The following is a 57,671-nucleotide window of genomic DNA, read 5'->3' as shown; positions in this document are numbered from 1 at the left end:
TCTGCGCGTCGGTCAGGTGCTCGGGGAACAGCGACAGAATGCGGCCGGCCAGCGAGATATCGCGGGTTTCGACCACGATGCCGGCGGTATCGGTGTAGGCAGCGATGATCGGCAGCAGCGACTGCGTGGCCAGATACGGTGCTTCGTCGGTGAGCGTGTAGAGGATCTTCGGTGTCTTCGACATGAGGTGCGATGGCTCTTGTGGTCGGGAGGAGCGCCGGTGTCCATGGCAATGGCGTTGGCGTGCGCGACGGGGGTCGCTGGCGGCACGCCGATTGGCCAGCGCGTGGAACGCGGCGATGGATCAGCACGGCATTGTCGCGTCTGAGCCGCGCCCGGGTAAAGCGACCACAGGCGGATGCTCCATCCCGTGACCCGGCCAATCGACATGGATGCAGCTGTAACGAATGTGTCGCGTCACAAGGTGGCGCAGCAAAAGGGCGCGATCGTGTGATCGCGCCCTGATGGCTTACCGCTTGATGGCTTGCTGGAAGAACAGCGACGAAGTGATCGCCCTGTTGGCGAAATGTTGGCGGGCCAGCGTGTTACCGCCCTGCTCCGCCAACATGCGCGTCTACATGCAGCATGCTTCCTAGCGCTTGTCTTATTTGACCGTAATGGTCTGCGGATTACCCGCCGGCTTGCCATCCACCATCACCTGCGCGGTGTAGGTGCCAGCCGGCCAGCCATCGGGCTTGCTGAAGCTGAGGTTGGTGGTTTCTGCGCCGGTGGTGGTCAAGGTGGCGTTCTGCTCACCAGCGACCTGGCCGTCCTGGTAGGTGAGCTTGGCCGAAACCGGCACGTTGCTCGCGCTGCCATCGGTTTTCACCGAGACGATGATGGTGTCTTTGCTGCCGATATTGGCCGACGGAGTCACTGTCTTGTCTGCGGCAGCAGTGGTGCCGACCGCAACGCTGGACACCGTCACTGCCGCACCGGTTGCGGCGGCACTGTCGGTACTGGCAGCACCGGTAGTAGTGCTCTGACCAGCCTGATCGCTCGCAGGCGGCGTGCCCGCCGGGCCAGGCATCGCTTCGGTGGCGGCACCGGAGGTGGGATCCTTCGACACGCTGGCATCTTCTTCTTTCTTGCAACCTGATAGTGCGAGCACGCCGACAAGCGCAATGGCGAGCATGCTTGAAACGGATTTGGTACGCATGGATGAATCTCCGGCTAAACGAATAGGGTTTCTTGAGGAAAGCATTGAGTGGAACAGATCACCAAGCCAGCGACTGGCTAGACTAGGCGCGCGTTTATGCCTTTGGTGGTAAGTGCAACACCTGCCCCGGAAAAATCTTGTCCGGATCCTTGAGCGTCTCGCGATTGGCCTCGAAAATGCGCGGCCACAGATTGCCGTCGCCATAATGGCGTTTGGCAATACTGGAAAGGCTGTCGCCTGCCTGCACGGTCACCGTTTCTTCGACGATCTGCGCCGTGCTTTGCACGCCGCTGCGGACGTTGGAAAAATCCGGCGCTGGCGTGACATCGGCGGTACTGTCGACCGAGGAGGTTACGTTGGAAAAATCTGCTTTCTTGTCGACACTCATTGCTGCCATCCTGCGTGCATCACGATGACTGCAGGGTGCGCGGAGCGCCGTTAAGCGTGGATCGCGCCGCCGTGAAGCTGACGCGATCTCCGGAAGCCACCGACTACTGGCGCGGGTCGCGGAAAATCGACAGCGGTGTCGGCACGCTGGGCGAACTGCGCAATGGGTTGATGTCCAGTCCGCCACGACGGGTATAACGCGCCTCTACCACCAACCACTCGGGCGCGCAGCGGATCAGCACGTCATTGAAGATGCGCTCCACGCATTGCTCATGAAATTCTGCGTGGTCGCGGAAACTCACCAGATAGCGCAACAGGCCTTCGCGGTCGATCGGCGCGCCGCGATAGCGCAGCGTAACGCTGGCCCAATCCGGTTGACCGGTGACCGGGCAATTGGACTTGAGCAAGGCCGAGGTCAGCACTTCTTCCACGACTGGTTGTGCGTGCGCTGAGAGATACGCGGCATTGGGCGGGCCGTAATCGTCGATGCTGACATCCAGCGCGTCGATCGATTCGCCCTCGCCCACCGCATCGATCGGCGGCAGACCGAATTCCACCGCCACATCGGCACCGGCGCGCGTGGACAGGTCGGAGGCAATACGCGTGCGCACCGCTTCGGCACTGTTGAAGCGGGTGGCGTTGAGCGAGTTGAGATACAGCTTGAGCGACTTGGATTCGATCAACGACGGCGAATCGCTGGGCACATGCAAGGTGGCGGTGGCCACGCAGGGTTTGCCCTGTGCATCGAGCCAGCTGAGTTCATAGGCGTGCCAGCGATCACGGCCGATAAAGGGCAGCGCACCGGTCAGGCCGATCGCCTCGCGCCCGGCCGCGCGCGGAATCGGAAACAACAGCGACGGATCGTAGCCGCTGGGGTAAGCGACCTCACGACCTAGGGAGGAATCTTCTGGGGTATTCATGCCGCCATTTTAGGGCGAGCGGGCTGGCCGTGAGGTGTATGGCGGCCGCCGGAGCGACCGCCTGGGCAAACAGAAGCAGCGGGCTTCACACAGCCCGCCGCCGTAATCACCGCAAACGGACAGCGGGAATCGTGCACTTGCACACGAATCCCTAATCCCCAATCACGAATCCCGGTTTCAGCCAGCCTCCCCCTGATGCAGATAATCCAGCGACACCTGTAACAGCGCGCGCAAACCCACATCCAGCGACGACTCGTCAAGCAGGAACTGCGGCGAATGGTTGCTGGGCGCGGTCGCCGGGTCGATGCCCTTGGCGGTGGAGCCGACGAAGAAGAACATCGACGGTACCTGCTGCGCGTAGAACGAGAAATCTTCCGCGCCCATCTGCAGCGGCGGCTCGTAGACGTTGTCGGCGCCCACCACGGCTTGCAGGCTGGGCAGCATCCTGGCGGTCAGCGCCGGGTCGTTGACCGTGGCCGGGTTGCCGGGCTGGTCCGGCACCTGCGCCTCGACGGTGGCCCCGTGGGCGGCCGCAGTGTGCTCGGCCACGGTCTTGAGGTCGGCGAAGATCTGCTGGCGCATGGCTTCGTCGAAGGTGCGGATGGTGCCGACCATTTCCACGTCGTCGGGGATGATGTTGTAGCGGATGCCACCCTTGATCGCGCCGAAGCTCAGCACCGCCGGCTGCTTGGACAGGTTGGCGCGGCGGCTGATCACGGTCTGCGCAGCGCCGATCATGTCGGCACTGGCCACGATCGGGTCGATACCGTTCCACGGCGCCGAGCCATGCGTCTGGCGGCCGATCATCTTGATCGCAAAGCGGTCCGAGGCAGCCATCAGCGGGCCGCTACGCACCGCGATCTTGCCGGCCTGCACGCTGGAGAACACATGCAGGCCGAACACCGCCTGCGGCTTGAAGTCGGCAAACAGCCCCTCCTTGAGCATCAGTGAAGCGCCGCCCTCTTCGTTGCCGGGTGCGCCCTCTTCGGAGGGCTGGAAGATCAGCATCACCTCGCCGGGCAACTGGTCGCGCATGCTGACCAGCGCCTCGGCCACGCCGAGCAGGATCGCGGTGTGCGCGTCGTGGCCGCAGGCGTGCATCACCCCGACCTGCTCGCCGCGGTACTCGGCAGTGGCTTTGGAAGCGAACGGCAGCCCGGTCTGCTCTTTCACCGGCAGGGCGTCCATATCCGCACGCAAGGCGATCTTGGGACCTGGCTTGCCGCCCTTGATGATGGCCACCACGCCGTGATGGGCGATGCCGGTGCGCGGCTTGAGGCCGAGCTTGCGCAGCTGCGCGGCCACCGTGGCGGCAGTGCGCTCCTCGCGGTTGGACAGTTCCGGATGCTGATGGAAGTCGCGGCGCCACTGCACCAGCTTGGTCTGCAACGGCGCGGCGGCGGCCTGCACTTCGGGCCGGGGCGCAGCCTGGGCGGCGGCGAGCGTGGGCAGGGCGAGCAACAGCGCGCTGGTCAGCAGGCGGGAGTGGCGCATCGAGAATCCTCTAAAGATGGTTGCTTAATGTAGTGCACCCGCGCAGCTGGCGGGCTGCGGTGGTGCCCGATTCAGCCCGCCGGTCAACCGTGGCGACCGTGGTGCGTTGCCGCTGTACTGCATCTGTGAACGTCGTGGCCGTTTCGCTTGGCGAGCCGTTACTTCAGTAACGCTCAATTGCTTGGGCGCAACGATATGCTTCGCACAGCTGCCCCACGGTCGCATCAGCGCCCGGCCCGCCCTCAGGAGTTGTCGCATGTCGCGTTTTTGGAAGATCACACTGCTGGTCGTAGCGGTGCTTGTCGTGGTGTTCGTTGCAATGCGCATGTTCGGTGGGGGCAATCACGGCAAGCGCGCGGGCGCGCCGGACGGCAGCGGCACCGAAGACCACGGCCCGGTGCCGGTCACGGTGGTGGCCGCCACCACCCAGGACGTGCCGGTCTATGCCAGCGCGTTGGGCACGGTCACCGCGCTCAACACGGTCACGGTCAGCCCGCAGGTCGGTGGCCAGCTGATGAGCCTGAATTTCCAGGAGGGCCAGGAAGTGAAGAAGGGCCAGCTGCTGGCGCAGATCGATCCACGCAGCCTGCAGGCCAGCTATGACCAGTCGCTGGCGGCCAAGCGCCAGAACCAGGCGCTGCTGGCCACCGCGCGGGTCAACTACCAGCGCTCCAACGATCCGGCCTACAAGCAGTACGTCTCGCGCACCGATCTGGACACCCAGCGCAACCAGGTGGCGCAGTACGAGGCAGCGGTGTCGGCCAACGATGCGCAGATGCGCGCGGCCCAGGTGCAGTTGCAGTTCACCCGCATCCTGGCGCCGATCGACGGCATTGCCGGCATCCGCGGTGTGGACGTGGGCAATATCGTCAGCAGCACCTCTACCATCGTCACCCTGACCCAGATCCGCCCGATCTACGTGTCCTTCAACCTGCCCGAGCGCGAGCTGCAGGCGGTGCGCAGCGGACAGGCGGCCGCCGCGCTGGGCGTGGCGGCGCTGGATCGCGGCGATGCGCACATCATCAGCGGCGACGGCAAGCTGGATGTCATCGACAACCGCATCGCCGCCGACAGCGGCACCTTCGGCGCACGCGCGATCTTCGACAACGCCGACAACGCGTTGTGGCCGGGCCAGTTCGTCAACGTGCGCCTGCAGTTGCGCACTATCTCCGGCGGCACCGTGGTGCCGACCCAGGCGGTGCAGCGCGGCCCGGACGGCGATTACGTGTACGTGGTGGGCAGCGACAACACTGCGCAGATGCGCACCGTGGTGCAGGGCGTGGAGGTGGACGACAGCCACGTGCAGATCACCAAGGGGCTCAAGCAGGGCGAGCGGGTGGTGACCGAAGGCCAGTTCCGCTTGAAGCCGGGCAGCAAGGTCAGCGCGCTCAAGCCGGGCGAAACCCCGCCCGAGCCGACCGAGGCCGAGCTCAAGGCTGCGCAGGACAAGAGCAGCGGCGGCGCCGGCGGCCGACGCGGCGGCGGCCCGCGCTAACTCGCGACCACCGGCGACGGGAGTTCCGTCGCCGGTGCGCGTCGACGCATTGCGCGCCGGCACCGATTGACGTCTTCAGCAAGGATTCCCCCCGTGGGCTTTTCGACCATCTTCATCCGCCGTCCCATCGCCACCTCGTTGTTGATGGCGGGCATCCTGCTGCTGGGCATCCTGGGCTACCGGCAACTGCCGGTCTCCGCACTGCCGGAAATCGACGCGCCCAGCCTGGTCGTCTCCACCCAGTACCCCGGCGCCAATGCGACCACCATGGCTTCGCTGGTGACCACACCGCTGGAGCGCCAGCTCGGGCAGATCTCCGGGCTGCAGATGATGACCTCCGATTCGTCGGCAGGCCTGTCCACGATCATTCTGCAGTTCTCGATGGACCGCGACATCGACATCGCCGCGCAGGACGTGCAGGCGGCGATCCGCCAGGCCACCCTGCCCTCGTCGCTGCCGTACCAGCCGGTCTATAACCGGGTCAATCCGGCCGACGCGGCCATCCTCACGCTCAAGCTCACCTCCGACTCGCTGCCGCTGCGCGAGGTCAACCGCTATGCCGACGCGATCCTGGCCCAGCGCCTGTCGCAGGTGCCGGGCGTGGGCCTGGTGTCGATCGCCGGCAACGTGCGGCCTGCGGTGCGCATCCAGGTCAACCCGGCGCAGCTGTCGAACATGGGCCTGACCATGGAGTCGCTGCGCAGCGCGCTGACCCAGACCAATGTCAGCGCCCCCAAGGGCTCGCTCAACGGCAAGACCCAGTCCTACAGCATCGGCACCAACGACCAGCTCACCGATGCGGCGCAATACCGCGAGACCATCATCAGCTACAGCAATGGCCGCCCGGTGCGGCTGGCCGATGTGGCCAACGTGGTCGACGGTGTGGAAAACGATCAGCTCGCCGCCTGGGCCGATGGCAAGCCGGCGGTGCTGCTGGAAATCCGCCGCCAGCCCGGTGCCAACATCGTGCAGACGGTGGAGCAGATCCGCAGCATCCTGCCGCAGCTGCAGTCGGTATTGCCGGCCGATGTGCACCTGGAAGTCTTCGCCGACCGCACCGAAACCATCCGCGCCTCCGTGCATGAAGTGAAGTTCACCCTGGTGCTGACCATCTTCCTGGTGGTGGCGGTGATCTTCGTGTTCCTGCGCCGGCTGTGGGCCACCATCATTCCCTCGGTGGCTGTGCCGCTGTCGCTGGCCGGCACCTTCGGGGTGATGGCGTTTGCGGGCATGTCGCTGGACAACCTGTCGCTGATGGCGCTGGTGGTGGCGACCGGATTCGTGGTCGACGATGCGATCGTGATGATCGAAAACATCGTGCGCTACATCGAACAAGGCAAGAGCGGGCCGGAAGCGGCCGAAATCGGCGCCAAGCAGATCGGCTTTACCGTGTTGTCGCTGACCGTGTCGCTGGTGGCGGTGTTCCTGCCGCTGCTGCTGATGCCGGGCGTCACCGGGCGCCTGTTCCATGAGTTTGCGTGGGTGCTGTCGATTGCGGTGACGATCTCGATGCTGGTGTCGCTGACGCTGACGCCGATGATGTGCGCCTACCTGCTCAAGCCAGACGCCTTGCCCGAGGGCGAAGATGCGCACGAGCGTGCCGCCGCAGCCGGCAAGACCAACCTGTGGACGCGCACGGTGGGCACCTACGAGCGCAGCCTGGACTGGGTGCTGGCGCATCAGCCGCTGACTTTGGCGGTGGCGATCGGCGCGGTGGCGCTGACCGTAGTGCTGTACATCGCGATCCCCAAGGGCCTGCTGCCCGAGCAGGACACCGGCCTGATCACCGGCGTGGTGCAGGCCGATCAGAACGTGGCCTTCCCGCAAATGCAGCAGCGCACCCAGGCGGTGGCCGCGGCGCTGCAGAAAGACCCGGCAGTGACCGGTGTGGCGGCCTTCATCGGCGCCGGCTCGATGAACCCCACCATCAACCAGGGCCAGCTGTCGATCGTGCTGAAGACGCGCGGCGACCGCGACAGCCTGGACGAGGTGCTGCCGCGCCTGCAGAAAGCGGTGTCCGGCATTCCGGGCGTGGCGCTGTTCCTCAAGCCGGTGCAGGACGTCACCCTGGACACCCGCGTGGCCGCCACCGAGTATCAGTACTCGATGTCGGATGTGGACAGCGCCGAGCTGGCCACCTGGGCCGCACGCATGACCGAGGCGATGCGCAAGCTGCCCGAGCTGGCGGATGTGGACAACAACCTGGCCAACCAGGGGCGCGCGCTGGAACTGACCATCGACCGCGACAAGGCCAGCATGCTCGGCGTGCCGATGCAGACCATCGACGACACGCTGTACGACGCCTTCGGCCAACGCCAGATCTCCACCATCTTCACCGAGCTCAATCAGTACCGGGTGGTGCTGGAAGTGGCGCCGGAATTCCGCAGCAGCACCGCATTGATGAATCAGCTGGCGGTGGCCAGCAACGGCAGCGGCGCGTTGACCGGCACCAATGCGACCAGTTTCGGCCAGGTGAGCTCGTCCAACTCGTCCACCGCCACCGGCGTGGGCGCGCAGAACACCGGCATCGTGGTCGGCGCCGGCAGCATCATTCCGCTGGCCGCACTGGCCGAAGCCAAGGTCACCAACACGCCATTGGTGGTGAGCCATCAGCAACAGCTGCCGGCGGTCACGGTCTCGTTCAATCTGGCGCCGGGTCACTCGCTGTCGCAGGCGGTGGAAGCGATCGAACAGGCGCGCGAAGACCTCAAGATCCCGACCCAGGTGCATGCCGAGTTCGTCGGCAAGGCGGCCGAATTCACCGGCAGCCAGACCGATATCGTGTGGCTGCTGCTGGCCTCGATCGTGGTGATCTACATCGTGCTGGGCGTGCTCTACGAGAGCTACATCCACCCGCTGACGATCATCTCCACGCTGCCGCCGGCCGGTGTTGGCGCGCTGCTGGCGTTGATGATGTGCGGGCTGAGCCTGTCGGTGGACGGCATCGTCGGCATCGTGCTGCTGATCGGCATCGTCAAGAAGAACGCGATCATGATGATCGACTTCGCCATCGACGCACGCCGCGACGGCGCCAACGCGCATGAAGCGATCCGGCGCGCCTGCCTGCTGCGTTTCCGCCCGATCATGATGACCACCGCCGCCGCCATGCTGGGCGCCTTGCCGTTGGCCCTGGGCACCGGCATCGGCTCGGAGCTGCGGCGTCCGCTGGGCATCGCCATCGTCGGCGGCCTGCTGTTGTCGCAATTGGTGACGCTGTACACCACGCCGGTGATCTATCTGTACATGGAACGCGCCGGCGAGCGCGTGCGCGATTGGCGCGCGCGGCGTGCCGCACGCCGCGACGGCGCGAACCCGGCCTCCACGTCGGAGCGCCCGGCATGACGACTGGTGCAGCGAAGGCTGATCGGATTTCCGGCCTACGGCGGCGCATGCCCGCACGCGCATTCGGGCGTGGCTTTGGCCCTGCTTGCCGAATCCGGAATCCCGATTCCCGATTCCCGGCGCCACAGCCATGAACATCTCCGCCCCCTTCATCAAGCGCCCGATCGGCACCTCGTTGCTGGCGATCGGTTTGTTCGTGATCGGATTGATGTGCTACCTGCGGCTGGGCGTGGCGGCGTTGCCGAACATCCAGATTCCGGTGATCTTCGTGCACGCCACGCAGTCCGGCGCCGATGCCAGCACCATGGCGTCCACCGTCACCGCGCCGCTGGAACGGCATCTGGGCCAGCTGCCCGGCATCGACCGCATGCGCTCCTCCAGTTCGGAGAGCAGCAGCCTGGTGGTGCTGGTATTCCAGAGCAATCGCAACATCGATTCGGCCGCGCAGGACGTGCAGACCGCGATCAACTCGTCGCAATCGGACCTGCCTTCCGGACTCGGCACGCCGATCTATTCGAAAGCCAATCCGAACGACGACCCGGTCATCGCCATCGCGTTGACCTCCGACACCCAATCGGCCGATGAGCTCTACAACGTTGCCGACTCGCTGCTGGCACAACGGCTGCGCCAGATCACCGGCATCAGTTCGGTCGATATTGCCGGCGCCTCCACACCGGCGGTACGCGTGGATGTTGACCTGCGCGCGCTCAACGCGCTGGGCCTGACCCCGGACGATCTGCGCAACGCGGTGCGCGCGGCCAACGTCACCTCGCCGACCGGCTTTCTGTCCGACGGCAACACCACCATGGCCATCGTGGCCAACGATTCGGTGGCCAAGGCCGCAGATTTCGCACAGCTGGCGATCTCCACCCAGTCCAACGGGCGCATCGTGCGGCTGGGCGATGTGGCCACCGTCTACGACGGCCAGCAGGATGCCTATCAGGCGGCCTGGTTCGACGGCAAACCGGCCGTGGTGATGTATGCCTTTACCCGCGCCGGCGCCAACATCGTCGAAACCGTGGACCAGGTGAAGGCGCAGATTCCCGGGCTGCGCGCCTACCTGCAGCCCGGCACCACACTCACGCCCTATTTCGACCGCACACCCACCATCCGCGCCTCGCTGCACGAGGTGCAGGCCACGCTGATGATCAGTCTGGTGATGGTGATCCTGACCATGGCGCTGTTCCTGCGCCGCCTGGCACCGACCTTGATTGCCGCAGTCACCGTGCCGCTGTCGTTGGCCGGCTCGGCGCTGGTGATGTACATGCTCGGCTTCACCTTGAACAACCTCAGCCTGCTGGCGCTGGTGATCGCCATTGGCTTTGTGGTCGACGATGCGATCGTGGTGATCGAAAACATCATGCGGCATCTGGACGAAGGCATGCCGCGTCTGGACGCGGCACTGGCCGGTGCGCGCGAGATCGGCTTCACCATCGTCTCGATCACCGCATCGCTGGTGGCGGTGTTCATTCCGATGCTGTTTGCCAGCGGCATGGTCGGGGCGTTCTTCCGCGAGTTCACCGTGACCCTGGTGGCGGCGATCGTGGTGTCGATGCTGGTGTCGCTGACCTTGACGCCGGCCTTGTGCAGCCGCTTTCTGTCGGCGCATACCGAGCCGGAAAAGCCCGGCCGTTTCGGCGCCTGGCTGGACCGCATGCATGAGCGCATGCTGGCGGTGTACACGGTGGCGCTGGATTTCTCGCTGCGGCACGCCTTGCTGTTGTCGCTGACGCCGTTGCTGCTGATTGCCGCCACCATTTTTCTCGGCAGCGCAGTCAAAAAGGGCTCGTTCCCCGCGCAGGACACCGGTCTGATCTGGGGCCGCGCCAATTCCAGCGCCACGGTCTCGTTCGCCGACATGGTCAGCCGCCAGCGCCGCATCACCGACATGCTGATGGCCGACCCGGCGGTGAAGACCGTCGGTGCGCGGCTGGGCTCCGGCCGCCAGGGCTCCAGCGCCTCGTTCAATATCGAACTGAAAAAACGCAATGAAGGTCGCCGCGACACCACCGCGCAAGTGGTCGCACGGCTGAGCGCCAAGGCCGACCGCTACCCGGATCTGGATCTGCGCCTGCGCGCCATCCAGGACCTGCCCAGCGACGGCGGTGGCGGCACCAGCCAGGGCGCGCAATACCGCGTGTCGCTGCAGGGCAACGATCTGGCACAGCTGCAGGAATGGCTGCCCAAGCTGCAGACCGCGTTGAAGAAGAATCCACGTCTGCGCGATGTCGGCACCGACGTGGATACCTCGGGCTTGCGCCAGAACATCGTGATCGACCGTGCCAAGGCCGCGCGGCTGGGCATCTCGGTCGGTGCGATCGATGGCGCGCTGTATGGCGCGTTCGGCCAGCGCTCCATTTCCACCATCTACTCGGATCTCAACCAGTACAGCGTGGTGGTCAATGCGCTGCCCTCGCAGACCGCCACGCCCAAGGCGCTGGATCAGGTGTTCGTGCCCAACCGTGCCGGCCTGATGGTGCCGATTACGTCGGTTGCCACGCAGGTGCCGGGCCTGGCGCCGCCGCAGATCATCCATGAAAACCAGTACACCACGATGGATCTGAGCTACAACCTGGCACCGGGCGTGAGCACCGGCGAGGCGGATCTGATCATCAAGTCCACCGTGGACGGGCTGCGCATGCCCGACGGCATTCGCCTCAGCGGCGACGACAGTTTCAACGTGCAGCTCAGCCCCAATTCGATGGGCGTGCTGCTGCTGGCGGCGGTGCTCACCGTCTACATCGTGCTGGGCATGCTGTACGAGAGCCTGATCCATCCGGTGACCATCCTGTCCACGTTGCCGGCCGCCGGCGTGGGCGCGCTGCTGGCGTTGTTCCTCACCAACACCGAGTTGTCGGTGATCTCGATGATCGCGCTGGTGTTGCTGATCGGCATCGTCAAGAAGAACGCGATCATGATGATCGACTTCGCGCTGGTGGCGCAGCGCGTGCACGGCATGGATGCGCGCGCGGCCGCACGCGAGGCCTCGATCGTGCGCTTCCGGCCGATCATGATGACCACCATGGTGGCGATCCTGGCCGCAGTGCCGCTGGCGGTGGGCCTGGGCGAAGGCTCGGAACTGCGCCGCCCGCTCGGTATCGCGATGATCGGTGGGCTGATCTTCTCGCAGAGTCTGACCTTGCTCAGCACCCCGGCGCTGTATGTGATCTTCTCTTGCCTGAGCGAGCGCTGGAAGGCGCGTCGCGCACGTGCGCGCGCACGCCGTGCAGAACGCGCGGCAGCACGGCGCCCGCCAGCCTCGGCGCACTGAGGCTGGGCTGACAAAAACCGAAGAGAAGTGATTGAACGGTGTGGATGCGCTGCGGTTGTGGAGCGGCTGATCTGCGGCTTGGCTGCAAGGCCCTTGCCCGCCCACCATCGCAGGACACGCTGCAAGTACGTCCGTGTAGGCTCTTACGCGGCATCCATGCCGCGTAAGGTCCCGCGACGGTGAGCGGGCAAGGACCAGTCGAGAGTGTCGGTGTGCAGGGTTTTAAACAAAGCCACCGATCAACTCTCTGGTGTGGTGTCCTCACCGCTCGCGGGACCGTGTGGCGGCATGGATGCCGCCACCGAGCCTCCAGGGATGGATTCACGGCGTGTCCCGCGAGCGGTGAGGGCATCGCGCCCTCGACCCGCTAGGTTTCGGAACATCCAAGCAATGCTGAAGCTCAAGATCCCGGTCGCCTTGAGAGGTACTCGAACGGGGTGGAGATGCCGTCGGGTGCAGAGCGGCTGATTTGCGGATTTGCTGCAGGGCCCTTGCCCGCCCACCATCGCGGGACACGCCGCAAGTACGTCCGTCTAGGCTCTTACGCGGCATCCATGCCGCGTAAGGTCCCGCGACGGTGGGCGGGCAAGGACCAGTCGAGAGTGTCGGTGTGCGTGGTTACGAGCAGGGCATGCAGCGCGTTAGTTCGACTAGGTGCGGTCTGATCAGCTTAGTTCTATCCGATCGATGTCACTTCCATCCAACACCAACTCATTCGTCAAACCAGGGGCGTGTGGCCAACACGCCGCCGCTATCGAGACAGCGTTGAGAATTTTTATCAGTCGCCCTTCGTAGTGCGTGCAGTTGGGCGATATCGCATGCAGCACCTGGAACTGCGGGATACCGCTACCGCACACACCCACCTGATACTGTCGCTTGGTTGCTGTCTTACACCACCAACGCCTGCAGCGACTCCCGCTCCAGTTGCGCGTACAACGCAAATTCGTCGTGCACCTGCGCGCCCAATGCCTGCTCGAAACTGCGCTTGCTCGAATGTGCGGCGTAGGCACGTTGTTCGGCGCCGCCGAGATTCGACTGGAAGATACCCGCCGCACTCACCGGCAGAAAATCTTCATAGATGATCGGATCGGCACTGACCAGGCCAAGCGCGATCGCAGTTTCTGCCGGCATCGCGGCCACCTGTGCGGGATCGGCGCGGCCTGCCTCGGTGAACGCGTAACGGAAATAGCCCAGGCCTTCCTGACGCAACAACGCCTCGTCATCGGGAAACGCCACAAACGCAGTCTGCAGACGCGTGGCGTAATCGGCGCCGGTGCTGCCGGCGCCATCGCTGTCGCGTGCCTGCGCCAGCAACGCGTCGTACAGTGCGCGGCCTTTGGGCGTGAGCGCGAGCCCGCGCTGCTCGATCTCGCCAAAGCGCGCGGTGTGCGTGCCGTGCTCGGCCAGCCCGCTATCACCGACAAAGCGCACCGGCTCTTCCAGGGCCTTGAAGCTGGTCTGCCGCAGCAGGATCGGAATGCGCCGCTGTGGCGGGCCTTCGATCACAGCCTTGGCATCGATGCCGGCGCGCTGCATCTGCGCCTGCGCCGCATCGATATCCAGCGTGCGCGGCGTCAGGTGATTGATATGCGGGCCGTGGAAGCTCACCACGTCGGCAATCAACTTGTGCGCCTCGCTCAGCGCGCGGTAGGTCGGCAGCGACACGGCGGCATCGCCATGCCAGCGGAAGGTTTCCAGCGCTTGCGCCACGAATTCCTGCGCCTGCGCCGCCTCCAGCCCGCCGTGACGCTCATGCCGCTCGATCAAGTCCAGCGCGCCGGCGGTGAAGATCTGCCGCTGCTGCAGGATCTGCTCGGCCTGCGCACGCAGCGCGGCATCTTCGATCAACTCCAGCCGCAGCAACGAGGTGAACACGCGGAACGGGTTGGCCGACAGCGCCGCATCGTCGATCGGGCGGAACGCGGTGGAATGCACCGGCACGCCGGCCACCGACAGGTCGTAATAGCCCACCGGATGCATGCCCATCACCGCAAACAGCCGGCGCAAGGTGGCCAGTTCCTGCGCGGTGCCCACCCGGATCGCGCCGTGGCGTTCCAGATCCAGCCGCGCGCGCTCGTCGTTGCGCTGCAGGCGCGCGGCCAGGGCGGGATCGGCGCTCAGGGTGTCGGCGTTGACCTGCGCCACCAGCGTCATCAGGTCGCCGTACAACGGCACTTCGGCGCGATACATGTCCGACATCGCCTGGGCGAACAGGCTGCGGATCTGATCGGGAGAGACAAACACGGTATCGCGCATGGGCTGGTCTTGGCGGAGCCGGCCAACGCCAGCGTTATCGCATTCTCGCCGACCGTGCCCTGCGGCGACCAGCTGCACGGCAGCATGCGGGCAGGCGCGTTGGCGTGTAGACAGTCGCGCGGCATGGAGACTGCGTACGCCTTGCCACGCCAGAGCATGTGATGCCTTTCAGGATCAGATTCCCCGGCCTTCGTCAGCAATGCGGTACAGGCGCTGCGTGGTACCGGCTCGGCTGGCCGGCCCAGACAAGCCGCGCGACGCACGCTCCCTGCCGCTAAACCCCGTGCCGCTGAAGGCCAACCCATTCGGGAAGCCCGGAGGGAATCACACGGTCTAAAGCCCCGCCTGCGCCGCGGCCTCGTCCGCTTCGCTGGCCTGGCGCGCGGCCTCCAGCCGTTGCGTATGGTCGCCAAGTTGTCGACGTAGCAGCGCATCCAGCGTGATCGGCCGCTCCCAGCGGTCGTAGCTGGCCACGATGGCATGCCGCAGCGCACGCATGTGTGCGCTGTCCGGGCTGGCCGACAGCCGCGTGACCACGCCTTGCCAGCCATCGTGATGGTCGCGGCTGTACGCACGCACCGCGTCGCGACAGGACAACTGCAGCGTCTGCGCCCAGAAACAGGCGAAATAGATATCGCCCGCATGCCAGCCATGCACCTGCAGCAACGCCTGCACGTAACCGCGGGGGGTGCCGGTGTAGCGTGCCACTTCGGCAATAAAGCTGTCCGGATAGCGCTGCGCATAGCTGCCCATGTCGGCCAGATGCTGGTCCACCCACGCATCGCCAGTGCCGGGGATCACCGCCGGCGCCGGCTCTGCCGCAGCACCGGACGCTGGCGCTGCGGCAGGGGTCTGCGCTGCCGCCAATATCGGCAACAGCAACGCCATCAGCAATGGCAGAGATCGCAACAGGGCGGTGGGCAGTAAACGCATGTGCCGATGATGCCGCATGCCCGCGCCGGTGTCAGGCCGATCGCGGCGCTGCGCCATGTCACACGTGGCCAAAAGTCGTCAGGCAAGCAGCGTGGCGCGCCCAGACTTCAGCGTAGGCGCGTGGTGCAGGTCCCACCGCCCATCGGCAATGCACCTGCGCCGGTTGGCGCAGCAGGAGTGATCTGCGCTCAGCGCAGATCGTAAAAACCGATGTGCACTTCGCGGCAACCGCTGGGCCATGCCTGCACCCAGCCGAAAACGTCCTGTTGCTGGGCACCTCAGCGTGCACGCCTGTTGCATCCGCAGTGATTTTGTTCGCCGCTTTTAGTTTAGCGCGTGCTGCCGGGCCAATGCATCCAGCGCCTGCACCGCCGCCGGCCAGCCGGCCGCATCGGGCACTTCGCGCATCCGTGGCTCGTCGGCGGCCACGCCGTGCTCCTGCTCGTGCGCCCAGGTCACCGCGTAAGGGGTGTAGATGCCCCAGCCACCGATGGCCAGCACCGGCTCCACATCCGAACGCAACGAGTTGCCGATCATTACAAAGCGCTGCGCCGGCAGGTCGAACTCGCCCAGCACGCGCGCATAGGTCTTGGGGTCTTTTTCGGAGACCACTTCGACGCGCGGAAACAGATCGGCCAGACCGGATTGCTCGATCTTCTGCTCCTGATGGAACAGATCGCCCTTGGTGATCAGCACCACCGCATAGTCGGCCGCAATCGCGCTGACTGCCTCGCGTACGCCGGCAATCACCTCCACCGGGTGCTGCAGCGTGGCGCGGCCGATCTCGACAATGCGCTGGATGTCGCGCGCAGCAATGCGTGCCTGCGTCAGCTCGATCGCGGTTTCGATCATCGACAACGTCATGCCCTTGGCGCCGTAACCGAACACCTTGAGATTGCGCCGCTCCACCGCCAGCAGATGCTGCTGCATGCGGCTGTCGCCCAGGTCCAGATAATCGGCCAGAATCGCTTCGAAATCCGCTTCGGCGCTGCGGTAATAGTCCTCGCTCTTCCAGAGGGTATCGTCGCCATCGAAGCCGACCAGTTGGATCGCCTGGCCGTCGCGCTGTGCAAAAGAGGTCATCGCACAAGTCTAGCAGCGCACTGGAGCGTTGCTATGCTCAGTCGCCTGCGGCATCGCCCGGGCCGGGCTGGTAGCTGGCGAATTCGGCGCGCGACAAACGCCCATCGCCGTTGCTGTCGAAGCCGGCGAAATTCTCGCGCAGGACTGGGTCCGCACCGGCTTCGGCCATCGTCAGCGACCCATCGGCATCGCTGTCCAGGCTGCGAAAGCTGCGTGGCACCAGAGCGCCGGCTTGCGGTACGAGCGATGCCTCTGCGCCGCCTTTGGCAGTGGATGACCCGGGCACATCGGCAGGCAGCAATGGCGTACTGGCGGGCGTTGGTGGATCGATTGGCAATGGCGACATCGCCGGTGCAGCGGTATTGGATGCCGTCGGCGACGGCAATGGCGCCACGGTGGGCAGCTCCGGTGGCGCGGCGAGCGCCAGCAATGGATTCGACAAGCCGACCAACAAGACGATGCGCAACTGAAACATGAAAGAAGACCGGGCAGAAGGCCACACCACCGTAGCGAGGCAGACGTAAAGAAAACGGGAGCGACCCTGGCAGATCGCTCCCGCATGTCCATCCTGTTACTTGCTCATACCCTGCATCCAGAAGCGATGCCACGGATCAAACGACAACTGCCGATCAAACACCTGCTACTGCGAAAGCTGCCTCCTGATATCTGGAAATTGTCAGCAAACAAACTCACTTACGTTGCGACCTACTGCCTTAATTGCCTTGCGACCCACTCGCTGCGCCGCCCTGCTGCTTGACGACAAACGCCTTGTACTCGTCCGGGGTCAATTGCCCGTCCTTGTCGGAATCGGCGTCGTTGAAGATCTGCGCAAGCCCGGCATTGACTTGAGCCTCCTGTGTACTGATGGCGCCGCTGCTGTCGGTGTCGACACTCGCCCAGGTCTGGCCACCGCCGGAGGACTGCGCAGGTTGTGCCGCAGTGGTGGCAGAACTTCCCGACTGGGCCGATGTCGCGGCGGCATCCTGTTGCGTACTCTGCGCCATGGCCGGTAGCGCCAAAGCGGCAGCAAGGGCGGCGGTGGCAGCGAGCAGCGAGATGCGGTTGCGATTCTTCATTTGGGTGGTCTCCTTGGCTTGGGAATGCACGGTATCGCCGCGCATGGCATCACCCTACCTGGCGCAAATGAATGCAAAACCCACCCTAAATTTGCGCAAAACATCCTTTTAACCACAGCGCGGATATTTGCGACTAGCCATCTGTTAGGTCTCGATGAGCCAAATAGAAGTGGCTCATTCAATGCATGAAAATATACGAACTCCCGCACATTTTTTCGGGCAATGTCAGGCATTCGGCGGCGCGTCGTTCCAGCTTCCGGAACTGAACAGTTTCCAACCGAGTACCACGCCAGCAATCGCGCCGAACACTTCCAGCACCACACGCGATCCCAGCTCGTTGGGATCGTGGATCCTGGCCAACGCGATGCGCGCATACAACGGCGACTCCAACCGCACGATGCTGGTGTAGACGAGATTCCAGATGTCGTAACCGGCGCCGATCGCAACCGCGAGCAGGCAGGCGATCCCCAGCGTGTGCCCATGGGTGAACTGCAGGCGCCGCCCGCTGTACTCCACGGCCGCAAACACCAGCACTCCCAGCACCAACGCGATCAAACCAGCCTCCAGCGAACCGAGCAGGCCGAAGTGCAGAGACAAATTCATCGTGACGATCCGGGCAGCAGGCGCATCAGTCTAGCGGCTGCGGGCGACCGATCCCTGCCAGACCCGCAGGAACGACCGGTCACGCGAATGGGGATTGGCTGGGCAAGCCGATTGCTCGATCGTGCGACAAGCCACGCTCATGCATCGTCCTGCCCGCGCGCGCTCACCTGCGCCTCGCCCTCTTCGTCCCACTGCACGCTCACCGAGATCGGCTTGCAGCAGACCTGGCAATCTTCGATGTAGTGCTGATCGCCGCCGGTCAGGTCCAGCGTCAGCGTGATCCACTCCCCGCAATACGGGCAGGCGATATCGACAAAACGTTCCGGATCGGACATGACAGTTCCTTGAAGTGGCAATACACGCTACGCGGCAATCAGGCCACGCGCAGCGCGCGGATGGCGGGCAGCACGCGCAGTGTACGAGCGGCGTTGACCGCTGCCGAGCGCCCACGACCACCGGCAACAGCGCAGCGGCTTCGTGCCCGATCAGTTGACAGGAACGTCGTACGCAGTGTCGGGCGTGGGCTCGGGACGCAGAGTGAAGTGCCACCACTCCATCGCATAGTTGGCAAAGCCCTGCGCCGCCATCGCACGCAGCAAGCGCTGACGGTTCGCCCGCTGCGCGGCGCCGATATCAGGTGCATCGGTGTGCGCGCGCGCATCGAAGAAATCGAAATCGGTGCCCATATCGACCGCAAGACACTGGCCTGATCGGCAATCCAGCAAGCCCAGATCCAGCGTCGCACCGCGGCTATGGCCGGAGGTCTCGGCGATGTAATCGCCCAGCAGCGCGCGCTTGTCCACGCGCGGGTAGTACTGCGCCTTGCTCGCCTGCTCCTGGAGATCCCCTGCCCAGGCCACGAACGCCTGCACCGCCCGCACCGGTCGATAGCAATCGAACACCTGCAGCCGATATCCCTGCGCCTTGAGCGTACGCGCCACCCGCGCCAACGCCTCCGCCGCCGGACGCAGCAGATAGCAGGTCGGCGCCGCATACCCCGGCACCACACGCCCAGTGAAGTTGTTGCTGCCCGCATAGCGCATGTCCACCGCGATCTCCGGCGCAAGGCTGCGCACATCGATCAGGCCGGCTTGTGCGGGTGACTGCGCTGGCGAAACACGCACCTCGGCTGCGTTTACGGCAAACGGTAGCGCGACCATCATCAGCAACGTTCTCCAGATCGCCTGCAGCCAGTCACGGCGCTGAGTTTGTAACAGTTTGATTTTCTGCATGGTCTTACTCCTGTGCAAGCCGCAAACGACGCGCGCCATTCGCCCATCTTTACCCAATTGCCGAAGAGGTGGCTTGGCCACTTCAACCAGGATCCGCTTACGGCCCATCGCCCTCAAGCGGCTCGGCAGCGCCAGGCAGGCTTGGTGGCCGCAGTGGTCCGGTCAACGCATACAAAATCCGCAGATCCTCAGCATCCAATGTGCGTGCATCGTTGCCGCGATAGTGATGGTGAAAGGCGCGCAGCGTCGCGGCGGGATCCTCGACGCTGTAGCCGAGCAGGGCGAGCGCTTGCCACGGGTCGAAGCCGGCCGGCGCAGCCGGGGCATCGGCTACCGGCCAGCGGCCGAATCCGGCGTCGGCCAGGCGTTTCCAGGGAAACAGGGGGCCGGGGTCGTTCTTGCGCGTCGGCGCGACGTCTTCATGGCCGACGATCTGCGTGCGCGGGATGCGCAAGCGCGTGCACAGGTCGTCCAGCAATATCAGCAGGCTGTCGATCTGCGCGGGCGCGAACGGCTCACTGCCGTCGTTGTCCAGCTCGATGCCGACCGAAGCGGAATTGATGTCGGTGATGGTGCCCCAGCGCCCGGCACCGCCGTGCCAGGCGCGCTGGTCGTCGCTGACCAACTGATAACGCTGCCCATCGTCGCCGATCAGATAATGCGCACTGACCCGGCCACCGCTGTTACGCCCGCGCAGCGTACTCAGACTTTGCTGCACAGAGTGCTGGTCGGTGAAGTGCAGCACGATCAGGATCGGCCGGCGCGTGTCGTAATTGGGCGACGGCACCCACTGGGCCAGCGGATTGCGCTGCGGCGCATGCGCGCAAGCACCCAACGACAGCACGACCAGGCAACACGCGGCGCGTAGCCAGAGCGATGGCGACAGGGTGGTAGTAGGCGACATCGAACTCTCCGGGTGACTGGCGAAACGACAAAGACATGCGCCGTGCCTGCGCCTGGATGGACACTGCATGCGATGCACCCATTATCTGCCGAGCGTCATGAAGTTGCAGCGGCCGCGAGCAGCCCTGCAAGTGCGCGGCCACTTCCAGCACGCGCCCACCATCTTTGGCGATGACTGCGCAGTTGACGCTCAGCATCGGGAGCACTCCGGATGCCACCCATGTGATGGCGATGCCCGCGTTGCCGGGCGCTGCATCCGGTCTGGTCGTGGCGAGGTCGCCAACCGTGCGCTCCGCGGCCGGTCATCGGCATTGGCAGGCTTGGCGACAAGAGTGCGACCAGTAACAGTAAGCCATCGAGTCAACGCCCGTGCACCACGCGGCAAGCGCCTTGGGCACCGCGGCATGCGCCACGCGTACACTGCAATCCATTGCGCTCGTCGCAGGTGCAGAATGCGCTTGCAGCATTGGTCTCTCGCACAGAACCTCGTCAGTCGGTATATCCATCAAGAGCCTTCTTCATGCCATTGTCGCGCCGCCTGTTGACGTTGTTGCTGCTGGTCACCGGCCTGCCCTGCAGTGCAGCTCCGGCAATGCATGCCGTTCCTGTGCAGCAAACGACGCCATTTGCGGTCAGCGATGCGCAGCTGACAGCCGATTACTGGATCCAACGCAGTCGCACCGCACCAACGCTGCGCATGACTTTCGCAGAGATCGCCAGCTTCAATGCGCGCCTGCTGCGTGACGATGTCTCCATGCACGATCTGTCACAGCTGCCCGAAGCTCTCCCTGCTGCCGATGTACGCGCACGCATCGAGAAGCTGTCGGCCACGCCAACGCGTGCGTTATACGGCGCGGACGGAATGCCCATCGACGCAACACGCTTGGCCGCGTTGCGCCACGCACTGGCATTGGATGCACTCCCCGCCCAGGTAACGCCACGCTTCGCGCTGGTGGTGCGGCGCACCGCGCTACGCACTTTCCCAACTACGCAACGTGTGTTCACCACCACTGACGACCACGATATCGACCGCTTCCAGGAGTCGGCGCTCTACCCCGGCACGCCGGTGGCGGTGTTGCATACCAGTGCCGATGGCGCATGGCAATTCGTACTGGCCGCCAACTACGCCGCATGGGTCGCCAGTGATCGTCTCGCAATCGGCACACGCGCCGAGGTGCTGGACTACGCACAACGCAGCCCACGCGTGATGGTCACCGGCGCACGCGTGCAAAGCACTTACACACCCGAATCACCTGCGATCTCAGCGCTAACGCTGGACATGGGCACCAGCGTGCCGCTGCTCAATGACTGGCCGCCGCAACAGCCGGTCAACGGGCAGTTGCCGCTCGCTGCCTATGTCGTGCAACTGCCACTGCGCAACCAAGAAGGCCGCTTGCAACTGGTGCCGGCACTGATCCCGCGCGGTGCCGACATGCGCATTGGTCCGTTGCCGGCCACCCATACAGTGTTACTGCGTCAGGCATTCAAATTCCTCGGCGAGCGCTATGGCTGGGGCAACGATTACGACGCGCGCGACTGCAGCGGCTTCGTGTTGGACGTCTATCGCAGCCTTGGCATCGCATTGCCGCGCAATACTGGCGATCAGGCACGCAGTCCGGCGTTACGCAACGTGCCGTTCGATGTGCGCGCGCCATTGCCGCAACGCCTGCAACAACTCGCACAACTGCAGGTCGGCGACCTGCTCTATATCCCGGGCCATGTGATGCTGGTGATCGGGCATGAACATGGTGCGCCGTGGGTCATCCACGATGTGGCCGGCGCCAACTATCGCGCGGCCGATGGCAGCGTGCAGCGCGCGCGCTTGAACGGCGTATCGGTCACCCCGCTGCTGCCACTGCTCGCCAGCGACGGCACGCCGTTTGTCGATCACATCACCCGCATCCAGCGCATCGCACCGATTGGCTCCCCATGAAGATCACCGGCTTCCGCCTCGGCATGCTGCGCGTGCCGTTGAAAACTCCGTTCAAGACCGCGGTCCGCACCGTGCAGGCGATCGAGGATGTGGTGGTGCTGTTGCAGACCGACAGCGGCCATATCGGCTATGGCGCAGCGCCGGCCACCGCACCGATCACCGGCGATACGCATGGCTCCATCATCGCCGCGATCCAACAGTGCATCGCCCCGAAGCTGATCGGCCAGGACGTGGCCGATCTCAACCGGCTATGCGCGCTGGTGCAGCACGCGCTGGAACACAACAGCAACGCCAAGGCTGCAGTGGAAATCGCGCTCTACGATCTGTGGGCGCAGTCATTGAGCACGCCGCTATACCAGGCGCTCGGCGGCGGCACGCCGCGCATCACCACCGATATCACCATCAGCGTCGATGCCATCGACACGATGGTGGCCGATGCGCTGTCCGCGCTCGCACGCGGCTATGGGTCGCTGAAGATCAAGGTCGGCAAAGACAGCGATTCGGATGTCGAACGTATCAAGGCAATTCATGCGGCGGTCGCTGGCCGCGCATCGCTGCGCCTGGATGCCAACCAGGGTTGGACGCCCAAACAGGCGGTGCGCACGATGCGCACGCTGGAAGACGCCGGCATCGTGATGGAACTGGTGGAGCAGCCGGTCAAGGCGGCCGACATCGACGGGCTGGCCTTCGTCACCGCGCGGATCGACACGCCGGTGATGGCCGACGAAAGCGTGTTCTCGCCGATCCAGGCGATCGAGCTCATCCAGCGCCGCGCCGCCGACATCGTCAACATCAAACTGATGAAGACCGGCGGGCTCTCCAACGCAATCCGCATCGCCGATATCGCGGCGTTATATGGGGTGCCGTGCATGATCGGTTGCATGATCGAATCCAGCATCAGCGTGGCGGCGGCGGTACATCTGGCCGTGGCCAAGGCCGACAGCATCACCCTGGCGGATCTGGATGCACCCGCACTCGGGCAGTTCGATCCTACCGAGGGCGGCGTGCACTTCGACGAGGCGCAACTGCATATCGACGACTCGCCGGGACTTGGCATCCGCCGCATTCGCGGGCTGGAGCTGTTGCAGGGTTAACGGGCGGTTGGATATTTCCAAGCCGCGTCAGTCGGCCTGTCGAGGGCGCGGTGCCCTCACCGCACCAGACAGTTTGCTGGTTGCTTTGAGAAGAGCTGCGCGCACCGACCATCTCCACTGGTCTTTTCCCGCCCACCGTCGCGGGACCTTACGCGGCATGGATGCCGCGTAAGAGCTTACAAGGACGTACTTGCAGTGTGTCCCGCGATGGTGGGCGGGCAAGGGCACCGCAGCAAACTCGCAGCATCGAGGGTGCGGTGCCCTCGCCGCTCGCAGGACACGCCGTGAATCCATCCCTGGAGGCTCGGTGGCGGCATCCATGCCGCCACACGGTCTCGCAATCGGCGAGGACACCGCACCAGAGAGTGAGTCGGTGGCTGTTTTAAAACCATGCACACCGACCATCTCCACTGGTCCTTGCCCGCCCACCGGCGCGGGACCTTACGCGGCATGGATGCCGCGTAAGAGCCTACACGGACGTACTTGCGGCGTGTCCCGCGATGGTGGGCGGGCAAGGACCCTGCAGCCAACCCGCAGATCAGCCGCTCTGCAAGTGATCTATCCGCACTGTCCAACCACGCCAAGACAACCCGACCTCTCGGTCTTAAGCCGGCCCCGCTAAGCACGCATACGAACATCACGCGCGCATGCGCCACACAGCTGCATTGCTAGGTACAGTAGCGATAAGGTGTTTGTAAGTGATGCAGTGCCGAGGCACCGCACTGTCGCCGCCAACGACCGATCGACTCAACGCAGCTCATCCCTGCCAGACCCATTCCTCCGGAGCCTGCATGCGCCTTGCCACCGTGTTTCGATCCGTCGCGTTGTTGGCGCTGACAAGCTGCAGCAGTCTTGCCGGCGCTGCCGGTCCAATCGATGCGCTGAATCGAGCGCGCGCATTGATCGTGGTGACCACACCGGATTGGAACAGCACGCAGGCGCGTCTGCAGACATTCACCCGTGTGGATGGCCACTGGCAACCGGCCGCACCAGGATTTGCGGTGGCGCTGGGCCGCCATGGCAGCGCCTGGGGCGATGGCCTGCATCCTGCACAGACGCAAGGCCTGCAGAAGCGCGAGGGCGACGGCCGCAGCCCGGCCGGTGTCTTCGCCATCGGCCCTGCCTTCGGTTATGCCCCGAGTATCGACAGCACGATGCCGTACCAGGCGATGACTGCCACCAACTACTGCATGGATGTACCGAGCTCGCCGCTGTACAACCGCATCGTCGATGCCGCCCAGGTCGGTGAGGCCGCAGTGGCCGGCTCGACCGAACCGATGCGGCTGGACCTGCAACATCCCGGCGATGCACGTTACAGCGAGGGCTTTGTGATCGCGCACAACCCCAACGCGATCCCCGGTCATGGCAGCTGCATCTTCGCCCACCTATGGCGTACGCCAGGTCAGTTCACCGCCGGCTGCACTGCAATGGCACCGGCCGATATGCAACGCCTGCTGGCTTGGTTGAAGCCCGACGACAAACCGCTGTTCGTGCTGTTGCCGCGTGCCGAATACGCACGCCTGCAAGCACAGTGGCAGCTGCCCAAGTTGAAGGACGCCGCACGATGAACACACCGGTTCCTGCTCCCGATTCCACTGGGCTGGTGCGCGTCGTTAGCCGTTGGCAGATCGTCGGATTGTCGATCAACGATGTGATCGGCAGCGGTATCTATCTGCTGCCGGCGGCCACTGCCGCATTGTTGGGGCCAATGAGCCTGTGGGCGGTGATGCTGGCCGGCCTGGCGGTGGCCTTGCTGGTGTTGTGCTATGCGCAGGCGGCGAGTTATTTCGATACGCCAGGCGGCAGCTATCTCTACACGCGCGAGGCGTTCGGCCCCTTCGTCGGCTTTCAGATCGGCTGGATGATCTGGCTCACCCGCATCAGTTCGGCAGCCGCATTGAGCAACGGCCTGGCCGACGCGGTCGCGCGGTTCTGGCCGACCGTCGCCACCGAGCAGTGGGCACGTCTGCTGGTGGTGATCGGCTCATTGGGATTGCTTACCGCCATCAATGTGATCGGAGTGAAATCGGCCGCGCGCACCGGCATCGCCCTGGTGATCGGCAAGCTGGTGCCGCTGCTGTTGTTCGTGGCAATCGGCCTGTTCTATGTGGATTGGTCCTGGGCCTTCGCTGGCACCACGCCGGACCTGCGCGATCTGGGCAATCTAGGCGAAGCCGCCTTGTTGTTGCTGTTCGCCTATGCGGGATTCGAAAATATTCCTGCGGCCGCTGGCGAATACCGCAACCCACGCCGCGATGTGCCGTTCGCCTTGATCACCATGATTATCGTGGTGACGCTGATCTATGCGGCAGTACAAGTCGTCGCACAAGGCACGCTGCCCAATCTTGCCGCCTCGCCTACACCGTTGGCCGATGCCGCAAGCCGCTTCGGTGGCGAAGCGCTGGCGCTGATCCTCACCGTTGGCGCCACCATTTCCATCCTCGGCACCACCAGCAACACGGTGATGCTCGGGCCACGCTTTTTGTTCGCGCTCGCACAAGATGGGTATGGCCCGGCATTTCTGGCGCGCGTGCATCCGCGCTTCCACACCCCTGCAGCGGCAGTGATCACCCAAGGCGTGTTGTCGCTTGGATTGGCGTTGTCCGGGTCGTTCACGCAGCTGGCGCTGTTGTCGATGGTCACGCGGCTGTTTGCGTATATCGGCACGGCTGCAGCGGTCATCGTGCTGGCGCGTCGTTACCGGCAACGTACCGACACCTTGCGTCTACCGGGTGGGCCAGCCATTCCCGTTGCCGCGCTGCTGTTGTCGCTTGGCCTGCTGGCCAGTGCCAGCTGGCAGAATCTGGCCGCCGCCGGCATCGCCTTGCTGGTGGGCTGGGCGTTTTATCTGTTCCCACGCAAGCAGGTCTAAGGGTTTCGCAACATACTCGCGCAGGGCTCACGCACACCTAACCCCACGCGCCCAACGCTGCAGCTATCACCTACATGGGAGTTTGCGATGAAACTGCGCCGTGTCTACAGCACACCCGATATCGCTAGTGCGCAACGCGTCATGCAGGCCGCTCGCAGCGCAGGCATCGACAACGACGCGCTGTCGCTGATTGCCCGTTCGGATATCGAGCTGGAAGACGTGCCTGACGAGCGCAAGAATGCCAAGACCGATTTTCTTCCCGCTGCCGCGCGTGGCGCCGCAACGGGCGGTGCCGCAGGCTTGGTCGCCGGTCTGGTTGCCATCGCAGTGCCTCCCATCGGCCTCACCATTGCCGGGGCCGGCGTCATGGCGCTGGCAGGCGCGCTGGTCGGCACCTGGTCGTCTGCACTGATCGGGGCCACCGTACCCGATCCGATCCGTCGCCAGTTCGAAGAGGAAATTCAGGCCGGGCGCGTATTGGTGATCATCGATGCCGACGAGCCATCACTGCTGCATGCCGAAACCAGCCTGGTGACTGCGGGTGCAACATCATTGCCTTACGAGGCCGCATCGGCGGCGACTTGAATGCGGTCGGAGATGGGCGACAGCCGGCCGATTGCAAAGGCCTTGGTTTCAGCACGTCAGATCGCCAGACCGCGGGGATGGCTTCACTACGCTCATTGCGACCCGACGCCTTGATGCCCTCCTCACCTGCCCTGGCAACGGATTTAACACCCGCCCACCTACGGTAGATGGCACATTCACCGTGGAGACGAGCATGAACGTGCCGTATCAGATTCCAGGCCGTGCGCCGGACGAAGACCGCAGCCAGAACGTATCCAACTATTGGCGTGAGCGCTTCACCGAAGAGCCGTATTACACCGAAGGTGACCGTTACGAAGATTACGAGGGTGCCTATCTGGCAGGACATGAAGCACGTATCCGTGAAAACGCCCGTGCCTATGACCAGGTAGAAGCCGAATTGCACCGCGAATGGGAAGCCAATCGCGGCACCGAAGGTTTGAGCTGGAGCAAGGCCCGTCACGCAGTCAAGCGTGCCTGGGAAAACGCAACGGACTTTGTCACCGGCGATAGCAAGTCAAGGCCCTGAAACAACAACGCCACCGTCGAGGTGGCGTTGTTGTTTCAGCGTGGTCAGGCATCAGTCCAGTGGCGGCGGTGCCGCGCGCGAAATAGGCAACCTGTTGTCGACATCCATCGCATCGCGCGTGTTCTTCTGCACCGCAACCGCACCGAACAGACTCAATGCATATGCCATCGCGTAAAAGCCTTTCTCGCTGTGCAACAAGGTCGCGTTGATCAAGCCAATCGCCAATAGCAGCAGTGCGATGATCAGCGAGAACCAGCAGATCGCGTAATACAGTCCCGTCACCGGAATACCGTCCGCGCGGTCACGCACACTCTTCTGCAACGACACCGATGCGAACAAGCCAAACAGCAGCAACGTAAAGTAGTAGCCTTTTTCGTTGAGCATCATCTGCGCATTCCACAACCCGATCAGGTAGGCAGTGCTGCCCAGCAGCAAAGCGGCCCAGGATGCGGCGATAAAAGCAGGCGAGGTTTTTTGCGTGGCAACCATGGAAACTCCTTTTCATGGTGGAGCAGGAAGGTGGGACGCACACGTCTCACAGAGAAAGTGATCTACGACAAGGCGGCCTCGAAGGCGTCGTGTAAGGTACTTGAAAACCCGACGCGGGACACGTTGCGGGAGGGCTGCAGCGTCACCGCGCCCTATCCCCTGGAGGACCACATGTCTGTCCGACGTCTGCTTGCACTGGCCTGCTCGGCCACGCTGTTCACCACCGGTGCGGTTTTTGCAGCGCCCGCAGCCGCCCCGGCGGCGTCCATTCCCAAGGCGCAGTGGCCGTTCCAGGCCACCACCGTTGCCGATTTCGACGAACCCTGGGCGATGACCTTCCTGCCTGACGGCAGTTTGCTTGTCAGCGAAAAACGCGGCTCGCTGATGCGGCTTGATCCCAAGACCAAGCGCAAAAGCGCCATCACCGGCATCCCGACCGTGGCCTACGGCGGCCAGGGCGGCTTTGGCGATGTGCTCGCGCACCCGCGCTTTGCCCGCAATGGCCTGGTCTATGTGAGTTACGCCGAACCTGGCGAAGGCGATACACGCGGCGGCGCCGTGGCGCGGGCCAAACTGACCCTGGATGCCACCGGCGGCGGCACGCTGTCGGACTTCAAGGTGATCTGGCGTCAGGACCCCAAGGTCACCGGCAATGGGCACTTCGGGCACCGCCTGGCATTCGATCAGGCCGGCAAACTGTGGATCAGCTCCAGCGAACGGCAGAAATTCACCCCCGCGCAGGACATGAAAGCCAATCTCGGCAAACTGATCCGGCTCAATGACGACGGCAGCGTGCCGGCCGACAATCCCTTCGTTGCGCAAGGCGGTGTCGCCGCGCAAGTGTGGTCGCTGGGCCATCGCAACATCCTGGGCATCGCGTTCGACAGCAAGGGCCGCTTGTGGGAACACGAGATGGGCCCGATGGGCGGCGATGAGCTGAATCTGATCCAGCGCGGCGCCAACTATGGTTACCCGATCGTCTCCAACGGCGACAACTACGACGGCACCCCGATTCCCGATCACAACACCCGCCCGGAATTCGCCGCGCCCAAGATCAGCTGGACACCGGTGATCTCGCCGGCCGGCTTTGTGATCTATAGCGGCAAGCAGTTCCCGACATGGCGCGGCAACGGCTTCATCGGCGGGTTGTCGTCGATGGCATTGGTGCAGGTCTCGCTCGGCGATCAGCCGCGCGAAGTGGCCCGCTACGACATGGGCGCACGTATCCGCGAAGTGGAACAAGGGCCGGATGGCGCGCTGTGGTTGCTGGAAGACGAAGCCAGTGGCAGCACCGGGCGTTTGCTCAAGCTGACACCCAAGAGCAAGGCCGCAGTCGAGAACGATGCGTGAGTTGGTGCATCGCCTTGATCGCTGCGCCACTGCGTGCTGCGTCAAGTAGCAGCACTGAGTGATGACTCGCACCATCGCCATGCGCTCGTTGAGCGCTGGCGATTGTGACGATCAAGCGAATTGCTTGGGTGGCGATTTGCGCTGCATAGCGTTAGGGATGGTCTGATCAACGGCATCGGAGGATGAGCCTAACCACATCGACCAGGCTGACGGCGCTCAGATCCTCGATTTTTTTGCCGTTTCCGGCGCGTTTGCAGGGTGTTGCCCGGGTTACAGGCGCACGTTCCCCATCGTCGGCAGTAACTGCTTTCGCTTCATCCACAGGTTCGATAGCGCAAACAAGGTCAGCACCTGCGCGGTGTTCTTGGCCAGGCCGCGATAGCGGACCTTGGTGTAGCCGAACTGGCGCTTGATCACCCGGAATGGATGCTCCACCTTCGCGCGCACACTGGCCTTGAAGTGTTCCCAACGTCTTTCCCGAGCACGCTCGCGTTTGTTGCCGAGGGCTTGCATCGTCGAGGGCCTGGCGGCGATGAAGAATGCAGCCTTGCAGGCCTGCAGTTCTTCGCGTTTGTCCGCACCGGTGTAGCCGCTATCGCCGAACACGCTGTCTTCTTTGCCATGCAGCAACGTGTGCATCACCGTGACATCGGCGACGTTGGCGGCTGTGCAATGGACGTGGTGCACCAACCCGGAAAATTCATCCACGCCGATGTGCGCCTTCATCCCGAAATACCACTGATTGCCCTTCTTGGTCTGATGCATCTCAGGGTCGCGCGCGTTGTCGGCATTCTTGGTCGAACTGGGCGCCGCGATCAGCGTCGCATCGACGATCGTGCCCGACCGCAGGCTCTGGCCCTTGCGCGCCAGATGCGCGTTGACCGCTTCCAGCATCCGCGCGGCAAGGCCATGGGTCTCCAGCAGGCGCCGAAAGTTGAGAATCGTGGTCTCGTCCGGAACGTTGTCCAAGCCACCGAGCTGGGCAAACCGCCGCAAGGTCGGGATCTCGTGCAGTGCTTCTTCCATCGCCGGATCGCTCAGCGCATACCACTGCTGCAGCAGATGAATCCGCAACATCGTCGCCAGTGCGTACGGCTGCCGACCTGGCCGGCCCGATACCGGATAGTGCGGCGCGATCAGACCGAGCAGTTGCTGCCACGGAACCACCTGCTCCATCTCGGCCAGAAAGATCTCGCGCCGGGTCTGCTTGCGCTTGCCCAGGCCCTCAGCGTCACCGAACGTCAGTTGCATGGATCACTCCTCAACATCAGGCGGGTAGTGTCGCGTATCTGTGGTGCGTTGTTCAGAGGTTCCTTAGCCATCGGCCAAACGCGACGCTTTTACCGGCAACTGCATCAGCGCAAATGGGTGATGACTAGCCACTAGAAACACGGTCATCCGAAAGCGGTGACTCCAACGCACCGGCTTCCTCGGAGGGCACGCTTTCAGCCTTCCAGCAACTCGAAGGTCACTGCCTCGCCACTCTTGGCCGATGCGCAGACCCACACATCGAACAATCCCGGCTCGGCGCCGAAAACGCCCTTGGGGTCGGTGAAGGCCAGCGCATCGCGTGCGAGGGTGAACACCACGTCCGTGCTTTCGCCAGGCTGCAACAACACCTTGCGAAAGCCCTTGAGTTCGCGCACCGGGCGCACCCGGCTGGCCACGCGATCGTGCACATACAGCTGCACTACTTCTTCGCCAGCAACACTACCGGTATTGGTCACGCGCGCGGTGATGGTCAGCGCCTGATCCCAACCCACCTGCGCGCTGCTCAGCTGCGGCGGCGCATACGCAAACGTGGTGTAGCTCAAGCCATGGCCGAACGGGTACAACGGCTCGTTGGGCATTTCGCGCCAGCGCGCCTTGTACTCGGACAGGGTCGGCAATTCCGGGCGGCCGGTGCGCAGATGGTTGTAGAAATACGGCTGCTGCCCGGTCACATGCGGGAAGCTGATCGGCAGCCGCGCAGACGGGTTGTAGTCGCCGAACAACACATCGGCCACGCCGGTGCCGGTCTGCGTGCCCAGATACCAGGTCACTGCAATCGCATCGGCATCGCGCACCGCACCGCTCAATGCCAGCGCGCGCCCATTGCGCAGCAACACCACCATCGGCGTGCCGGTGGCGGCGACGGCTTCGGCCAGCGCCTGCTGCGCCGGCGGCAACACGATCTCGGTGCGCGACTGCGCCTCGCCACTGAACCGCTGCGGCTCGCCCAGCGCCAGCACCACCACATCGGCGGCCTGCGCCGCATCGATGGCGGCGGAAATCCCGCCTGGCAGCGCCTCTTCCAGGCCGCAGCCCGGCACCACAGTCAGATGCTCGCCACCGACCACCGCACGCACGCCCTGCTCCAGGGTTACGTAGCGATCCTTGTCGCCGAACAGCGTCCAGCAGCCCTCGATATTCTCGCGGTCCTGCACGAACGGCCCGATCAGCGCGATGTGCTGTCCACTTTTCTTCAGCGGCAACACTGCGCCTTCGTTCTTCAGCAACACGATCGAACGCCGCGCCGCATCGCGCGATAACGCATCGTGCGCCGGCAGATGCGCGGCATCGGCTTCGCGTGCCGGATCCAGCGAGCGATACGGATTGTCGAACAAGCCGATCGCTTCTTTGAGCTGCAGCATGCGACGCACACTCGCATCCAGCGTGGCCATCGGCACCTCGCCGCTTTCCACCAGCGACGGCAGATGCGCAGCATAGAAGCCGCTCTGCATGCTCAGATCCAGGCCGGCCAGGAACGCTTTTTTGGTCGCATCGCGCTCATCGGTGGCGTAACCGTGCGCAATCAATTCCATGTCGGCGGTGTAGTCGGAAATCACCACGCCGGGGAACTGCCATTCGCCACGCAGGATCTCGGTCAGCAACTCATGGTTGGCACTGGCCGGCACGCCGTTGATGTCGTTGAACGAGGACATCACGGTCAATGCGCCGGCATCGAAGGCGGCCTTGAATGGCGGCAGATGCACATCGCGCAAGGTTTGCGGTGCGATGTCCACGGTGTTGTATTCCATGCCCGCCGCCACCGCGCCATAGGCGGCAAAGTGCTTGGGCGTGGCCAACAGCGAATCGGCGGCTTTGAGATCGTTGCCCTGGAAACCGCGCACGCGGGCGGCAGCAAACGCCGCGCCCAGCAGCACGTCCTCGCCGGCGCCTTCCGCGCCACGGCCCCAGCGCTGATCGCGCGCAATGTCCACCGCCGGTGCGTAGGTCCAGTGCAGGCCAGCGGCGGTCGCTTCGATCGCGGTGGCGCGCGCGGTGCGCTCGGCCAGTTCCGGCTCGAAGCTGGCCGCCTCGCCCAGCGGAATCGGGAACACCGTGCGCATGCCGTGGATCACATCGGCGGCCAGGATCACCGGGATGCCCAGACGGCTTTCTTCCACCGCCACTTTCTGGATCTGGACGCCCAGCGCGGCGCCAACGCCATTGAACAGCGAGCCGACCCGGCCCTGCCGGACCTGCTGCAGCACCTCGTCGGCGTTGAGCACGTTGGCTTCGGGATTCACGTCCGGCGCGAACGGCCGCACCATGTCGGCGAACACACCCAACTGTCCGACCTTCTCTTCGACGGTCATCTGGGCAATCAGGGTTTCGATGCGATCAGCAGCCATGAGATCCTTGAGAAAACGTTTACATGGCCGTCAATTCTAGCCTGACGCGACCGCGAGGATGCAAGTTTCGGGATTTGAAAGTCGGGATTCGGGATTTGTAGAGTCCGGTTGAACTGAGCTTTGCCGCTCTGGATCCGCGGCGTCGCCGCGAATCCTTGATCAGGCGGCACTTGGATCTTCCGGGGCTCGGCCATGGATCGAAAATCGCCGACCGCCGCAGCCGTCGGTGCCTTCAGCGGGCCCGCTCACGCTCGATGATCACACCCACCGCCTGCGCCCCGCGCACCGCCCCCGGCTTGCTCAGTTTCAACCGCAGCCAGTGCACCCCAAACTCGTCCAGCACGATCACCGCGCAGCGCTCGGCCAGCGTTTCCACCAGCCCGAAGTCAGAGGCCTGCACGAACTCGATCAGCCGCTTGCTCACCGCCTTGTAGTTCAGCGTGTCGGCAATGTCGTCGCTGGCCGCCGGAATGCGGTTGTCGAACCCCATCTCCAGATCGAACCGCAACGTCTGGCGGATGCGCCGCTCCCAGTCGTAGATGCCGATCAGCGCATCGATTTCCAGGCCTTCGATAAAAACTTTGTCCATGGGGAGCCGTGATTGGGGATTGGGGATTGGGGATTGGGGATTGGAAAGAGCGGAACACATCAAGCGAAGGAACGGGCTTTTACGAATCCCCAATCCCAACTCCCGAATCCCGCGCCGCCACGAGTGGCGGCAGCCCAGCCATATCCCAGCGCGGCGTCACATGCACCGCCGCATCGGCGCGCTCGCCGGCCTCCAGCCGCAGCGCACCGGCGAAGGCGATCATCGCGCCGTTATCGGTGCACAGGGCCGGGCGTGGGAAGCACACGCGGCCGCCGCGCCGCTGCGCCGCCTCCTGCAGCCGCGCGCGCAGGCGCTTGTTGGCGCCCACGCCACCGGCCACCACCAGCGTGTTGCAATCGGCCGCGTCCAGCGCGCGCAGGCACTTGATCGCCAGCGTCTCCACCACCGCATCCTCGAACCCGCGTGCGATGTCCGCGCGCGTGGTGTCGGACTGGTCGCTGCCGCGCCAGGCCAGCAGCACCTGGGTCTTGAGCCCGCTGAAACTGAAATCCAGGCCGGGCCGGTCGGTCATCGGTCGCGAGAATTTATAGCGTCCCGGTGTGCCGGTTTCGGCCAGGGCAGCGAGCTGCGGGCCGCCCGGATACGGCAGACCCATCATCTTGGCGGTCTTGTCGAAGGCCTCGCCGGCCGCATCGTCCAGCGTTTCGCCGAGCACTTCATAACACCCCAGCGCCTTGACCGACACCAGTTGGGTGTGGCCGCCAGAGACCAGCAGCGCCACGAACGGCGGCTGCGGCGGGTCGTCTTCCATCAACGGCGCCAGCAGATGACCTTCCATGTGATGCACACCGATCGCCGGCACATCCAGCGCCCAGGCCAGCGAGCGCGCCACACCGGCACCTACAAGGAGTGCGCCCACCAGGCCCGGGCCTGCGGTATAGGCCACCCCATCGAGTTCGTCGATGCGCAAGCCGGCCTCGTCCAGGGTCTGGCGGATCAGCGGCAGCAACTTGCGCACGTGGTCGCGGCTGGCCAGTTCCGGCACCACCCCGCCGTATTCGGCATGCAGCGCAATCTGGCTGTAGACCGCATGCGCGCGTAGCGCCGGCACGCCGGACAGCGCGGTGTCGTAGACCGCCACACCGGTCTCATCACAGGATGATTCGATCCCAAGAACTTTCACGGCAACTCGGCAGACAGGCACATGCGGCCTATTTTCGCAGCTTTTGCGCTGCGCAGATCGGCCAGGGGCGATATGCTGCGCCGCCGTGCGATCATTGCTGGATCAGGCCCAAACCCACGCGTTTCTAGGCCTGCAGAAGCAAATCTTGCTGGGGGCTTGCAGGTCGTTGGCAAGTCGTTATAATGCGCGGCTCGCCGGGGCAACCCGGAAATTCCGTCACGCGAGTCCGCTCGCACCCGCCCGGGGCTCCCGGACGGAAATCCCATTATCTGGAGAACCCATGCCCAGCGTTAAAGTCCGCGAGAACGAGCCCTTCGAATTTGCGCTCCGCCGTTTCAAGCGCACCTGCGAAAAGGCCGGCGTGCTGGCCGAAACCCGCAAGCGCGAGTTCTATGAAAAGCCGACCCAGGAGCGTAAGCGCAAGGCTGCCGCTGCTGTGAAGCGTCAGTTGCGTCGTTCCTCGCGCGACGTCACCAAGCGCCAGCGCTTGTACTGATCGAACGCGGTTCCCTGCCGGTGGGCATGCGCTGTAGGCGCGGCTCATCGGGATCGAACCCAAGAGCCGGCACGCGCAAGCGTCGCCGGCTTTTTGTATTGGTCTTTTTTTAACACGCAACCTTAGGAGTCACCGCATGCCCCTCAAGCAGCAGCTCACCGATGACATGAAAGCCGCCATGAAATCCGGCGACAAGCACAGCCTGGGCGTGATCCGGCTGATCAATGCCGCGATCAAGCAGAAGGAAGTGGACGAGCGCATCGAGATGGACGATGCGGCCGTGATCGCCGTGCTCGACAAGATGGTCAAGCAACGCAAGGACTCGGTCACCCAGTTCGAAGCCGCCGCGCGCGAAGACCTGGCGCAGATCGAGCGCGAGGAGATCGTGGTGATCGAGCGCTATTTGCCGGCCAAGATGGGCGAAGCCGAGATCGTCGCCGCCATCCAGGCTGCGATTACAGAAACCGGTGCCAGCAGCCCGGCCGACATCGGCAAGCTGATGGGCGCGCTCAAGCCCAAGCTGGCCGGTCAGGCCGACATGGGCCTGGTCTCGGCCCTGGTCAAGAAGACTCTGGCAGGCTGAAGTCTGCCTTGCGCATTGCCCTGTGCTGGATTGCCAGGGCAGTACAGATCGCCGCGCAAGCCAAGGCTATCTCGGTGCCGCATCGTGCGCGCGACATCCAGCGCCCGCTTTCACCAGACCTTCGATTCGGCCCTGTTAGAACAAGTCCGCCAATGCAGGCGCGGGCGAAGCATTCCGCATACCGGTTTCGTCCTCTAACCCCTGCACGCATCACGGTATGCCCAAGGATTTCCCCCGCCGGTGACGAAGCTCTCAACCGAACACCTGCAGAAGCATCTGGGCCGCCTGCAACGCAGCCTGCCGATGGCACTGCTCAATCGCTTTCTTGAGATCGACGTGATGACGCAGGCCGCGTCGCTGTCGTTCTACGCCTTGCTGTCGCTGGCACCGCTGCTGGTGTTGCTGCTGTGGCTGACTGCATCGCTGTATCCGCCTGCGCAGGAAGCCTTGGTGCAGCAGATTGCGCAACTGGCCGGCGGTAGCGCAGCGGAAGTCGCCGACACGGTGATCCGCAATGCCACCGATCAACCCGGCGTGGGCTCGCTGGCCGGGCTGTGGAGCACGCTGTTGCTGTTCATCGGCGCCACTGCGGTGTTTGCGCAGTTGCAGAACGCATTGAACCTGATCTTTCGCACCGATAAGGAGCGTCTGGAAGGCGTCGTGGCATGGCTGAAGAAGCGCGTGTTCTCGTTCGGCGTGATCCTGGCGCTGGGCTTCTTGTTGATCGTGTCGATGATCGCCACCACCGCGCTGCAAGTGGTGTTCGCACGCCTGCCCTCGGTGCTGCCGGCGATCGGGTATGTCACCACCCTGGCGCTGTATTCGCTTGCCTTCGCCTTTCTGTATCGCTATCTGCCCGATCGCACCGTGAACTGGCGGCAGGCCTTTGTCGGCGGCGTCATCACCGCGTTGTTGTTTGCATTGGGGCGCTACGGCATCGGCCTGTACATCGCCAAGGCGGCACCCGGCAGCGCGTATGGCTCGATGGGCACCTTGGTGATCCTGCTGGTGTGGATGTACTACGCCTCGGTGGTGTTCTTCGTCGGCGCCTTGCTGACCGCCGTGATCGACGAGCGCGTGCGCTCGCACCGCAAGCTGCGCGAGGCCGGGGTGGATACGGACAACCTGCCGCCGGCGGTCGACGAACCGAGCGTCACGCCGCAGCCGGAAACGCCGGCACGCAGTTGATTGCGCCCGGCGCGGCCTGTGCCGTGTATGTGGCAAGGCTGCACACAGTCGCGCACTGAGGGCCTTCGCTCTCTAAGGGCCTTCGTTCGCTGAATCCGGCGAGCGCCAGCGGCTGGGATATCCTAGCGGGATGGCCCGCATCCCCGACGCATTCATCGACGAACTGCTTGCACGCACCGACATCGTCGAGGTGGTGGGCGGTCGCGTGCCGCTCAAGCGTCAGGGCAAGGAATATTCGGCGCGCTGCCCGTTCCATGACGAGCGCTCGGCCTCGTTCACGGTCTCGCCGACCAAGCAGTTCTATCACTGCTTCGGCTGCGGCGCGCACGGCACCGCAATTAGTTTTCTGATGAATTACGACCGCCTCGAATTTCTCGATGCGGTCGACGAGCTCGCCAAGCGCGCCGGCATGGAAATCCCGCGCGAGACCCAGCAACGCACCCCGCAGCAGCAGGACGACAGCCGCGAGTTGTATTCGGCACTGGAAGCGGCAACGCAGTTCTTCCAGCGTCAGCTCGAGGGCAGCGACCGCGCCCGCGACTATCTGGACGGGCGCGGCGTGGATGCCGACAACCGGGCGCGCTTCCAGATCGGCTACGCGCCCGATGGCTACAGCGCGTTGAAGGACACCCTGGGCACCGATGCGCGCCGCATGAGCGTGCTCGAACGCGCCGGCCTGTTTTCCAAGAACGATCGCGGCCACGTCTACGACAAGTTCCGCGACCGGGTGATGTTCCCGATCTTCGACCGCCGCGGCCGCGTGATCGCCTTCGGCGGACGCATCATGGGCGCGCCGGCCGATGGCCGCGACCCCGGCCCGAAGTACCTCAATTCGCCGGAAACCGCGCTGTTCCACAAGGGCCGCGAGCTGTACGGCCTGTGGCAGGTGCGCCAGGCCAATCAGAAGATCGAACGGCTGATCGTGGTGGAGGGCTACATGGACGTGGTCTCGCTGTTCCAGTTCGGCGTCACCCAGGCGGTGGCCACGCTGGGCACGGCGACCACACCCGAACATGCCGAACTGCTGTTTCGCAACGCACCGGATGTGTATTTCTGTTTCGACGGCGACAACGCCGGCCGCAAGGCCGGTTGGCGCGCGCTCGAATCGGTGCTGCCGCGCATGAAGGACGGCCGCCAGGCGTTCTTTCTGTTTCTGCCCGATGGCGAAGACCCGGACACCATCGTGCGCAAGGAAGGCGCGCAGGCCTTCGATCAACGTCTGAAACAGGCCACGCCGCTGTCGCAGTTCTTCTTCGACGAGATGTCGCGCGAGATCAACCTGCACACGCTCGATGGCAAGGCCCGGCTGGCCGAACGCGCCAAGCCGATGCTGGCGCAGATTCCCGAAGGTGCGTTCGGCGATCTGATGAGGCAGGAACTGTCGCGCCTGACCGGTGTGGGCGCCAGCACCTCCACGCAAACGTCCATGCCACAAGGGCGGCCGCCCGCACGCATGGGCGCGCCCACGCAAAAACGCAGCCTGGTGCGCGCGTCGATCGCCATCCTGCTGCAGCAACCGTCACTGGCAATGAGCCTGGAAGGCGATCACGATTTTTCCGGCCTGCGCCTGCCTGGCATCGACCTGTTGATGGAGCTGCTGGCGCTGGTGCGGCAACGCCCGGAAATCAGCACCGGCGCCCTGCTGGAACACTTCGCCGAACGCGAAGAACAGGCCGCGCTGCAGAAACTGGCCGCACAGGTCTTGCCCGGCGACGAACACAGTTGGGCGATGGAGTTGCATGACGTGGTGGCGCAACTGGACAAGCAATTGCTGCGTCAGCGCCTGGACGAACTACAGGACAAGCAGCGCGCGCAAGGACTGGACGACACCGACAAATACGAGCTGCGCGAGCTGTTCAAGGCGCTCGCTGCGTTGTAGGGCGGGTTGCCACTATCAAGGAAGGCCAGGTTGTTGTGCGCGCTGCCCAGGCCACCGTGCATCGTAGAATGACGCGCACCACGCGCCTGATCGCGCACTCTCCGGGACCCCGATGAAGAAGCTGCTGGCGCGGTTGCGCATTGATCCATTCACCCTCGCGCTGCTGTGCACGGTCACGCTCGCCTCGTTTCTGCCGGTCTACGGCACCGCTGCCGCGATCATGGACAATGTCACCGATGTGGCGATCGCCGCGTTGTTCTTCCTGCACGGCGCGCGGTTGTCGCGTGAGGCAGTCAAGGCCGGCGCGCTGCATTGGCGCCTGCATCTGGTGATCCTGACCTGCACCTTCGTGCTGTTTCCGCTGCTCGGGGTGTTGTCCAAACCGCTCGCGCATCTGGCGCTGACACCGGAGCTGTATGTCGGCCTGTTGTTTTTGTGCGCGCTGCCATCCACGGTGCAATCGTCGATCGCCTTCACCTCCATGGCGCGCGGCAACGTGCCGGCCGCCGTCTGTGCAGCCTCGCTTTCCAGCCTGTTGGGCGTGTTTCTGACGCCATTGTTGATGGGTCTGTTGGTCGGCAGCCAAGGCGCGATGGCGCACCCGGCCGAGGCGATCGGCAAGATCATGCTGCAGCTGCTGGTGCCATTCCTGGCCGGGCATTTCCTGCGTCCGTGGATCGGCGGCTGGGTCGAACGGCATCGCGCCGTGCTGCGTTACACCGACCAGGGCACCATCCTGCTGGTGGTCTATACCGCCTTCAGCGCGTCGGTGAACGAAGGGCTCTGGCAGAAGACGCCGTTGCCGGCCCTGCTCGCCGTACTCGGTGCGGCCGCGCTGTTGCTGGCCGTTGCGATGCTCTCGATCACCTTCATCGCGCGCCGCCTGCGCTTCAACCGCGCCGACGAGATCGCGATCGTCTTTTGCGGCTCCAAGAAGAGCCTGGCCACCGGCGTGCCGATGGCCAAGGTGATGTTCGCCGGCGGCGGCCTCGGTGCGATCGTGTTGCCGATCATGCTCTACCACCAACTGCAGCTGATCGTCTGCGCGTTCGTGGCCGCACGTTATGCACGTAGCGCACCGAGCGAGCCGCAAGCCGGTGCCGGTGGTCACTGAGCGCGACGATCACTGCACCGCGGTGGTCTGATCGCTTACACGCAGGCGCGACTCGCGCTGCGTGGCCTACAGATGCCTGCCTGCTGTCGGCGGGTTGCATCTGCCTCCCACGCCAAGCCACGACGCTCCACGTGATGGCACTTCGCATTGCAGCTCGGAGCGGGTTCTAAGCAGATGGACAAGCGTCATGAGCTGTCGCATGGTTGGCAAGGCACAGCTCGCTAGAGTGCTTGATCGTCCCCCTGCCGCCCCCAATCGGTGATTGCCATGACGCTGTCGTTCCGACGCCCTTCCCCGTCCTTGATCGTGCTGCTGGCGGTACTCGCCACCCTGACTGCCTGCGACAAGCCCGCGACGCCATCGGCACCCGCGCAGACCAAGGCAACGGCCACGCCTGCCCCAGCGTCCAGCATCGCCTGGCGCGAGGGCGATGTGGAAGACGCGTTTGTCGAGGCCAAGGAAAGCGGCAAGCCGATCCTGCTGTACTGGGGCGCGGCCTGGTGCCCGCCGTGCAATCGTCTGAAGGCCACCTTGTTCAAGGATCCGGCCTTCATCGCCCGCACCCAGCAATTCGTGGCGGTGCACCTGGATGGCGATTCCGAAGGCGCGCAGGCCTGGGGCGAGCGCTTCGGCATCAAGGGCTACCCGACCATCATCGTGCTGCGCCCGGATCGCAGCGAGATCACCCGCCTGGCCGGCGACGCCGACAACGCACGTCTGGCCGATGTGTTGCGCGTGGCAGCCAAGAGCACCAGCACCGCCAAGCAACTGCTCGACACCGCATTGCAGACCCCGCAGCAACTCAGCGCGGACGACTGGGCCGTGCTCGGCAATTACGCCTGGGGCACCGACGATCGGCTCGTCAAACCCGATGAGGCCGTCGATGTACTCACGCGCCTGTCCAAATCGGCCCCGCAGCCGGCCCTGCAACGCAGCTTCGCGCTGGCAGCGATTGCGGCGGCCAAGGAGCCTCCCGCCCCGACTCCGGCTGCTCGCACCCTGCTGGAATCGGTACTGGCCGATCCGGCAGAAGTACGCGCCAATCTCGGCACGCTGACCTACGTCCCCGCGCGTCTGGTCGACGCTGCCAGCAGCGATGCCAGCGAGCGCGCCACCTTGTCCAACGCGCTGAATCTGGCATTGGACAAGGTCTATGCCGACACCGCGCTGCCGATCGCCGACCGGCTGGGCACTGCCTACGCACAGATCCAGCTGGCACGCCTGGCGCAGGGCCAGCCCACCGAAACCGAAGCGAAAGGCCCGCAACCACCACTCCCCAAAACCGTGGTCGATACCGTGCAGCAACGCGTGCAATGGGCCACCGACACCGCCAAGACCGACGAAGAGCGCCAATCAACCATCAGCACCGCCGCGGCGCTACTGAGCGAAGTAGGCGATGGCAGTGGCGCCGAGCAGTTGCTGCTGGCCGAATTGGCACGCAGCAAGACACCGTACTACTACATGCCCGAACTGGCCGATCTGGCCGAACAACGCGGCGATAAAAAGACCGCGCTGTCCTGGCTCAAGAAAGCCTACGAGGGTGCACAAGGACCCGCCACCCGGGTGCAGTGGGGCGTGATGTATGTGGATGGCCTGATCCGGCTCAGCCCCGACGACACCGCCGGCATCGAAGCAGCTGCAACGCAGGTGATCGGCGAGCTGGCCGGGCAACCCGATGGCTATCGCCAACGCACCCGGCAGCGCTTCGCAACGCTGGGCGCTGCACTCAAGACCTGGGGCAAGCAGCATCACCAGCAAGGCAATGCGGTGCTGACACGACTTCAGCAAAAGATGCAGACCAGCTGCGGCAGCAAGAACACCAGCGAGTGCGCCAACTGGCTGAGCTGAGCCTGCGCAACCGTGCACGCAGTTGCGCGGCGACTTGGCGCGGCTGACAGAGCGTAGTGCGCGGTTGGCGGTTGGCCAATGAATGTTGAACGTGCTCGGGACCTGCGTGTACGACTGGTACATGCCGCGTCCGAGCACTGGCCGCACCCATCGGCGGCCGCACAGCAGCTTTGTCAGCCGCTCCTGGCGTCAGCTGCCTGTCGCTGCCGCTAGCGGACCCACGGCAGCACCAAGTGATCCACCATCAGGAACGCGAACAGCGCCATCAGATACACGATGGAATACCCGAACATCTTCATCGAGAACAATTCGTCCGGCGGGTCGAGCATGCGCCAGGCGTACCAGAGAAACACCACGTTGAGCACCAGCGCGCCGCCGAGATAGAACACCCCGCTCATGCTCACCGCCACGGGCAGCAGGGTCACGATCGCCAGCAGCACCGTGTAGACCAGGATCTGCCTGCGCGTATGCGGCACGCCGTGGGTCACCGGCAACATCGGGATCGCGGCCTTGGCGTAATCGGCGCGACGGAAGATTGCCAGCGCCCAGAAATGCGGCGGCGTCCAGATGAAAATGATCAGCACCAGCAGAGAGGCATTGATCCAGTCGGCGCTGGTCGGTAAACCCGTCACCGCCGCCCAGCCCAGCATCGGCGGCGTGGCACCGGCCAGCCCGCCGATCACGATGTTCTGCGAGGTCGCACGCTTCAGGTACACGGTGTAGATCACCGCATAACCGATCAGCGAAGCAAACGTCAGCACCGCCGTGATGACATTCACCCAGACCACCAGAATGGTCATGGAAATCACGATCAGCACGCTGGCGAACAGCAGCACCTGCCACGGCCGCACCTTGCCCACCACCAGCGGGCGCCAAGAGGTGCGCGCCATCTGTGCATCGATCTTGGCATCGAGCAATTGATTGATCGCCGCCGCCGCCGACGCCGCCAGCCAGATGCCCAGAAAGCCCAACGCACCGGTGCGCACCTGCAGCCACGTCGGCACCTCGGGGATGGCCAGGAACATGCCCACCAATGCGGTGAACACGATCAGTGCCACCACCTTGGGTTTGGTCAGATCCCAGTAATCGCGTGCGCTGACAGCCATGTTCACTCCGGCGCGCGCAGCCGCGCCAGCAGCGAGACCAGCACGAACAACAATGCCACCGCCCCGCCGTTGTGCAGCACCGACACTTCCAGCGGCAACGCCAGCTTGACGTTGAGCATGCCCAGCGTCACTTGCACCGCCACCAGCACCGCCAGCGCACCGGCCCACACGCGCATGCCCGGCGAGCGCGACAGGCGCCAGGCCAGCCACCACAGATACAGCGCTGTCGCAATTGCCCACAACCGGTGCGCCATCTGGATCGCGATACGCGCCGCGCCATCGAGCACACCGCCTTCGTAATCCACGCCGATCCCGCGCCAGAGTGTGAAGCCTTCGCGGAAGTCGTGTGGCGGCCACCATTGGCTCACGCAACGCGGGAAATTGTCGGCCGACCAGCTACCGCCGCCGCAGGCCAGCGCCGCGTAGTTGGCACTGACCCAACCGCCCAGCGCGATCTGCAGGCCCAGCACCGCCACGCCCAGGCGCAGCAGCCACTTCAGCCGCGAGGCGTCGGCCAGCGTGATCGGCAGATGCGTCGCGCGCCAGGCCATCCACACCAGCAGCGAGAACATCAGCATGCCGCCCAGCAGATGGCCCATCACCACGATCGGCTTGAGCAGCAGCGTCACTGTCCACATCCCCAGCAGCGCCTGGAAGATCACCACCGCCAACGTCAGCACCGCCGCGCGGGCCAGATCGATATTGCTCCAGCGCAGCGCGGCCAGCAGCAGGATGGCTTCGCCCGCGATTGCCACCCCGGACGCCAACGTGTGCCAGCCGGACATGTACAGCGGGATCGACAACGCCACCAGCACCGCCGCAGTCACCACCTGGGCGATGCCCATGCGTCTGCGGCGCACCGCCAGCAACGACAGCACCAGCACTTCCACCCCGAGCGCGCCGGCCAGGAAGCGGTGCACCTGCTCGCGCCAGGCCTTGTGCGACTCCAGCGGGCGGATCTTGCTGGCAACATGCGTATTGGCTTCGTCGCTGGTCTGCGGCCAGGTGACGCGGCCATAGCAGGTCGGCCAGTCCGGGCAGCTCATACCGGCATCGGACAGACGCACGAACGACCCGAACAGGATCGTGCTCGCAGTGAACAACGCCGCCAGCCAGGCCATGCGATGGAAGTGGCGGAACAATGCCGGTGGCGCAAACAGATTCATCGAAACGGGCTCACATCAGTTTCAGCAGCTTGACCAGATCGGCGCGCAGGCCGGCCGGGTCGAACCCTGGGGCATACCGCAGGATCACGAAGCCGTTGGGGTCGATCACATACACCGGCACGCCGGCCGCATCGGTAGCGCGTGGTAACGCCTGCCGCAGCCGCGCGTCGTCGCGCAGCACACGCAGGGCCGGCATCGGCGGCAGACCGGCTGGCGGGGCGCCGATCCACAACACCTCCACCTTGTCGGCGCGATGGCCGAGCAGCTGCCACACCTTGTCCAGTTCGGCCGCCAAGGTCACGCACTGCTGCGTGCAACTGGCGGGCGGTGCGAGCGCGATGCGCCACACGCGTTCGGCAGGGGTCCATGCATACGGCTGCCCGTCCGCGCGCAGCGGCACCACCGCGCGCAGGTCGGCGGGCGGCTTCAGCAGTTCGCCGTGATTGCGCATCGATGCCGGCTGCCATCCGGAGAAGCGCAGCACGCCGGCCAGCAACATCGAGCCGAAGAACAGCACCGCCAGGGCAATCAGCATCCTGCGGCCGCGTTTGACCGAATGCGGCGTGGCCGATGTGGATGAGGTCATGCCGGCGATTTTCTCATGCCGCAGGCGTCAGTGCCCGCGTCGACGGCGGCGACGCGCACGCCATGTCAGCAACGTCGCGGTGACCAATACCGCTGCGGCCAGACCGAACCATTGCACCGCATAACCCAAGTGCCGCGCGGGTGGCAGCGTATTCGGCAGCATCTCCAGATCGCGCGCATAACCGACCGGTAGGGCCGGATCCAGCCGCAATACCTGCGACGAAATGTCGCGCCTGCCAAAGGCACTGCGCAGGGCGGGCGCATCCAGGCGTGTGGCCAGCCAGGTCTGCGGCGTACCGGCGGGGGCCAATGCCGGCCCCATCGCAAGTCCGGCCGATGGCGGCGCACTCAACAACCCCTGCACTGCCTGGGTCCCGTGCAGTGGCGTGATCGTCGGTAACTGCCGATTGGCCGGCAACGGCAGCCAGCCCAGATCGATCAGTAGTGTGCCTGGGCTGCCTTGTGGCGCGGCAAGTTGATAAACGCGCACACCGGCGCGCCCTGCATGCAGTTGGTTGTCCAGCAACACCTGCTGCGGCAGAAAACGCACGTCTCCGCTCACCCATGCCAGCACATGCGGCGTGGCTAACGCTTGCACCAAGGTCAACGGCATCTCGCGCACATGCGCAGCGCGTTCCAATAACGCTTGCTTGCTGTGCATGCGCTGCAGCTGCCAGTACCCAAGTGCCGCAAAACCAGCGCTGACCAGCAACGCCAGACACCAGCCCAGCACCGCCGTGTGCTTGCGCATCATGACAAGCGACGCAAAAAGGCGTGCAATGCCGTTACCACGCCGACGACCACCGGGGCTGTTGTGAACGATTTGCTCAAGACGCTGCTGATTGTCGCCTTCCTGATCGTGATCCTATGGAACCTGGGCGCAGGTCTCTATTACCTGCTCACCGATCGCGGCGAGACCAAGCGCACCGTCAACGCACTCACCTGGCGCATCGGTCTCTCAGTCGCACTGATCGCGGTGGTGATCCTCGGTATCTACACCGGCTGGATCAAGCCGCATGGGCTCGGCCGCTGACGCGGCCGATGGGATTGGGGATTCGGCATTGGGGATTCGTAATAGCAAAAGCGGACCGCTCTTGCGAAATCCCAATCCCGACTCCCGAATCCCCGCCCTCAAAGTACATACACGAACAGGAATAGCGCCAGCCACACCACGTCGACGAAGTGCCAATACCACGCGGCCGCTTCAAAGGCGAAATGGTTGTCGCGGGTGAAGTGCCCGCGCGCCACGCGCAGCCACATCACCGCCAACATGATGGTGCCCAGCAACACGTGCATACCGTGGAAGCCGGTGAGCATGAAGAACGTGGAGCCGTAGATGCCGGAGCCAAGCGTCAGATTGAGCTCGGTGTAGGCGTGGATGTATTCCTCGGCCTGCAGGAACAAAAACACGCAACCCAGCAGCACGGTCAACCCGAGCCACAACAGCAGCGCACCGCGCCGGCCACCTTTCAGCGCGTGATGGGCAATGGTCAGCGTCACACCGGAGCTGAGCAGGATCAACGTATTGATCAGCGGCAGGCCCCACGCCGGGATGGTCTGGAACTGCCCGCCGATCGTGCCCGGGCCGTTGGTCGGCCACGCGGCGGAATAGCCATTCCACAGCAGCTCGTTGGTCATTACACCATCGCCTTCGCCGCCCAGCCAGGGCAGCGTCAGCACACGCGTATAGAACAATGCGCCGAAGAAGGCGCAGAAGAACATCACCTCGGAAAAAATGAACCACACCATCCCCATGCGGAAGGACCCATCCACCTGGCGGTTGTAGTGCCCGGCATTGGATTCGCGGATGACATCGCCAAACCACATGAACAAGGTCGCCAGCAACATCGCAACGCCAGCGAAGAACGTCCAACGCCCCCAGGCCGCATCGTTGAGCCAGCTGGCCACGCCGATCATCATCACGAACATCGCAATCGACCCGACAAACGGCCACTTGCTATGGCTCGGGACGAAATACGCGTCGGCATTGGGACTGTGGTCGGCCATGGCGTTGCTTCCGTGTCGGTGCTGCGTGTGGAGAAAGGATTACGGTGCCGCACGCGGCGCGCTGGATGCGCCACCGCCTTGCAACTCCGAGGTCAGGGTGTCGTTGCGATAAAACGTGTAGGACAAGGTGATCGTGGTGACTTCCGGCGGCAACGCAGGGTCGACGATGAAACGCAGCGGCATATCGCGCGTTTCGCCGGCCTGCAAGGTCTGCGCGGTAAAACAGAAACATTCGGTCTTGTTGAAGTATCCGGACGCACGCGCCGGTGCGACCGATGGCACCGCGCTGCCAACCACCGCACGCGCGCTATCGTTGCGCGCGAAATACAGCGCCTCGTTGAGCTCGCCGGGCACCACATCCATCGTCATCTGCTCGGGATGGAAGGTCCACGGCAGTTTGGAATTTACTCCTGCATCGAACTCCACACGCACCGTGCGCTTGCCAGGCCCTGCAATCGCCGCGGCGTTGGCACGCGAGCTGCCCGGTGCCCGCTCCATGCGGATACCGAATACTTTCTCGCACGCGATGCGATACAGCGGCACCAACGAAAACGTCAGTACGAACACGCCCAACACCACGCCCAGCAGTTTGAACAGGCCGGCAGTCGGTGCAGGCGCGGGCGCGTGGGTACTCAACGCCCGATGACTCCCGAAGCGATGAAACCTGCGTAGATCAGCAACGCGATGATGCCGACCGTGATCGAGGTGCGGCGCACGGCGCGGCGCTGTTGCGCCTGCCGTTCGGCAGCGGAGAGCAGACGTGCCACGGCCGGCAGCGGCGCGGACTCAGTGACCGATGTCTTCATGCGCAAGATCTCCGGGCTTGATCACCGGCGGCACGGTGAAGGTATGCGCAGGTGCGGGCGATGGCACCGTCCACTCCAACCCCTTTGCGCCTTCCCAGGCGCGCGCCTCGGCCTTTGCGCCATTGCGCAGCGAAGCAAACAGAATGCCGGCCATCAGGAACGGGGTGGCGAACATGCCGAAGGCGCCGATCGAACTGATCAGGTTCCAGTCTGCGAACACCACGTTGTAATCGGGAATCCGCCGCGGCATGCCGGCCAGGCCGAGAAAGTGCTGCGGGAAGAACAGCAGGTTGACGAAGACCATCGTCCACCAGAAGTGGAACTTGGCCCAGGCCTCGTTGTACATACGCCCGGTCCACTTCGGCCACCAGTAATACACCGCCGCAATCAACGCGAATACCGCGCCGGTGACCAACACATAATGGAAATGCGCGACCACAAAATAGGTGTCGTGATACTGGAAATCCGCCGGCACGATCGCCAGCATCAGGCCCGAGAACCCACCAATGCTGAAGAGAATCACGAATGCCACCGCCCACAGCATCGGCGATTCGAACGTCAGCGAACCCTTCCACATCGTGCTGACCCAGTTGAACACCTTCACCCCGGTCGGGATGGAGATCAGCATCGTGGCGAACATGAAGTAGATTTCGCCACCGAGCGGCATGCCCACGGTGAACATGTGGTGCGCCCACACGATAAAGCTCAGGAACGCGATCGCCGCGATCGCATAGACCATCGCCTGATAGCCGAACAGCGGCTTGCGGCTGAAGGTTGGGATGATCTCGCTGACCACGCCGAACGCCGGCAGGATCATGATGTAAACCTCGGGATGCCCGAAGAACCAGAAGATGTGCTGATACATCACCGGGTCGCCGCCGCCGGCCGCATTGAAGAAGCTGGTGCCGAAGAACTTGTCGGTCAGCAACATGGTCACCGCACCGGCCAGCACCGGCATCACTGCGATCAGCAGGAACGCGGTGATCAGCCAGGCCCAGCAGAAGATCGGCATCTTCAACAGATCGATACCGGGTGCACGCATGTTGAGCACGGTGGCGATGATGTTGATCGCGCCCATGATCGAACTGACGCCGGCGACATGGATCGCAAACACACTGAAGGCCACGTTGTAGCCGCCCTGCAGCGACAGCGGCGGATACAGCGTCCAGCCACCGGCCGGCGCACCGCCGGGCAGGAATAGCGTCAGCAGCAGCAAGGTGAACGCGACCGGCAGCAACCAGAACGACCAGTTGTTCATGCGCGGCAGCGCCATGTCCGGCGCGCCGATCTGCAGCGGAATCATCCAGTTGGCCAAGCCGACGAACGCCGGCATCACGCCGCCGAAGATCATCACCAGTGCGTGCACGGTGGTCATCTGATTGAAGAATTCGGGTTTGACGAACTGCAATCCGGGCTGCATCAACTCGGCGCGAATCACCACGCTCATCGCCGCGCCGATGATGAACATCACGAAGGAGAACAGCAGATACAGCGTGCCGATGTCCTTGTGATTGGTCGAGAAGAACCAGCGCTCGACGAAACCGGGCTGGTGGTGTCCGTGGTGATCGACTGCGGTATGCGCCATGACGGAACGACCTCTATAAAACGGTGCGGTTGCGAGCGATTAAAGAGCGGCGGTCGGTGCGGCGGCTGGAACAGGCGCGGCGGCGGGAGCGGCCTCCCCGGCAGGCGCTGCTGCTGGTGCGGAGACCGGTGCAGGTGCGCCTGCCGGTGCAGCAGCAGGTGGTGCGCTTGCGCTGCGACGCGCCGCCAGCCAGCGCTGGAATTCGGCCTTGGGCAACGCCTCCACCACGATCGGCATGAAGCCATGATCCTTGCCGCACAACTCGGCGCACTGCCCGCGATACACGCCCGGCTGCTCGATGTTGGTCCATGCCTCGTTGACGATGCCGGGGATGGCGTCCTGCTTCCAGCCCAATGCCGGCACCCACCACGCATGAATCACGTCATCGGCGGTGATCACGAAACGGATCTTGGTACCAACCGGCAGCACCAGGCGATTGTCCACATCCAATAGATAATGCGGCTGCGATGCAGCGGTCGGGCGCTCGCCACTCTGGCGGATGCGATCGGATTCGCGCGCCAGCCGGCTGGTGAACTCCACGCCCTGGCCCAGATACTCGTATTTCCACATCCACTGGTAGCCGGTCACCTTGACGGTCATTTCCGACTCGCGGGTGTCGTACATCGCAATCAGCTTGGCCGTTGCCGGCCAGGCCATCGCAATCAGCACCAGCACTGGAATCACCGTCCACAGCACTTCGGCCGTGGTGTTATGGCTGAATTGCGCCGCCACCGCACCCTTGGACTTGCGGAACTTGAAGATCGCATAGCCCATCGCACCGAACACCAGCGCGCCGATCACCACGCAGACCCACAGCGCCACCATGTGCGCCTCATAGGCCATGCGCGCGGTCTGCGTGACTCCGCGGCCCATGTTGAGCTGCCATTCCTTCGGGTCGGCCGATTGCGCCCAGACGGCCGGTGCGCTCAACAGCGCCACCATCGCCAAAGCCATCTTCGAATACGTTGCCTTCCAGCTGCTGCGTTGCGTCATTGCCTAGACCCTTACGTCATCGGTGACGGCCATTGGCGGCCGCGAGCAAGCGTTTCAGCGTAGTTGCCAGTTCCACACGTTCGGCCGGCCCGAGAAAACTTCCGATCTCGATCTGCCTGCCGCTGCTTATCAGCAACACCCTGTCGTCGCGTTCCATGGATAACCGCACCCAGTGCGGATGAGCCTGAAACGCTGGTGGCGCATGCCCGGACGGAAACACCTCGACAACGGCTTCCCCCACCCGGATCGCTTCTTCGCGCTCGCCACTTCGCCACAACTGCCGTAGCGCCAGCGCCACCACACCACTGTGCACCAGGGCGAACACCGGCGCGAACGCATTGCCGGTCCACCACCCCAGGCCTGCAAATAACCACATCGTTCCCGCCAACACTGCGAACAACTGCACGAATTGCCGAGCCGACAATGCCCGCGGAGGCCGCAACCGCACCTGCGTCCCAACCCCTTCGGACATCAACGGCAGCACTTCGATCATTGGCAACACGCAGCGCACTGCGGGAATAGCCCGATGGTAGACCCGCGCGAACGCATGCGGCAAGCGTTTCCGGCAATCATTCAATTGCTGCAGTGCAGCTAAAAACGCGCGTAAATCAAACACTTCCCCGATGCAGGTGGCTGCAGCCAGCAGCGATCGAGTCCGCTTGAGCGTGCGATGGCGACATGCACAAAACGGCGGAAAAGTTGCCGCTTCCACACAAGTGCGCAGGTACTTCCGCTCTCTAGAATGAGCGCGGATCCCCAGGCATCTTTCGCATGAACGCTCAGCTCGACCCGCTTGCCTCCAACCCAGTTGCGCGCCCGCTGTTGGCGTCCGAGCTGCCTGCCGCACCCGGTGCATTGCGCGCCGCCATCACCGCCGCCTGGCTCAAGGACGAAGCCGAGCACGTACGCGAACTGCTCGACCAGGCCCGCCTGCCCGCCGCCGAACAGGCCAAGGTGCAGGCAGTCGCGGCAGACCTTGTCACCCGCGTCCGCGCACGTGCACAGGACCAGGGCGCGATCGAAGCCTTCATGCGCCAATACGACCTGGGCAGCGAGGAAGGTGTGCTGCTGATGTGCGTGGCCGAAGCGCTGTTGCGCATTCCCGACCAGGACACCGCAGACAAGCTGATCCGCGACAAGCTCGGCGATGCGGACTGGAAAAAGCACGTCGGCGGTAGCGACTCGGTGCTGGTCAATGCATCGACCTGGGGCCTGATGCTCACCGGCAAGCTGGTGCAACTCAACGACCTCACCCGCGCCGACGTGCCGGGCGCGTTCAAGCGCCTGATCGGCCGCGTTGGCGAACCGGTCATTCGCCTGGCCGTGCGCCAAGCCATGAAGATCATGGGCCACCAGTTCGTCATGGGACGCACCATTGGTGAAGCCCTTGCGCGCTCGCGCAAGGGCGACAACGCCAACTACCGCTACTCGTTCGACATGCTCGGCGAAGGCGCGTTGACCATGAAAGATGCGCAGCGCTATCTGCAGGCGTATCGCGATGCCATCCATGCGATCGGCCGCAGCGGCAAGTTTGTCGGCACCGACGTATTTGCAGCGCCCAGTATCTCGATCAAATTGTCTGCGCTGTATCCGCGCTACGAGCACGCCAAACGCGCGCGCGTCATGGCCGAGCTCGTACCGGGCGTGCTGGAGCTGGCGCAGCTGGCCAAGTCCTACGGCATCGGCTACACCGTCGATGCCGAAGAAGCCGACCGTCTGGAACTGTCGCTGGACATCATCGAGGCCACGTTCTCCGACCCATCGCTGGATGGCTGGGAAGGCTATGGTTTGGCGGTGCAGGCGTATCAAAAGCGCACGCCCTACACGATCGACTTTCTAGCCGATCTTGCGCGTCGTGTCGGTCGTCGGATTCCCGTGCGTCTGGTCAAGGGCGCGTACTGGGATGCGGAGATCAAGCGCGCACAGATCGAAGGCCACCCTGGCTATCCGGTCTTTACGCGCAAGCAGAACACCGACGTGTCGTATCTAGCCTGCGCACGTCGCATGTTCGCGCACAGCGATGCGCTGTATCCAATGTTCGCCACGCACAACGCGCAGACCATCGCTGCCGTGCGCGCGATCGCCACGAGCAAGCACTACGAACACCAGAAGCTGCACGGCATGGGCGATGACCTGTATGCCGAGGTGATTCCAGCCGATCGCTTGGGGTTGCCGTGTCGCGTCTATGCGCCGGTCGGCTCGCACGAGGACCTGCTGCCGTACCTGGTGCGTCGCTTGCTCGAAAACGGCGCCAATTCCAGCTTCGTCAATCGCATCACCGACGAGGATGTCGCCATCGAAGACCTGATCCGCGATCCGGTCGAAGCGGTGTCGTCGTTTAGCTCCATTCCGCATCCCAAGATTCCGTTGCCGACCGATCTGTTGCGCAGCCAGAACCAACACAGGAAAAACTCCATGGGCGCCAATCTCGCCAACGACAACGATCTGCGGCAGCTGGCCGAGCAACTCAATGCCGCGATCAAACCGTGGAAGGCCACCCCACTGGTGCCCGGCGCAGTACTCAGCACGCCCAGCGAAGCGGTACTCAACCCGGCAGACCGACGCGAGACCGTCGGCCATTGGCAGCCGGCCGATCCGGCCACCGTGCAGAAGGCACTGGCGTCCGCTGCCGCCGCGCAGCCCGCCTGGAACCGCACGCCCGCCGCCAGCCGCGCCACCATCCTGGAACACGCAGCCGACCTGCTCGAAGCGCGCATGCCCGAGTTCATGGCGATCTGCGTCAAGGAAGCCGGCAAGACCCTGCCCGACGCCGTGGCCGAGGTCCGCGAAGCAGTCGACTTCCTGCGCTACTACGCCGGCCAGGCACGCGCCCAGTTCGGCGCCCCCGAGCGTCTGCCCGGGCCGACTGGCGAATCCAACGAGCTGCAGTTGCATGGGCGCGGCGTGTTCGTCTGTATCAGCCCCTGGAACTTCCCGCTCGCCATCTTCCTGGGTCAGGTCGCCGCCGCCCTGGCCGCCGGCAACACCGTTATCGCCAAGCCGGCAGAGCAAACCAACCTGATCGGCTACGCGGCAGTGAAGCTGCTGCAAGAAGCCGGCATCCCCGAGGCTGTCGTGCAGTTCCTGCCAGGCGATGGCGCGACGGTTGGCGCCGCGCTGACCAACGACCCGCGCGTGGCTGGCGTCGCTTTCACCGGCTCCACGGATACCGCCCGGGTCATCAACCGCACCCTGGCAGCACGCGACGCCGCGATCGGTGTGCTGATTGCCGAAACCGGCGGCCAGAACGCCTTCATCGCCGACTCCTCCTCATTGCCCGAAGCCGTCGTCAAGGATGCGATATCCAGCGCCTTCATGTCCGCCGGCCAACGCTGCTCGGCCGCCCGCGTCTTGTTCGTGCAGGACGACATCGCCGACAAGGTGATGACCATGCTCGCCGGTGCCATGGGCGAGCTGAAGATCGGCGACCCTGCGCTACTGTCCACCGACGTTGGTCCGGTAATCGACGCAGATGCACTCAAGATCCTCGACGATCATGCAGCACGCATGGATCGCGAGGCGCGCCTTATCGGCAGCACGACACTGGATCCAGCAACCGTGCATGGCAACTTCTTCGCCCCGCGCGCCTATGAGCTGACCTCGCTGACGCAGCTGCAACGCGAAATCTTCGGACCAGTGCTGCATGTAATCCGCTGGAAAGCAGACCAGCTCGATATCGTTATCGACCAGATCAACGCCACAGGTTATGGACTGACGCTAGGTGTGCACTCGCGTATCGACGAGACCATCGACCGCATCACCACACGCGTTGCGGTTGGCAATGTCTACGTCAACCGCAATCAAATCGGCGCCGTCGTCGGCGTACAACCCTTCGGCGGCCAAGGCCTCTCCGGTACCGGTCCCAAGGCCGGCGGCCCGCATTACCTGCTGCGCTTCGCCACCGAGAAGGTCGTCACCGTCAACACAACCGCTGCAGGCGGTAACGCCTCGCTGCTGACATTGGGCGACTGAGAGCTCGCTCAGCACCTGCAGTTCTCTCACTCAGAAAACAAACACCCCGCAGTAGCGGGGTTTTTGTTGCATCCAGATTTGCCAATGAGCCGCCACAACTAAATCAGCTCAGCATTGAAGCGGAGCACGAAAGTAATCCTGTGCCAGATCAATATTCCTATCGGCACCTTGAGCGCGTTGCGTCATCTCATCCTCAAGCCATGCCTTGCCAGAATCGGCAAAACGTAACTCGACACTTTGACTTGCGATGCTGGATTACGTCAGCGATGGATTCGCCGTGATCTAAGACATCAAGGCAGCAGATGGATCGCAAGAACACGATCAGTGCATGAATCAGTATCGCCAGCACTGAGGTTTCCAAGCCTACTGGCATCTCTCCAACTGACCAATCCGGCAGTGCAGCGGAATTGATCAATCTGGTGGGCGAACAGCGATGACTCCACCTTGGCGCATACCCCCACAGTGGCTTTGACTTCGCCTTCTTGCCGAATTCCGCGCAAAAAGAAACCCCCAGTCCTGTTGGACTGAGGGTTTCGGGTAAAGCCCCTGGCGATGACCTACTCTCGCATGGCTTGAGCCACACTACCATCGGCGCAGCTGCGTTTCACTTCCGAGTTCGGGATGGGATCGGGTGGTTCCACAGCGCTAATTTCACCAGGGAGACGGTTGGAGTGTCGCCAGTCGGAGCTTCCTCAAACGTGTGCACAAGGATGTGCAGGCGTTTGCGTGTGGAAGCACCTACGGCGCTCGTCTCGCATAGTTAACTTGTGACGTAGCTTGCGTTTGCGGATCTACCAACGTTCGTTGGGACCAAGGCAACTTGAGGTTATATGGTCAAGCCGCACGGATCATTAGTATCAGTTAGCTCAATACATTGCTGTACTTACACACCTGACCTATCAACCACATAGTCTATATGGTTCCTTTAGGGGGCTTGTGCCCCGGGAAGTCTCATCTTGAGGCGCGCTTCCCGCTTAGATGCTTTCAGCGGTTATCGCTTCCGAACATAGCTACCCGGCAATGCCACTGGCGTGACAACCGGAACACCAGAGGTTCGTCCACTCCGGTCCTCTCGTACTAGGAGCAGCCCCTCTCAAACTTCCAACGCCCATGGCAGATAGGGACCGAACTGTCTCACGACGTTCTGAACCCAGCTCGCGTACCACTTTAAATGGCGAACAGCCATACCCTTGGGACCGACTACAGCCCCAGGATGTGATGAGCCGACATCGAGGTGCCAAACACCGCCGTCGATATGAACTCTTGGGCGGTATCAGCCTGTTATCCCCGGAGTACCTTTTATCCGTTGAGCGATGGCCCTTCCATACAGAACCACCGGATCACTAAGACCTACTTTCGTACCTGCTTGATCCGTCGATCTTGCAGTCAAGCACGCTTATGCCTTTGCACACAGTGCGCGATGTCCGACCGCGCTGAGCGTACCTTCGTGCTCCTCCGTTACTCTTTAGGAGGAGACCGCCCCAGTCAAACTACCCACCATACACGGTCCCTGATCCGGATAACGGATCTAGGTTAGAACGTCAAGCACGACAGGGTGGTATTTCAAGGATGGCTCCACTGCAGCTAGCGCCACAGTTTCATAGCCTCCCACCTATCCTACACAGACGAACTCAACGTTCAGTGTAAAGCTATAGTAAAGGTTCACGGGGTCTTTCCGTCTTGCCACGGGAACGCTGCATCTTCACAGCGATTTCAATTTCACTGAGTCTCGGGTGGAGACAGCGCCGCTGTCGTTACGCCATTCGTGCAGGTCGGAACTTACCCGACAAGGAATTTCGCTACCTTAGGACCGTTATAGTTACGGCCGCCGTTTACTGGGGCTTCGATCAAGAGCTTCGCCTTGCGGCTGACCCCATCAATTAACCTTCCAGCACCGGGCAGGCGTCACACCCTATACGTCCACTTTCGTGTTTGCAGAGTGCTGTGTTTTTGATAAACAGTCGCAGCGGCCTGGTTTCTGCGACCCTCTTCAGCTATAGCTCGCATGAGCCACCAAAAAGGGTGCACCTTCTCCCGAAGTTACGGTGCCATGTTGCCTAGTTCCTTCACCCGAGTTCTCTCAAGCGCCTGAGAATTCTCATCCTACCCACCTGTGTCGGTTTACGGTACGGTCTTCGTGAGCTGAAGCTTAGGAGCTTTTCCTGGAAGCGTGGTATCAGTGACTTTGCCATAAAGGCTCGTCTCGGTGCTCGGTCTTAAAGGATCCCGGATTTGCCAAAGATCCAAACCTACCGCCTTTCCCCGGGACAACCAACGCCCGGTACACCTAACCTTCTCCGTCCCTCCATCGCACTCACGCGAGGTGCAGGAATATTAACCTGCTTCCCATCGACTACGGCTTTCGCCCTCGCCTTAGGGACCGACTAACCCTGCGTCGATTAACGTTGCGCAAGGAAACCTTGGGCTTTCGGCGTGCGGGCTTTTCACCCGCATTATCGTTACTCATGTCAGCATTCGCACTTCCGATACCTCCAGCGGACTTCTCAATCCACCTTCGCAGGCTTACGGAACGCTCCTCTACCGCGCATAAAACCAAAAGTTTTACGCACCCCAAGCTTCGGTTCACTGCTTAGCCCCGTTAAATCTTCCGCGCAGACCGACTCGACCAGTGAGCTATTACGCTTTCTTTAAAGGGTGGCTGCTTCTAAGCCAACCTCCTGGCTGTCTATGCCTTTCCACATCGTTTTCCACTTAGCAGTGAATTTGGGACCTTAGCTGTGGGTCTGGGTTGTTTCCCTTTTCACGACGGACGTTAGCACCCGCCGTGTGTCTCCCGGATAGTACGTACTGGTATTCGGAGTTTGCAATGGTTTGGTAAGTCGCGATGACCCCCTAGCCATAACAGTGCTCTACCCCCAGTAGTATTCGTCCGAGGCGCTACCTAAATAGCTTTCGAGGAGAACCAGCTATCTCCGGGTTCGATTAGCTTTTCACTCCTAATCACAGCTCATCCCCGTCTTTTGCAACAGACGTGGGTTCGGGCCTCCAGTACCTGTTACGGCACCTTCACCCTGGCCATGACTAGATCACCCGGTTTCGGGTCTACTGCCCGCGACTATGCGCCCTTATCAGACTCGGTTTCCCTTCGCCTCCCCTATACGGTTAAGCTTGCCACGAACAGTAAGTCGCTGACCCATTATACAAAAGGTACGCAGTCACTCTTGCGAGCTCCTACTGCTTGTACGCACACGGTTTCAGGATCTATTTCACTCCCCTCTCCGGGGTTCTTTTCGCCTTTCCCTCACGGTACTGGTTCACTATCGGTCGGTCAGGAGTATTTAGCCTTGGAGGATGGTCCCCCCATATTCAGACAGGGTTTCACGTGCCCCGCCCTACTCGTCTTCACTGGAGTGGCCCTTTTAAATACAGGGCTATCACCTTCTATGGCCAATCTTTCCAGATTGTTTTTCTAAAGCCATTCCAGCTTAAGGGCTGTTCCCCGTTCGCTCGTCACTACTTAGGGAATCTCGGTTGATTTCTTTTCCTCCGGTTACTTAGATATTTCAGTTCACCGGGTTCGCTTCCAGCAGCTATGAATTCACTGCAGGATACTGCCGAAGCAGTGGGTTTCCCCATTCGGATATTGCCGGATCAAAGCTTGTTGCCAGCTCCCCGACACTTTTCGCAGGCTACCACGTCCTTCATCGCCTCTGACCGCCTAGGCATCCACCGTGTGCGCTTATTCGCTTGACCATATAACCCCAAGTTGCCTCGGAGCTACATGTACGTGTTGTGTGGGGTACAAAGCCACCAACGCGAACATACGACTCAATTATTTAGGGACTCGAAGTCCCCGCCTTAGCCTCAACGACACGTTTAGATAGATATCTCAAACGCTCGCTACGTCACAAGTTATAAAAGAACATGTCTCAGCCTCAACGCTGATCCATATAAATTCTTAAGTGTGCACTACATTCAGAGTGGTGGGTCTGGGTAGACTCGAACTACCGACCTCACCCTTATCAGGGG

The 57,671-nt window shown here is 63.5% G+C and carries 47 protein-coding genes, 1 tRNA gene and 2 rRNA genes (2 of these 50 only partly in view); 18 read left to right on the top strand and 32 right to left on the bottom strand.

Annotation, left to right across the window (positions count from 1 at the left end; genetic code table 11):
* The 5 genes from NMB96_RS08605 to NMB96_RS08585 all read right to left on the bottom strand — a co-directional run.
* Positions 1-184, bottom strand: the beginning of a protein-coding gene (locus tag NMB96_RS08605; RefSeq protein WP_255086672.1) for an NADP-dependent isocitrate dehydrogenase. 2,048 nt of this gene lie to the left of the window's left edge; only the first 184 of its 2,232 coding nucleotides appear in the window; the start codon lies at positions 182-184; its stop codon lies off the left edge, out of view.
* Positions 185-604: 420 nt separating this feature from the next.
* The gene (locus NMB96_RS08600; protein WP_255086671.1) at positions 605-1,159 is read right to left on the bottom strand and encodes a hypothetical protein; all 555 of its coding nucleotides are present in this window, start codon (positions 1,157-1,159) and stop codon (positions 605-607) included.
* Between the two features lie 94 nt (positions 1,160-1,253).
* The gene (locus NMB96_RS08595; protein ID WP_255086670.1) at positions 1,254-1,547 is read right to left on the bottom strand and encodes a LysM peptidoglycan-binding domain-containing protein; all 294 of its coding nucleotides are present in this window, start codon (positions 1,545-1,547) and stop codon (positions 1,254-1,256) included.
* A gap of 103 nt (positions 1,548-1,650) precedes the next feature.
* Positions 1,651-2,466: an NADPH-dependent 7-cyano-7-deazaguanine reductase QueF gene (queF, locus tag NMB96_RS08590; RefSeq protein ID WP_255086669.1), complete on the bottom strand. Its 816-nt coding sequence runs from the start codon at positions 2,464-2,466 to the stop codon at positions 1,651-1,653.
* A gap of 177 nt (positions 2,467-2,643) precedes the next feature.
* A complete protein-coding gene (locus tag NMB96_RS08585) occupies positions 2,644-3,960 on the bottom strand; it encodes a M20 family metallopeptidase (RefSeq protein WP_255086668.1) in 1,317 nt (438 codons plus the stop codon).
* Positions 3,961-4,216: 256 nt separating this feature from the next.
* On the opposite strand from NMB96_RS08585, the gene NMB96_RS08580 reads away from it, so the two are divergent.
* The 3 genes from NMB96_RS08580 to NMB96_RS08570 all read left to right on the top strand — a co-directional run bounded on the left by NMB96_RS08580 (position 4,217) and on the right by NMB96_RS08570 (position 12,068).
* Positions 4,217-5,455 (top strand): efflux RND transporter periplasmic adaptor subunit, encoded by a 1,239-nt coding sequence (locus tag NMB96_RS08580; protein ID WP_255086667.1) that lies wholly within the window; start codon positions 4,217-4,219, stop codon positions 5,453-5,455.
* A gap of 93 nt (positions 5,456-5,548) precedes the next feature.
* The gene (locus tag NMB96_RS08575; RefSeq protein WP_255086666.1) at positions 5,549-8,797 is read left to right on the top strand and encodes an efflux RND transporter permease subunit; all 3,249 of its coding nucleotides are present in this window, start codon (positions 5,549-5,551) and stop codon (positions 8,795-8,797) included.
* 130 nt (positions 8,798-8,927) lie between these two features.
* Positions 8,928-12,068, top strand: a complete 3,141-nt coding sequence (locus NMB96_RS08570) for an efflux RND transporter permease subunit (RefSeq protein ID WP_183086914.1) — start codon at positions 8,928-8,930, stop codon at positions 12,066-12,068.
* An 888-nt stretch (positions 12,069-12,956) separates the two neighbouring features.
* Here the strand turns inward: NMB96_RS08570 and hglS are convergent.
* The 9 genes from hglS to NMB96_RS08525 all read right to left on the bottom strand — a co-directional run bounded on the left by hglS (position 12,957) and on the right by NMB96_RS08525 (position 20,155).
* Positions 12,957-14,324 carry a 2-oxoadipate dioxygenase/decarboxylase HglS gene (hglS, locus tag NMB96_RS08565; protein ID WP_255086665.1) on the bottom strand — a complete coding sequence of 456 codons (1,368 nt, stop codon included), beginning with the start codon at positions 14,322-14,324 and terminating at the stop codon, positions 12,957-12,959.
* A gap of 333 nt (positions 14,325-14,657) precedes the next feature.
* Positions 14,658-15,275: a hypothetical protein gene (locus NMB96_RS08560; protein ID WP_255086948.1), complete on the bottom strand. Its 618-nt coding sequence runs from the start codon at positions 15,273-15,275 to the stop codon at positions 14,658-14,660.
* Between the two features lie 306 nt (positions 15,276-15,581).
* Positions 15,582-16,340, bottom strand: a complete 759-nt coding sequence (locus NMB96_RS08555) for an HAD family hydrolase (RefSeq protein ID WP_023904281.1) — start codon at positions 16,338-16,340, stop codon at positions 15,582-15,584.
* Between the two features lie 37 nt (positions 16,341-16,377).
* The gene (locus tag NMB96_RS08550; RefSeq protein WP_183086958.1) at positions 16,378-16,782 is read right to left on the bottom strand and encodes an EF-hand domain-containing protein; all 405 of its coding nucleotides are present in this window, start codon (positions 16,780-16,782) and stop codon (positions 16,378-16,380) included.
* Between the two features lie 271 nt (positions 16,783-17,053).
* Positions 17,054-17,416, bottom strand: a complete 363-nt coding sequence (locus tag NMB96_RS08545) for an EF-hand domain-containing protein (RefSeq protein WP_043889810.1) — start codon at positions 17,414-17,416, stop codon at positions 17,054-17,056.
* Positions 17,417-17,641: 225 nt separating this feature from the next.
* Positions 17,642-18,019 (bottom strand): hypothetical protein, encoded by a 378-nt coding sequence (locus NMB96_RS08540; protein WP_023904284.1) that lies wholly within the window; start codon positions 18,017-18,019, stop codon positions 17,642-17,644.
* A gap of 137 nt (positions 18,020-18,156) precedes the next feature.
* Positions 18,157-18,354 (bottom strand): CPXCG motif-containing cysteine-rich protein, encoded by a 198-nt coding sequence (locus tag NMB96_RS08535; RefSeq protein WP_006449379.1) that lies wholly within the window; start codon positions 18,352-18,354, stop codon positions 18,157-18,159.
* Between the two features lie 150 nt (positions 18,355-18,504).
* Complete coding sequence (locus NMB96_RS08530; RefSeq protein ID WP_425520913.1) at positions 18,505-19,251, bottom strand: M15 family metallopeptidase; 747 nt, start codon at positions 19,249-19,251, stop codon at positions 18,505-18,507.
* A 97-nt stretch (positions 19,252-19,348) separates the two neighbouring features.
* Positions 19,349-20,155 (bottom strand): N-acetylmuramoyl-L-alanine amidase, encoded by an 807-nt coding sequence (locus NMB96_RS08525; RefSeq protein ID WP_255086664.1) that lies wholly within the window; start codon positions 20,153-20,155, stop codon positions 19,349-19,351.
* Positions 20,156-20,674: 519 nt separating this feature from the next.
* On the opposite strand from NMB96_RS08525, the gene NMB96_RS08520 reads away from it, so the two are divergent.
* The 6 genes from NMB96_RS08520 to NMB96_RS08495 all read left to right on the top strand — a co-directional run bounded on the left by NMB96_RS08520 (position 20,675) and on the right by NMB96_RS08495 (position 27,164).
* A complete protein-coding gene (locus NMB96_RS08520; RefSeq protein WP_255086663.1) occupies positions 20,675-22,087 on the top strand; it encodes a C40 family peptidase in 1,413 nt (470 codons plus the stop codon).
* Positions 22,084-23,181 (top strand): dipeptide epimerase, encoded by a 1,098-nt coding sequence (locus NMB96_RS08515; RefSeq protein WP_255086662.1) that lies wholly within the window; start codon positions 22,084-22,086, stop codon positions 23,179-23,181. The genes NMB96_RS08520 and NMB96_RS08515 overlap by 4 nt, the downstream gene beginning before the upstream one ends.
* 791 nt (positions 23,182-23,972) lie before the next feature.
* The gene (locus NMB96_RS08510) at positions 23,973-24,749 is read left to right on the top strand and encodes a L,D-transpeptidase family protein (protein ID WP_023905426.1); all 777 of its coding nucleotides are present in this window, start codon (positions 23,973-23,975) and stop codon (positions 24,747-24,749) included.
* Entirely contained in the window at positions 24,746-26,053 is a 1,308-nt protein-coding gene (locus NMB96_RS08505) for an APC family permease (protein WP_255086661.1), read from the top strand. The genes NMB96_RS08510 and NMB96_RS08505 overlap by 4 nt, the downstream gene beginning before the upstream one ends.
* Before the next feature lie 87 nt (positions 26,054-26,140).
* Complete coding sequence (locus NMB96_RS08500) at positions 26,141-26,638, top strand: hypothetical protein (RefSeq protein WP_255086660.1); 498 nt, start codon at positions 26,141-26,143, stop codon at positions 26,636-26,638.
* A 193-nt stretch (positions 26,639-26,831) separates the two neighbouring features.
* Positions 26,832-27,164: a hypothetical protein gene (locus NMB96_RS08495; RefSeq protein ID WP_255086659.1), complete on the top strand. Its 333-nt coding sequence runs from the start codon at positions 26,832-26,834 to the stop codon at positions 27,162-27,164.
* A 51-nt stretch (positions 27,165-27,215) separates the two neighbouring features.
* Here the strand turns inward: NMB96_RS08495 and yiaA are convergent, their stop codons facing one another.
* Complete coding sequence (gene yiaA / locus NMB96_RS08490; RefSeq protein WP_255086658.1) at positions 27,216-27,653, bottom strand: inner membrane protein YiaA; 438 nt, start codon at positions 27,651-27,653, stop codon at positions 27,216-27,218.
* 171 nt (positions 27,654-27,824) lie between these two features.
* On the opposite strand from yiaA, the gene NMB96_RS08485 reads away from it, so the two are divergent.
* On the top strand, positions 27,825-29,003 hold the full coding sequence (locus NMB96_RS08485) for a PQQ-dependent sugar dehydrogenase (RefSeq protein ID WP_255086657.1): 1,179 nt from the start codon (positions 27,825-27,827) through the stop codon (positions 29,001-29,003).
* A gap of 270 nt (positions 29,004-29,273) precedes the next feature.
* Here the strand turns inward: NMB96_RS08485 and NMB96_RS08480 are convergent, their stop codons facing one another.
* The 4 genes from NMB96_RS08480 to tsaD form a co-directional block, all read right to left on the bottom strand.
* On the bottom strand, positions 29,274-30,254 hold the full coding sequence (locus tag NMB96_RS08480; protein ID WP_183086593.1) for an IS5 family transposase: 981 nt from the start codon (positions 30,252-30,254) through the stop codon (positions 29,274-29,276).
* A gap of 194 nt (positions 30,255-30,448) precedes the next feature.
* Complete coding sequence (locus tag NMB96_RS08475) at positions 30,449-32,620, bottom strand: glycoside hydrolase family 3 N-terminal domain-containing protein (protein ID WP_255086656.1); 2,172 nt, start codon at positions 32,618-32,620, stop codon at positions 30,449-30,451.
* Between the two features lie 232 nt (positions 32,621-32,852).
* On the bottom strand, positions 32,853-33,209 hold the full coding sequence (gene folB, locus NMB96_RS08470; protein ID WP_023905432.1) for a dihydroneopterin aldolase: 357 nt from the start codon (positions 33,207-33,209) through the stop codon (positions 32,853-32,855).
* Between the two features lie 79 nt (positions 33,210-33,288).
* Entirely contained in the window at positions 33,289-34,353 is a 1,065-nt protein-coding gene (gene tsaD / locus NMB96_RS08465) for a tRNA (adenosine(37)-N6)-threonylcarbamoyltransferase complex transferase subunit TsaD (protein ID WP_255086655.1), read from the bottom strand.
* A gap of 280 nt (positions 34,354-34,633) precedes the next feature.
* On the opposite strand from tsaD, the gene rpsU reads away from it, so the two are divergent.
* From rpsU to NMB96_RS08435, 6 genes are all read left to right on the top strand, one after another.
* Complete coding sequence (gene rpsU, locus NMB96_RS08460; protein WP_002808376.1) at positions 34,634-34,849, top strand: 30S ribosomal protein S21; 216 nt, start codon at positions 34,634-34,636, stop codon at positions 34,847-34,849.
* A gap of 136 nt (positions 34,850-34,985) precedes the next feature.
* Positions 34,986-35,432 carry a GatB/YqeY domain-containing protein gene (locus tag NMB96_RS08455; RefSeq protein ID WP_255086654.1) on the top strand — a complete coding sequence of 149 codons (447 nt, stop codon included), beginning with the start codon at positions 34,986-34,988 and terminating at the stop codon, positions 35,430-35,432.
* Between the two features lie 240 nt (positions 35,433-35,672).
* Complete coding sequence (locus NMB96_RS08450) at positions 35,673-36,620, top strand: YihY/virulence factor BrkB family protein (protein WP_074056523.1); 948 nt, start codon at positions 35,673-35,675, stop codon at positions 36,618-36,620.
* 130 nt (positions 36,621-36,750) lie between these two features.
* Positions 36,751-38,499, top strand: coding sequence for a DNA primase (gene dnaG / locus NMB96_RS08445; RefSeq protein ID WP_255086653.1), 1,749 nt, complete (start codon positions 36,751-36,753; stop codon positions 38,497-38,499).
* Between the two features lie 112 nt (positions 38,500-38,611).
* On the top strand, positions 38,612-39,613 hold the full coding sequence (locus tag NMB96_RS08440) for a bile acid:sodium symporter family protein (RefSeq protein ID WP_023905439.1): 1,002 nt from the start codon (positions 38,612-38,614) through the stop codon (positions 39,611-39,613).
* A 267-nt stretch (positions 39,614-39,880) separates the two neighbouring features.
* The gene (locus tag NMB96_RS08435; protein ID WP_043889509.1) at positions 39,881-41,461 is read left to right on the top strand and encodes a thioredoxin family protein; all 1,581 of its coding nucleotides are present in this window, start codon (positions 39,881-39,883) and stop codon (positions 41,459-41,461) included.
* 209 nt (positions 41,462-41,670) lie between these two features.
* On the opposite strand, the gene cyoE is transcribed toward NMB96_RS08435, so the two are convergent.
* From cyoE to NMB96_RS08415, 4 genes are read right to left on the bottom strand one after another with little or no spacing between them, the layout of a single operon-like run.
* Positions 41,671-42,567 (bottom strand): heme o synthase, encoded by an 897-nt coding sequence (gene cyoE, locus NMB96_RS08430; protein ID WP_023905442.1) that lies wholly within the window; start codon positions 42,565-42,567, stop codon positions 41,671-41,673.
* A gap of 2 nt (positions 42,568-42,569) precedes the next feature.
* Positions 42,570-43,733, bottom strand: a complete 1,164-nt coding sequence (locus NMB96_RS08425; protein WP_023905443.1) for a COX15/CtaA family protein — start codon at positions 43,731-43,733, stop codon at positions 42,570-42,572.
* Positions 43,734-43,743: 10 nt separating this feature from the next.
* Entirely contained in the window at positions 43,744-44,319 is a 576-nt protein-coding gene (locus NMB96_RS08420) for a hypothetical protein (RefSeq protein ID WP_255086652.1), read from the bottom strand.
* A gap of 27 nt (positions 44,320-44,346) precedes the next feature.
* The gene (locus NMB96_RS08415; protein WP_023905445.1) at positions 44,347-45,072 is read right to left on the bottom strand and encodes an SURF1 family protein; all 726 of its coding nucleotides are present in this window, start codon (positions 45,070-45,072) and stop codon (positions 44,347-44,349) included.
* A 60-nt stretch (positions 45,073-45,132) separates the two neighbouring features.
* Here NMB96_RS08415 and NMB96_RS08410 point away from each other — a divergent pair, with 60 nt between their 5' ends.
* A complete protein-coding gene (locus NMB96_RS08410; RefSeq protein WP_255086651.1) occupies positions 45,133-45,351 on the top strand; it encodes a twin transmembrane helix small protein in 219 nt (72 codons plus the stop codon).
* Between the two features lie 98 nt (positions 45,352-45,449).
* On the opposite strand, the gene NMB96_RS08405 is transcribed toward NMB96_RS08410, so the two are convergent.
* From NMB96_RS08405 to NMB96_RS08380, 6 genes are read right to left on the bottom strand one after another with little or no spacing between them, the layout of a single operon-like run.
* A complete protein-coding gene (locus NMB96_RS08405) occupies positions 45,450-46,325 on the bottom strand; it encodes a cytochrome c oxidase subunit 3 (RefSeq protein ID WP_006449737.1) in 876 nt (291 codons plus the stop codon).
* A gap of 39 nt (positions 46,326-46,364) precedes the next feature.
* Positions 46,365-46,961 carry a cytochrome c oxidase assembly protein gene (locus tag NMB96_RS08400; RefSeq protein ID WP_023905446.1) on the bottom strand — a complete coding sequence of 199 codons (597 nt, stop codon included), beginning with the start codon at positions 46,959-46,961 and terminating at the stop codon, positions 46,365-46,367.
* Positions 46,958-47,131, bottom strand: coding sequence for a hypothetical protein (locus NMB96_RS08395; RefSeq protein WP_023905447.1), 174 nt, complete (start codon positions 47,129-47,131; stop codon positions 46,958-46,960). Before NMB96_RS08395 ends, NMB96_RS08400 begins: the two co-directional genes overlap by 4 nt.
* Positions 47,112-48,716, bottom strand: coding sequence for a cytochrome c oxidase subunit I (ctaD, locus tag NMB96_RS08390; protein WP_115039521.1), 1,605 nt, complete (start codon positions 48,714-48,716; stop codon positions 47,112-47,114). The genes NMB96_RS08395 and ctaD overlap by 20 nt, the downstream gene beginning before the upstream one ends.
* Before the next feature lie 39 nt (positions 48,717-48,755).
* Complete coding sequence (gene coxB, locus NMB96_RS08385; protein ID WP_255086650.1) at positions 48,756-49,709, bottom strand: cytochrome c oxidase subunit II; 954 nt, start codon at positions 49,707-49,709, stop codon at positions 48,756-48,758.
* 16 nt (positions 49,710-49,725) lie between these two features.
* Positions 49,726-50,202 (bottom strand): DUF2244 domain-containing protein, encoded by a 477-nt coding sequence (locus NMB96_RS08380; protein WP_043889510.1) that lies wholly within the window; start codon positions 50,200-50,202, stop codon positions 49,726-49,728.
* A 278-nt stretch (positions 50,203-50,480) separates the two neighbouring features.
* On the opposite strand from NMB96_RS08380, the gene putA reads away from it, so the two are divergent.
* Entirely contained in the window at positions 50,481-53,681 is a 3,201-nt protein-coding gene (gene putA, locus NMB96_RS08375) for a bifunctional proline dehydrogenase/L-glutamate gamma-semialdehyde dehydrogenase PutA (RefSeq protein ID WP_255086649.1), read from the top strand.
* A gap of 544 nt (positions 53,682-54,225) precedes the next feature.
* Here putA and rrf read toward each other — a convergent pair.
* The 3 genes from rrf to NMB96_RS08360 all read right to left on the bottom strand — a co-directional run.
* Positions 54,226-54,340: ribosomal RNA gene (gene rrf / locus NMB96_RS08370) — 5S ribosomal RNA — on the bottom strand.
* A gap of 171 nt (positions 54,341-54,511) precedes the next feature.
* Positions 54,512-57,395 (bottom strand): 23S ribosomal RNA (locus NMB96_RS08365).
* Positions 57,396-57,623: 228 nt separating this feature from the next.
* A tRNA-Ile gene (locus NMB96_RS08360) sits at positions 57,624-57,671 on the bottom strand; it runs 29 nt beyond the window's last position.

Origin of the sequence: Xanthomonas hortorum (assembly GCF_024339125.1) — a bacterium.
Lineage (GTDB): Bacteria > Pseudomonadota > Gammaproteobacteria > Xanthomonadales > Xanthomonadaceae > Xanthomonas > Xanthomonas hortorum.
Note: the sequence above shows the minus strand (reverse complement) of the source record. Positions and strands in the feature narration are given on the sequence as shown.

Excerpts from the sequence above, each read along its gene's own strand:
- NMB96_RS08535 (WP_006449379.1), bottom strand. The coding sequence starts at position 18,354 with ATGTCCGATCCGGAACGTTTTGTCGATATCGCCTGCCCGTATTGCGGG.
- NMB96_RS08570 (WP_183086914.1), top strand. The coding sequence starts at position 8,928 with ATGAACATCTCCGCCCCCTTCATCAAGCGCCCGATCGGCACCTCGTTG.
- ctaD (WP_115039521.1), bottom strand. The coding sequence starts at position 48,716 with ATGGCGCATACCGCAGTCGATCACCACGGACACCACCAGCCCGGTTTC.
- NMB96_RS08595 (WP_255086670.1), bottom strand. The coding sequence starts at position 1,547 with ATGAGTGTCGACAAGAAAGCAGATTTTTCCAACGTAACCTCCTCGGTC.
- folB (WP_023905432.1), bottom strand. The coding sequence starts at position 33,209 with ATGGACAAAGTTTTTATCGAAGGCCTGGAAATCGATGCGCTGATCGGC.
- NMB96_RS08425 (WP_023905443.1), bottom strand. The coding sequence starts at position 43,733 with ATGAATCTGTTTGCGCCACCGGCATTGTTCCGCCACTTCCATCGCATG.
- NMB96_RS08395 (WP_023905447.1), bottom strand. The coding sequence starts at position 47,131 with ATGAAGACATCGGTCACTGAGTCCGCGCCGCTGCCGGCCGTGGCACGT.
- queF (WP_255086669.1), bottom strand. The coding sequence starts at position 2,466 with ATGAATACCCCAGAAGATTCCTCCCTAGGTCGTGAGGTCGCTTACCCC.
- NMB96_RS08455 (WP_255086654.1), top strand. The coding sequence starts at position 34,986 with ATGCCCCTCAAGCAGCAGCTCACCGATGACATGAAAGCCGCCATGAAA.
- NMB96_RS08485 (WP_255086657.1), top strand. The coding sequence starts at position 27,825 with ATGTCTGTCCGACGTCTGCTTGCACTGGCCTGCTCGGCCACGCTGTTC.
- NMB96_RS08480 (WP_183086593.1), bottom strand. The coding sequence starts at position 30,254 with ATGCAACTGACGTTCGGTGACGCTGAGGGCCTGGGCAAGCGCAAGCAG.
- NMB96_RS08560 (WP_255086948.1), bottom strand. The coding sequence starts at position 15,275 with ATGCGGCATCATCGGCACATGCGTTTACTGCCCACCGCCCTGTTGCGA.
- putA (WP_255086649.1), top strand. The coding sequence starts at position 50,481 with ATGAACGCTCAGCTCGACCCGCTTGCCTCCAACCCAGTTGCGCGCCCG.
- NMB96_RS08545 (WP_043889810.1), bottom strand. The coding sequence starts at position 17,416 with ATGAAGAATCGCAACCGCATCTCGCTGCTCGCTGCCACCGCCGCCCTT.
- NMB96_RS08585 (WP_255086668.1), bottom strand. The coding sequence starts at position 3,960 with ATGCGCCACTCCCGCCTGCTGACCAGCGCGCTGTTGCTCGCCCTGCCC.
- NMB96_RS08505 (WP_255086661.1), top strand. The coding sequence starts at position 24,746 with ATGAACACACCGGTTCCTGCTCCCGATTCCACTGGGCTGGTGCGCGTC.
- NMB96_RS08495 (WP_255086659.1), top strand. The coding sequence starts at position 26,832 with ATGAACGTGCCGTATCAGATTCCAGGCCGTGCGCCGGACGAAGACCGC.
- NMB96_RS08515 (WP_255086662.1), top strand. The coding sequence starts at position 22,084 with ATGAAGATCACCGGCTTCCGCCTCGGCATGCTGCGCGTGCCGTTGAAA.
- NMB96_RS08420 (WP_255086652.1), bottom strand. The coding sequence starts at position 44,319 with ATGACCTCATCCACATCGGCCACGCCGCATTCGGTCAAACGCGGCCGC.
- NMB96_RS08520 (WP_255086663.1), top strand. The coding sequence starts at position 20,675 with ATGCCATTGTCGCGCCGCCTGTTGACGTTGTTGCTGCTGGTCACCGGC.
- NMB96_RS08440 (WP_023905439.1), top strand. The coding sequence starts at position 38,612 with ATGAAGAAGCTGCTGGCGCGGTTGCGCATTGATCCATTCACCCTCGCG.
- cyoE (WP_023905442.1), bottom strand. The coding sequence starts at position 42,567 with ATGGCTGTCAGCGCACGCGATTACTGGGATCTGACCAAACCCAAGGTG.
- rpsU (WP_002808376.1), top strand. The coding sequence starts at position 34,634 with ATGCCCAGCGTTAAAGTCCGCGAGAACGAGCCCTTCGAATTTGCGCTC.
- NMB96_RS08435 (WP_043889509.1), top strand. The coding sequence starts at position 39,881 with ATGACGCTGTCGTTCCGACGCCCTTCCCCGTCCTTGATCGTGCTGCTG.
- NMB96_RS08510 (WP_023905426.1), top strand. The coding sequence starts at position 23,973 with ATGCGCCTTGCCACCGTGTTTCGATCCGTCGCGTTGTTGGCGCTGACA.
- dnaG (WP_255086653.1), top strand. The coding sequence starts at position 36,751 with ATGGCCCGCATCCCCGACGCATTCATCGACGAACTGCTTGCACGCACC.
- NMB96_RS08530 (WP_425520913.1), bottom strand. The coding sequence starts at position 19,251 with ATGCAGAAAATCAAACTGTTACAAACTCAGCGCCGTGACTGGCTGCAG.
- NMB96_RS08500 (WP_255086660.1), top strand. The coding sequence starts at position 26,141 with ATGAAACTGCGCCGTGTCTACAGCACACCCGATATCGCTAGTGCGCAA.
- coxB (WP_255086650.1), bottom strand. The coding sequence starts at position 49,709 with ATGACGCAACGCAGCAGCTGGAAGGCAACGTATTCGAAGATGGCTTTG.
- NMB96_RS08415 (WP_023905445.1), bottom strand. The coding sequence starts at position 45,072 with ATGATGCGCAAGCACACGGCGGTGCTGGGCTGGTGTCTGGCGTTGCTG.
- NMB96_RS08405 (WP_006449737.1), bottom strand. The coding sequence starts at position 46,325 with ATGGCCGACCACAGTCCCAATGCCGACGCGTATTTCGTCCCGAGCCAT.
- NMB96_RS08555 (WP_023904281.1), bottom strand. The coding sequence starts at position 16,340 with ATGACCTCTTTTGCACAGCGCGACGGCCAGGCGATCCAACTGGTCGGC.
- NMB96_RS08380 (WP_043889510.1), bottom strand. The coding sequence starts at position 50,202 with ATGATCGAAGTGCTGCCGTTGATGTCCGAAGGGGTTGGGACGCAGGTG.
- NMB96_RS08475 (WP_255086656.1), bottom strand. The coding sequence starts at position 32,620 with ATGGCTGCTGATCGCATCGAAACCCTGATTGCCCAGATGACCGTCGAA.
- NMB96_RS08540 (WP_023904284.1), bottom strand. The coding sequence starts at position 18,019 with ATGAATTTGTCTCTGCACTTCGGCCTGCTCGGTTCGCTGGAGGCTGGT.
- NMB96_RS08580 (WP_255086667.1), top strand. The coding sequence starts at position 4,217 with ATGTCGCGTTTTTGGAAGATCACACTGCTGGTCGTAGCGGTGCTTGTC.
- NMB96_RS08600 (WP_255086671.1), bottom strand. The coding sequence starts at position 1,159 with ATGCGTACCAAATCCGTTTCAAGCATGCTCGCCATTGCGCTTGTCGGC.
- NMB96_RS08525 (WP_255086664.1), bottom strand. The coding sequence starts at position 20,155 with ATGTCGCCTACTACCACCCTGTCGCCATCGCTCTGGCTACGCGCCGCG.
- hglS (WP_255086665.1), bottom strand. The coding sequence starts at position 14,324 with ATGCGCGATACCGTGTTTGTCTCTCCCGATCAGATCCGCAGCCTGTTC.
- yiaA (WP_255086658.1), bottom strand. The coding sequence starts at position 27,653 with ATGGTTGCCACGCAAAAAACCTCGCCTGCTTTTATCGCCGCATCCTGG.